Source organism: Streptomyces lomondensis, from assembly GCF_014651035.1.
In the GTDB taxonomy this organism is placed as follows: Bacteria; Actinomycetota; Actinomycetes; order Streptomycetales; family Streptomycetaceae; genus Streptomyces; species Streptomyces lomondensis.
This window is the reverse complement of sequence record NZ_BMWC01000001.1, coordinates 855,535-911,891: the sequence shown is the minus strand read 5'-3', so window position 1 is coordinate 911,891 and position 56,357 is coordinate 855,535. Positions and strand designations below refer to the sequence as shown.

51 protein-coding genes, 1 tRNA gene and 1 pseudogene (1 of these 53 running past the window's edge) are annotated in these 56,357 nt (G+C 72.0%); 25 read left to right on the top strand and 28 right to left on the bottom strand.

From position 1 onward, the window contains the following. Together IE255_RS03985 and IE255_RS03980 are read left to right on the top strand one after the other, a co-directional pair. Positions 1-388, top strand: the final stretch of a protein-coding gene (locus tag IE255_RS03985; protein WP_190048677.1) for an ECF transporter S component. 434 nt of this gene lie to the left of the window's left edge; the window shows 388 of its 822 coding nt (coding positions 435-822); the start codon falls outside the window, past its left edge; the stop codon is at positions 386-388. A 122-nt stretch (positions 389-510) separates the two neighbouring features. Continuing rightward, a pseudogene (locus IE255_RS03980) lies at positions 511-657 on the top strand (aggregation-promoting factor C-terminal-like domain-containing protein); the annotation flags it as partial. Positions 658-738: 81 nt separating this feature from the next. Here IE255_RS03980 and IE255_RS03975 read toward each other — a convergent pair. Next, the gene (locus IE255_RS03975; protein ID WP_190048676.1) at positions 739-1,974 is read right to left on the bottom strand and encodes a cytochrome P450; all 1,236 of its coding nucleotides are present in this window, start codon (positions 1,972-1,974) and stop codon (positions 739-741) included. A 217-nt stretch (positions 1,975-2,191) separates the two neighbouring features. On the opposite strand from IE255_RS03975, the gene IE255_RS03970 reads away from it, so the two are divergent. After that, positions 2,192-3,361: a steroid 3-ketoacyl-CoA thiolase gene (locus IE255_RS03970; protein WP_190048675.1), complete on the top strand. Its 1,170-nt coding sequence runs from the start codon at positions 2,192-2,194 to the stop codon at positions 3,359-3,361. Between the two features lie 12 nt (positions 3,362-3,373). Here IE255_RS03970 and IE255_RS03965 read toward each other — a convergent pair whose 3' ends face one another. The 3 genes from IE255_RS03965 to IE255_RS03955 all read right to left on the bottom strand — a co-directional run bounded on the left by IE255_RS03965 (position 3,374) and on the right by IE255_RS03955 (position 9,844). Continuing rightward, on the bottom strand, positions 3,374-5,989 hold the full coding sequence (locus tag IE255_RS03965) for an MFS transporter (protein WP_373309556.1): 2,616 nt from the start codon (positions 5,987-5,989) through the stop codon (positions 3,374-3,376). Between the two features lie 145 nt (positions 5,990-6,134). After that, entirely contained in the window at positions 6,135-7,490 is a 1,356-nt protein-coding gene (locus IE255_RS03960) for a glycosyltransferase family 39 protein (RefSeq protein ID WP_190048673.1), read from the bottom strand. Positions 7,491-7,789: 299 nt separating this feature from the next. Then, positions 7,790-9,844 carry a bifunctional glycosyltransferase 87/phosphatase PAP2 family protein gene (locus IE255_RS03955; protein WP_190048672.1) on the bottom strand — a complete coding sequence of 685 codons (2,055 nt, stop codon included), beginning with the start codon at positions 9,842-9,844 and terminating at the stop codon, positions 7,790-7,792. A 343-nt stretch (positions 9,845-10,187) separates the two neighbouring features. On the opposite strand from IE255_RS03955, the gene proP reads away from it, so the two are divergent. Together proP and IE255_RS03945 are read left to right on the top strand one after the other, a co-directional pair. Then, a complete protein-coding gene (gene proP, locus IE255_RS03950) occupies positions 10,188-11,570 on the top strand; it encodes a glycine betaine/L-proline transporter ProP (protein WP_190048671.1) in 1,383 nt (460 codons plus the stop codon). 228 nt (positions 11,571-11,798) lie between these two features. After that, positions 11,799-12,470 carry an O-methyltransferase gene (locus tag IE255_RS03945; RefSeq protein WP_190048670.1) on the top strand — a complete coding sequence of 224 codons (672 nt, stop codon included), beginning with the start codon at positions 11,799-11,801 and terminating at the stop codon, positions 12,468-12,470. Positions 12,471-12,494: 24 nt separating this feature from the next. On the opposite strand, the gene IE255_RS03940 is transcribed toward IE255_RS03945, so the two are convergent. Then, positions 12,495-12,887, bottom strand: coding sequence for a hypothetical protein (locus IE255_RS03940; protein ID WP_190048669.1), 393 nt, complete (start codon positions 12,885-12,887; stop codon positions 12,495-12,497). Positions 12,888-12,975: 88 nt separating this feature from the next. Here IE255_RS03940 and IE255_RS03935 point away from each other — a divergent pair, with 88 nt between their 5' ends. After that, the gene (locus IE255_RS03935; protein WP_190048668.1) at positions 12,976-13,419 is read left to right on the top strand and encodes a DnaJ family domain-containing protein; all 444 of its coding nucleotides are present in this window, start codon (positions 12,976-12,978) and stop codon (positions 13,417-13,419) included. On the opposite strand, the gene IE255_RS03930 is transcribed toward IE255_RS03935, so the two are convergent. Both IE255_RS03930 and IE255_RS03925 read right to left on the bottom strand, forming a co-directional pair. Then, complete coding sequence (locus IE255_RS03930; protein ID WP_190048667.1) at positions 13,408-13,923, bottom strand: hypothetical protein; 516 nt, start codon at positions 13,921-13,923, stop codon at positions 13,408-13,410. The genes IE255_RS03935 and IE255_RS03930 overlap by 12 nt on opposite strands. 4 nt (positions 13,924-13,927) lie before the next feature. Beyond that, a complete protein-coding gene (locus tag IE255_RS03925; RefSeq protein WP_190048666.1) occupies positions 13,928-14,644 on the bottom strand; it encodes a hypothetical protein in 717 nt (238 codons plus the stop codon). A 187-nt stretch (positions 14,645-14,831) separates the two neighbouring features. Here IE255_RS03925 and IE255_RS03920 point away from each other — a divergent pair, with 187 nt between their 5' ends. Further along, positions 14,832-15,323 (top strand): GNAT family N-acetyltransferase, encoded by a 492-nt coding sequence (locus IE255_RS03920; protein WP_190048665.1) that lies wholly within the window; start codon positions 14,832-14,834, stop codon positions 15,321-15,323. A 2-nt stretch (positions 15,324-15,325) separates the two neighbouring features. Here IE255_RS03920 and IE255_RS03915 read toward each other — a convergent pair whose 3' ends face one another. Continuing rightward, entirely contained in the window at positions 15,326-17,377 is a 2,052-nt protein-coding gene (locus IE255_RS03915; RefSeq protein WP_190048664.1) for an MDR family MFS transporter, read from the bottom strand. 158 nt (positions 17,378-17,535) lie between these two features. On the opposite strand from IE255_RS03915, the gene IE255_RS39000 reads away from it, so the two are divergent. Together IE255_RS39000 and cpt are read left to right on the top strand one after the other, a co-directional pair. Continuing rightward, a complete protein-coding gene (locus IE255_RS39000) occupies positions 17,536-19,401 on the top strand; it encodes a peptidoglycan-binding domain-containing protein (protein WP_229906274.1) in 1,866 nt (621 codons plus the stop codon). Positions 19,402-19,428: 27 nt separating this feature from the next. Continuing rightward, positions 19,429-19,962, top strand: a complete 534-nt coding sequence (gene cpt, locus IE255_RS03905; protein WP_190048663.1) for a chloramphenicol phosphotransferase CPT — start codon at positions 19,429-19,431, stop codon at positions 19,960-19,962. Positions 19,963-20,015: 53 nt separating this feature from the next. On the opposite strand, the gene IE255_RS03900 is transcribed toward cpt, so the two are convergent. Together IE255_RS03900 and IE255_RS03895 are read right to left on the bottom strand one after the other, a co-directional pair. Further along, positions 20,016-20,675, bottom strand: a complete 660-nt coding sequence (locus IE255_RS03900) for an HAD-IA family hydrolase (protein ID WP_190048662.1) — start codon at positions 20,673-20,675, stop codon at positions 20,016-20,018. Between the two features lie 173 nt (positions 20,676-20,848). Next, entirely contained in the window at positions 20,849-21,430 is a 582-nt protein-coding gene (locus IE255_RS03895) for a TMEM165/GDT1 family protein (RefSeq protein ID WP_190048661.1), read from the bottom strand. Positions 21,431-21,829: 399 nt separating this feature from the next. Here IE255_RS03895 and IE255_RS03890 point away from each other — a divergent pair, with 399 nt between their 5' ends. From IE255_RS03890 to IE255_RS03875, 4 genes are all read left to right on the top strand, one after another. After that, the gene (locus tag IE255_RS03890) at positions 21,830-22,474 is read left to right on the top strand and encodes an HNH endonuclease family protein (protein WP_190048660.1); all 645 of its coding nucleotides are present in this window, start codon (positions 21,830-21,832) and stop codon (positions 22,472-22,474) included. A 79-nt stretch (positions 22,475-22,553) separates the two neighbouring features. Continuing rightward, positions 22,554-24,191 carry an alkaline phosphatase D family protein gene (locus tag IE255_RS03885; protein WP_190048659.1) on the top strand — a complete coding sequence of 546 codons (1,638 nt, stop codon included), beginning with the start codon at positions 22,554-22,556 and terminating at the stop codon, positions 24,189-24,191. 778 nt (positions 24,192-24,969) lie between these two features. Beyond that, entirely contained in the window at positions 24,970-26,862 is a 1,893-nt protein-coding gene (locus IE255_RS03880; RefSeq protein ID WP_229906309.1) for an FAD/NAD(P)-binding protein, read from the top strand. A gap of 79 nt (positions 26,863-26,941) precedes the next feature. After that, entirely contained in the window at positions 26,942-27,394 is a 453-nt protein-coding gene (locus IE255_RS03875) for a DoxX family protein (RefSeq protein ID WP_190048658.1), read from the top strand. 67 nt (positions 27,395-27,461) lie between these two features. Here the strand turns inward: IE255_RS03875 and IE255_RS03870 are convergent, their stop codons facing one another. Beyond that, on the bottom strand, positions 27,462-28,001 hold the full coding sequence (locus IE255_RS03870) for a superoxide dismutase family protein (RefSeq protein ID WP_190048657.1): 540 nt from the start codon (positions 27,999-28,001) through the stop codon (positions 27,462-27,464). A gap of 260 nt (positions 28,002-28,261) precedes the next feature. On the opposite strand from IE255_RS03870, the gene IE255_RS03865 reads away from it, so the two are divergent. Further along, complete coding sequence (locus tag IE255_RS03865; RefSeq protein ID WP_190048656.1) at positions 28,262-28,858, top strand: DedA family protein; 597 nt, start codon at positions 28,262-28,264, stop codon at positions 28,856-28,858. A gap of 120 nt (positions 28,859-28,978) precedes the next feature. On the opposite strand, the gene IE255_RS03860 is transcribed toward IE255_RS03865, so the two are convergent. After that, positions 28,979-29,209 (bottom strand): DUF2277 domain-containing protein, encoded by a 231-nt coding sequence (locus IE255_RS03860; RefSeq protein WP_190048655.1) that lies wholly within the window; start codon positions 29,207-29,209, stop codon positions 28,979-28,981. Between the two features lie 156 nt (positions 29,210-29,365). Here IE255_RS03860 and IE255_RS03855 point away from each other — a divergent pair, with 156 nt between their 5' ends. After that, entirely contained in the window at positions 29,366-29,719 is a 354-nt protein-coding gene (locus tag IE255_RS03855) for a DUF8825 domain-containing protein (protein ID WP_190048654.1), read from the top strand. Positions 29,720-29,730: 11 nt separating this feature from the next. Here IE255_RS03855 and IE255_RS03850 read toward each other — a convergent pair whose 3' ends face one another. The 3 genes from IE255_RS03850 to IE255_RS03840 all read right to left on the bottom strand — a co-directional run bounded on the left by IE255_RS03850 (position 29,731) and on the right by IE255_RS03840 (position 31,122). Further along, on the bottom strand, positions 29,731-30,363 hold the full coding sequence (locus tag IE255_RS03850; protein ID WP_190048653.1) for a DUF305 domain-containing protein: 633 nt from the start codon (positions 30,361-30,363) through the stop codon (positions 29,731-29,733). Between the two features lie 111 nt (positions 30,364-30,474). After that, a complete protein-coding gene (locus IE255_RS03845) occupies positions 30,475-30,936 on the bottom strand; it encodes a DUF6153 family protein (RefSeq protein ID WP_190048652.1) in 462 nt (153 codons plus the stop codon). A 114-nt stretch (positions 30,937-31,050) separates the two neighbouring features. Continuing rightward, positions 31,051-31,122: transfer RNA gene (locus IE255_RS03840), tRNA-Val, on the bottom strand. 199 nt (positions 31,123-31,321) lie between these two features. Here IE255_RS03840 and IE255_RS03835 point away from each other — a divergent pair. From IE255_RS03835 to IE255_RS03825, 3 genes are all read left to right on the top strand, one after another. Then, complete coding sequence (locus IE255_RS03835) at positions 31,322-32,227, top strand: DUF4097 family beta strand repeat-containing protein (RefSeq protein ID WP_190048651.1); 906 nt, start codon at positions 31,322-31,324, stop codon at positions 32,225-32,227. 74 nt (positions 32,228-32,301) lie between these two features. After that, the gene (locus IE255_RS03830; RefSeq protein WP_190048650.1) at positions 32,302-33,705 is read left to right on the top strand and encodes a hypothetical protein; all 1,404 of its coding nucleotides are present in this window, start codon (positions 32,302-32,304) and stop codon (positions 33,703-33,705) included. Positions 33,706-33,757: 52 nt separating this feature from the next. Continuing rightward, positions 33,758-33,982, top strand: a complete 225-nt coding sequence (locus tag IE255_RS03825; RefSeq protein ID WP_190048649.1) for an FmdB family zinc ribbon protein — start codon at positions 33,758-33,760, stop codon at positions 33,980-33,982. Positions 33,983-34,043: 61 nt separating this feature from the next. Here the strand turns inward: IE255_RS03825 and IE255_RS03820 are convergent, their stop codons facing one another. Next, positions 34,044-34,688: a response regulator transcription factor gene (locus IE255_RS03820; protein ID WP_190048648.1), complete on the bottom strand. Its 645-nt coding sequence runs from the start codon at positions 34,686-34,688 to the stop codon at positions 34,044-34,046. Next, the gene (locus IE255_RS03815; protein ID WP_229906273.1) at positions 34,679-35,818 is read right to left on the bottom strand and encodes a sensor histidine kinase; all 1,140 of its coding nucleotides are present in this window, start codon (positions 35,816-35,818) and stop codon (positions 34,679-34,681) included. Before IE255_RS03815 ends, IE255_RS03820 begins: the two co-directional genes overlap by 10 nt. Before the next feature lie 132 nt (positions 35,819-35,950). Here IE255_RS03815 and IE255_RS03810 point away from each other — a divergent pair, with 132 nt between their 5' ends. Beyond that, complete coding sequence (locus IE255_RS03810) at positions 35,951-36,760, top strand: DedA family protein (RefSeq protein WP_190048647.1); 810 nt, start codon at positions 35,951-35,953, stop codon at positions 36,758-36,760. Here IE255_RS03810 and IE255_RS03805 read toward each other — a convergent pair. From IE255_RS03805 to IE255_RS03795, 3 genes are read right to left on the bottom strand one after another with little or no spacing between them, the layout of a single operon-like run. Beyond that, positions 36,681-37,490 carry an HAD family hydrolase gene (locus IE255_RS03805; protein WP_190048646.1) on the bottom strand — a complete coding sequence of 270 codons (810 nt, stop codon included), beginning with the start codon at positions 37,488-37,490 and terminating at the stop codon, positions 36,681-36,683. The genes IE255_RS03810 and IE255_RS03805 overlap by 80 nt on opposite strands. After that, a complete protein-coding gene (locus tag IE255_RS03800; RefSeq protein ID WP_229906272.1) occupies positions 37,490-40,027 on the bottom strand; it encodes a phosphoribosyltransferase in 2,538 nt (845 codons plus the stop codon). Before IE255_RS03800 ends, IE255_RS03805 begins: the two co-directional genes overlap by 1 nt. Before the next feature lie 20 nt (positions 40,028-40,047). Further along, positions 40,048-41,214, bottom strand: a complete 1,167-nt coding sequence (locus tag IE255_RS03795) for an HpcH/HpaI aldolase/citrate lyase family protein (RefSeq protein ID WP_190048645.1) — start codon at positions 41,212-41,214, stop codon at positions 40,048-40,050. Between the two features lie 230 nt (positions 41,215-41,444). Here IE255_RS03795 and IE255_RS03790 point away from each other — a divergent pair, with 230 nt between their 5' ends. Next, a complete protein-coding gene (locus tag IE255_RS03790) occupies positions 41,445-42,395 on the top strand; it encodes a TerD family protein (protein WP_190048644.1) in 951 nt (316 codons plus the stop codon). A gap of 52 nt (positions 42,396-42,447) precedes the next feature. Here the strand turns inward: IE255_RS03790 and IE255_RS03785 are convergent, their stop codons facing one another. From IE255_RS03785 to IE255_RS03760, 6 genes are all read right to left on the bottom strand, one after another. Beyond that, positions 42,448-43,176, bottom strand: coding sequence for a TerD family protein (locus tag IE255_RS03785; protein WP_190048643.1), 729 nt, complete (start codon positions 43,174-43,176; stop codon positions 42,448-42,450). 129 nt (positions 43,177-43,305) lie between these two features. Continuing rightward, a complete protein-coding gene (locus IE255_RS03780) occupies positions 43,306-44,451 on the bottom strand; it encodes a DUF475 domain-containing protein (protein WP_190048642.1) in 1,146 nt (381 codons plus the stop codon). A gap of 126 nt (positions 44,452-44,577) precedes the next feature. Beyond that, positions 44,578-45,153, bottom strand: a complete 576-nt coding sequence (locus tag IE255_RS03775; RefSeq protein ID WP_190048641.1) for a TerD family protein — start codon at positions 45,151-45,153, stop codon at positions 44,578-44,580. Between the two features lie 120 nt (positions 45,154-45,273). Beyond that, complete coding sequence (locus tag IE255_RS03770; protein ID WP_190048640.1) at positions 45,274-45,849, bottom strand: calcium homeostasis/redox stress adaptation protein; 576 nt, start codon at positions 45,847-45,849, stop codon at positions 45,274-45,276. Between the two features lie 147 nt (positions 45,850-45,996). Continuing rightward, positions 45,997-46,455: a peroxiredoxin gene (locus IE255_RS03765; protein WP_190048639.1), complete on the bottom strand. Its 459-nt coding sequence runs from the start codon at positions 46,453-46,455 to the stop codon at positions 45,997-45,999. A gap of 102 nt (positions 46,456-46,557) precedes the next feature. Beyond that, positions 46,558-46,995: a DUF3052 domain-containing protein gene (locus IE255_RS03760; protein WP_190048638.1), complete on the bottom strand. Its 438-nt coding sequence runs from the start codon at positions 46,993-46,995 to the stop codon at positions 46,558-46,560. Positions 46,996-47,413: 418 nt separating this feature from the next. On the opposite strand from IE255_RS03760, the gene aceE reads away from it, so the two are divergent. Both aceE and IE255_RS03750 read left to right on the top strand, forming a co-directional pair. After that, complete coding sequence (gene aceE, locus IE255_RS03755) at positions 47,414-50,161, top strand: pyruvate dehydrogenase (acetyl-transferring), homodimeric type (RefSeq protein ID WP_190048637.1); 2,748 nt, start codon at positions 47,414-47,416, stop codon at positions 50,159-50,161. A gap of 78 nt (positions 50,162-50,239) precedes the next feature. After that, positions 50,240-50,974 carry a potassium channel family protein gene (locus tag IE255_RS03750; RefSeq protein ID WP_190048636.1) on the top strand — a complete coding sequence of 245 codons (735 nt, stop codon included), beginning with the start codon at positions 50,240-50,242 and terminating at the stop codon, positions 50,972-50,974. 170 nt (positions 50,975-51,144) lie between these two features. On the opposite strand, the gene IE255_RS03745 is transcribed toward IE255_RS03750, so the two are convergent. Next, positions 51,145-51,456: a small hydrophobic protein gene (locus IE255_RS03745; RefSeq protein ID WP_190048635.1), complete on the bottom strand. Its 312-nt coding sequence runs from the start codon at positions 51,454-51,456 to the stop codon at positions 51,145-51,147. Positions 51,457-51,718: 262 nt separating this feature from the next. After that, complete coding sequence (locus IE255_RS03740) at positions 51,719-53,344, bottom strand: MFS transporter (RefSeq protein WP_190048634.1); 1,626 nt, start codon at positions 53,342-53,344, stop codon at positions 51,719-51,721. Between the two features lie 113 nt (positions 53,345-53,457). Between IE255_RS03740 and IE255_RS03735 the strand changes: the two genes are divergently transcribed. The 3 genes from IE255_RS03735 to IE255_RS03725 all read left to right on the top strand — a co-directional run bounded on the left by IE255_RS03735 (position 53,458) and on the right by IE255_RS03725 (position 56,350). Continuing rightward, positions 53,458-54,144 carry a TetR family transcriptional regulator gene (locus IE255_RS03735; protein ID WP_190048633.1) on the top strand — a complete coding sequence of 229 codons (687 nt, stop codon included), beginning with the start codon at positions 53,458-53,460 and terminating at the stop codon, positions 54,142-54,144. Between the two features lie 73 nt (positions 54,145-54,217). Next, positions 54,218-55,426: an alpha/beta hydrolase gene (locus tag IE255_RS03730; RefSeq protein ID WP_190048632.1), complete on the top strand. Its 1,209-nt coding sequence runs from the start codon at positions 54,218-54,220 to the stop codon at positions 55,424-55,426. Between the two features lie 66 nt (positions 55,427-55,492). Then, positions 55,493-56,350 (top strand): DUF4429 domain-containing protein, encoded by an 858-nt coding sequence (locus IE255_RS03725; RefSeq protein ID WP_190049343.1) that lies wholly within the window; start codon positions 55,493-55,495, stop codon positions 56,348-56,350. Positions 56,351-56,357: the final 7 nt, after the last annotated feature.

Here is a 56,357-nt window from a genome sequence, read left to right as displayed (position 1 = left end):
CCAGATGCTGGCGATGGGCTGGTTCGCGATGGGCGCGGGCCTGCTGCCCGGCCCGGACCGGCTGCGCGGCCGGGCGGAGCTCGCGCTGCTCGCGGCCTACGGCTTCCTCGCCGCCTTCGCCTACGGCACGGTGATGAACCTGGCGGGCTGGCCCTTCATGAGCGCCCTCGCCTCGAACGTCGCCTTCGACCCGCACGCGGCCGTGGCCGTGAACCTGGCCCGTTTCCTCGCGTACTGCCTGGCCACCTCGCTCGGCTGGGACCTGGGCCGGGCGGTCGTCACCGTCGTCCTGACGCTCGCGCTCGGCCCGGCGGTCCTCAGGGCGCTGCGCCGCGCCACGCGCCGGGCGGCCTTCGAGACACAGGTCACGTTCGACGCGCCCCGGTGAGGCCGCGCACGTGAAGCCCCCCACATGACCCACGTCACGTACGAAGCGAGGCCGTAGGAACAAGCCCCGGTCAGGGCCCCGAATCACGGCTCCGGGTGCGGCCATACCTAGTAAAAGGGCTCATTGCGGGCGCCAAGATGGCCTCGGCCGGCTCCGACTGGAAGACCAACGCGGCCACCCAGATCGAGTGGGGCCTGGACTACATGAAGGACCGCTACGGCAGCGCCTGCGGCGCCTGGGACTTCTGGCAGACCAACCACTGGTACTGAGCCGGCCCGCACCCCCACAGACCGAAGGCGGCGGCCCCCTGATCCCCGGGGCCGTCGCCTTCGCCATGCCCCACGGGGGCTTCAGCCCGTGCTCACCGGCAGTTCCTTCACGCCGTTGATCCACGCCGACCGCAGCCGCCGCGGATCCCCGACCAGCTTCAGTCCGGGCATGGCGTCGGCGATCGCGTTGAAGATGAGGTCGATCTCCAGCACGGCGAGGGACTTGCCCAGGCAGTAGTGAGGGCCGCCACCGCCGAAGCCGAGGTGCGGGTTGGGGTCGCGGGTGACGTCGAAGGCGTCCGGGTCGTCGAAGACCTCGGGGTCGTGGTTGGCGGAGGCGTAGAACAGGCCCAGCCGGTCGCCCTCGCGGATCAGTTTGCCGCCCAGCTGCGTGTCCTGCGTGGCGGTGCGCTGGAAGGCGGCCACCGGGGTCGCCCAGCGGACGATCTCCTCCGCCGCCGTGGCCGGCCGCTCCCTCTTGTACAGCTCCCACTGGTCGGGGTGGGTCAGGAAGGCGTGCATGCCGTGGGTGATGGCGTTGCGGGTGGTCTCGTTGCCCGCGACGGCCAGCATCAGCACGAAGAAGCCGAACTCGTCGGAGCTGAGGTTGCCCTCGCCCTCCGCCGCGACCAGCTGCGTGACGATGTCGCGGGCGGGGCACTGCTTGCGGTCGGCGGCCATGTTCATCGCGTAGGCGATGATCTCCGTGGCCGACTCGGCGCCGACCTCCTCGGTGATGGCGTACTCGGGATCGTCGTACGCGATCATCTTGTTGGACCAGTCGAAGATCTTGTCCCGGTCCTCCTGCGGGACGCCCATCAGCTCGGCGATGGCCTGGAGGGGCAGTTCGCAGGCGACCTGGGTGACGAAGTCGAACGGCCCGGTGTGCTCGCGGGCGTGCTCGACGATGGCGTGGGCGCGGGCCCGCAGCCGTTCCTCCAGGGCGCGGATCGCCCGGGGCGTGAACCCGCGCTGCACGATCTGCCGGACCCGGGTGTGCTCCGGCGGGTCCATGTTCAGCAGGATCAGCCGCTGCGCGTCGATGGCGTCGCGCTCGATGTGCTCGTTGAAGCGGATGATCGCCGTGTTGAGGTACGACGAGAACAACTCCGGGTGCGTGGAGACGTACTTGACGTCGGCGTGCCGGGTGACGGCCCAGTAGCCCTCGTCCCCGAAACCGGCGAGACCGGCGGGCTGGGGCACCCAGCAGACCGGTTCGGCCCGGCGCAGCTCGGCGAACTCCGGCAGGGGCACGCGATGGTGCAGCAGGTCCGGGTCGGTGAAGTCGAACCCCTCGGGCAGCGCGGGACAGGGCATGGGCGGCTCCCACCACTCGTACCGACTCTGATTCTGACGGCCCATCAGCTGTGCGGAGTTGCGGTGACCGTAGTAACGGGTTCTACAAGTAGCAAGGGGCATGGGCCCGCCAATTGCCCGCACGACCCTTGCGGTCACCGAGCAGCCGTCAGCACACTGCTGACAGAACTAGAACGCGTACTAGTTCCGCTGAGCCTCCCGGAGAGGACCCGCACCCATGGCTGCCGAACCCGTGATCGTCGAAGCCGTACGCACCCCCATCGGCAAGCGCGGCGGCGCGCTCGCCCATCTGCACCCCGCCTACCTTCTGGGCGAGACCTACCGCGAGCTGCTCGGCCGCACCGGCATCCCCGCCGACTGCGTCGAGCAGATCGTCGGCGGCACGGTCACGCACGCGGGCGAGCAGTCCATGAACCCCGCGCGCACGGCCTGGCTGACCATGGGGCTGCCGTACGAGACGGCCGCGACGACGGTCGACGCGCAGTGCGGGTCCTCCCAGCAGGCCTCGCACATGGTGGCCAACATGGTCGCGGCGGGCGTGATCGACGTCGGCATCTCGTGCGGCGTGGAGTCGATGTCGCGGGTGCCGCTGGGGTCGGGCTCGAAGCACGGGCCGGGCAAGCCGTTCCCCGACGAGTGGAACGTGGACCTGCCGAACCAGTTCGAGGCGGCCGAGCGCATCGCCCGGCACCGCGGCCTGACCCGGGAGGACGTCGACGCGCTGGGTCTCGCCTCCCAGGAGCGGGCCGCCCACGCCTGGGCGGAGGAGCGCTTCAAACGAGAGACGTTCGCGGTCCAGGTGCCGACGACCGAGGAGGAGCAGCACGCCGGCCAGGGCATGTGGCGCCTGGTCGACAAGGACGAGGGCCTGCGCGACACGTCGGCGGAGGCGCTGGCCTCCCTGAAGCCGATCATGCCCACGGCGGTGCACACGGCCGGCAACTCGTCGCAGATCTCCGACGGGGCCGCGGCGCTGCTGTGGGCGTCGAAGCGGATGGCCCGGGCGCTGAAGCTGCGGCCCAGGGCCCGGATCGTGGCTCAGGCGCTGGTGGGCTCGGACCCCCACTTCCACCTCGACGGCCCGATCGACGCGACCAGGGCCGTGCTGGGCAAGGCCGGGATGTCGCTGCGGGACATCGACCTCGTGGAGATCAACGAGGCGTTCGCGTCGGTCGTCCTGAGCTGGGCGCGGGTCTTCGAGCAGGACCTGGAGAAGGTGAACGTCAACGGCGGGGCGATCGCGCTCGGGCACCCGGTGGGAGCCACCGGGGCCCGGCTCATCACGACGGCCCTGCACGAACTGGAGCGCTCAGACAAGGAGTTCGCCCTGATCACGATGTGCGCCGGGGGCGGGCTGGCCACCGGGACGATCATCCAGCGGCTGTAGTCCGGGACCGGCTCACGCGTCCTGGTGGGCCAGTCGCGGATGGACGTCGCTCGGGCCGCGCCCGTCCACGGTGACCGTGGTGGCGACGGGCGCGTACCCGCTGGCGATCAGGGAGTAGTCCCCCGCGTCCAGGCCGGTGAACGCGTAGGCGCCGTCCGTACCGGTGATGGCGGTGCCCACGACGTTCCCGGCGGCGTCGACGAGGGTGACCCGCGCGTCGGCGACGGGGTCGCGGCCGGTTCCCGTCCGTACGACGCCCTGCACCCGGGCGCCGGGGTGCAGCAGCACCTTCAGGCCGGTGGCCGGGGCGCCGGGCATCCGGACGGGGAGCGCGGCGGGCCGGTACCCGGTGGCGTTCACGGCGATCGTGAGGTCGCCGTCGGGCACGGGGCCGAGGCCGAACGCACCGGAGGCGTCGGTCGTGCCGGTGGCCACGACGTCTCCGCATACGTCCGTCACCACGACCGTCGCGCCCGCCACCGGCAGCCGGTCCTCGGCCGTGGCCACCGTCCCGGCCAGGCCGCTGCCGCCGGCCAGGACCACGTCGTACGGCAGGGGCTCCTCGCCGAGCGTGACCGTGGACGCCTGGGGCTGGTGGCCGTCCGCCGCCGCGATCAGGACGTACGTCCCCGCCGCGGGGGCGGCCAGCCGGTAGCGGCCCGCGTCGTGCGCCACGGCCCGGCCGACCTGCCGCCCGGAGAGGGAGATCAGCGTGACGGTGGCGCCCTCCATGGCCCTCCCGGCGGCATCGCACACGCGGCCGGTGACGGCCGGGCCGTGCGCGGCGACGGGTTCGGCGGGAGCGGACTCGGCGACCGGCTCGGCACCGGCCCCCACGGCAGCGGACACGACGCCGGGCTCGGCACCAGCCCCCACGACAGCGGACACGACGCCAGGCTCGGCACCAGCCCCCACGACAGCGGACACGACACCGGGCTCGGCACCAGCCCCCACGACAGCGGACACGACACCGGGCTCGGCACCAGCCCCCACGACAGCGGACACGACACCGGGCTCGGCACCAGCCCCCACGACAGCGGACACGACGCCGGGCTCGGCGCCAGCCCCCACGGCGGCGGGCTCAGGCGCGGCCTCCGGCTTCGGCTTCGGCTTGCGGAGCAGCACCGCCCCGACCAGCGCGGCGAGCAGCGCCAGGGACGCGGCGACGATCAGGCAGAGCCGGAGGCCGTCGAGGAAGGACTCGGACAGGGCGCCCAGGGCGCGGCCGGTGTCCGCTCCCAGGTCCATCCCGGCCACCGCGCCCAGCCCTGCGGCGTCCACGGCAGCGGTGACCTGGTGGGCGGTCGCCCCGTCGAGGCCCGCGTCGGCGAGGTGCCCGGGCAGGGCGTCCGTCGCCCTGGTCGTCAGCAGCGTACCCAGGACGGCCGGGCCGAGGGCGCCGCCGACCTGCCGGAAGGCGTTGTTGCCCGCGGCGGCCATCCCGGACAGGTGGTGCGGCACGGACGCGACGGCCGTGGCGGTCATGGGCGTGATGACCAGGCCCATGCCGAGGCCGAGCAGCGCCAGCCGCCAGGCCAGCGGCCCGAACGCGGTGTGCGCGTCGAGCGCGGTCAGGGACAGCAGCGCGCCCGTGGTGGCGAGCAGGCCGGTGGTGATCAGGGCACGGGCCGGGACGCGCCGCATCAGCGGCCCGACGACGACTCCGACGAGCAGGCTCACCGCCGTCACCATGAGCAGGCGGTAGGCCGCGTCGAGGGTGTCGAGCCGCTGCACCGTGCCGAAGTAGAGGCTGAGGACGAAGAAGAAGCCGATCAGGCCCAGGAAGCTGATCATCGCGATCAGCGTGGTCGCGCTGAACGCGGGGCTCCGGAACAGCGCCAGGTCCAGCATCGGGCTGTCGCTGCGCCGTTCGGCCACGACGAAGGCGACGGCACCGGCGGCGGCGAGGGCGAGCGCCACGACGACCCGGGGCTCGGAGAAGGACTGGGCGCCGCCCTCGATCACGCCGTAGACGAGCGCGGTGATGGTCAGCGCGGCGGTGAGCTGGCCCGGCCAGTCCAGCCTGCGCGAGCCGGGGGCGCGCGAGTCGGCGACCAGCGGCACGGCGGCGGCCAGGGTGGCGAGGGCCACGGGTATGGCGGGCGCGTAGATCCAGTGCCAGGCGGCGTGCTGGAGGATCACCCCGGCCATGAGGGGGCCGACGGCCAGTGCCAGCGACAGGGCGGCGGCCCACAGTCCGACGAACTTGGCGCGCTCGTGCGGGTCCGGCACCGCGTGGCTGATCAGCGCCAGGGTCGTGGGCAGCAGCGCCGCCGCGCCCGTCCCGGCCAGTGCCTGCCCGGCCCACAGCACCTGCACCGACTGCGCGCTCAGCGCGACGGCGGCCCCGGCGGCCGAGAACAGCAGGCCGGCCTGGAAGACCTTCTTGCGGCCGTGCACGTCTCCGACGACACCGGCGGTCAGGATGAGCGCGGCCATCGGCAGGACGAACGCGTCCGAGACCCACGACAGTTGGGAGGTCGAGGCGTGCAGGTCCCGCTGGATCGCGGGGAGGCTGACGGAGACGGTGGTGACCGGCAGGTAGGCGACGAACACCCCGACGCAGGCCATCAGGAGGGTGGCTCCGGGACTCCGCGGTGGTCGGTCGGCCCTCGTTGCCACGTTCACAGAACCCTCCATGTCGGACTTTCGGGTGGACAGCGGGGCTCACCTTTCAGTCACGGCCGTCGAAGATCCAGCCACGGCCCGGGCGGGCACGGAAAACCGACATCGGGAGGGCGCTTTCCACGGTTTTCCGACACCGCCCGTGCGGCTACGGCGTGCAGCGGCCGGGGCGGGCGTAGACGACGATCTGGGCGCCCTGGACCCGGGTGCGCTCGCACACCTCGAAGTGGGTCCGCAGCGTCCGGCGCTTGATGTCCTCCTGCGGGAAGGGGTCGAGCGGCTGGCCGGGCGGGTCGGTCAGGGCGATGACCCGGTCGGCCGCCAGGACGGCGCGGCGGATCGCGGCGGCATCGCGTTCGGTGCCCTGAAGGGTGCGGGAGGCCGCCGGGGACTCGGCGAGGGCCAGGTCGTCGAGCCGGCCGTACACCCCGGGGGAGGACAGGAGCCATTCGCGGCGCCGGGCGGGCAGGAACAGGACCCCGTCGCCCGGGCGCGCCTGCCGCTCCACGACGCGGGCGACGGCGACGACGTCGTCCTTGCGGCTCTCGGGCGAGCGCACCAGCAGCGACCACGGCAGCAGCACCGCGACCGCCGCGCCGGCCGCCAGACAGGCCGTCAGCGCCCGGGCCGCCGGGGCGAGTCGGTGCCGCTGCCCGATCGCCCAGGACAGCGCGGCCCCGGCCGGCAGGGCGAGGCCCGTCATGCCGTAGAGCACGTACCGGTCGACGTACCAGGGCTTGACGAGGGAGAGCGTCATCAGCAGGCCGGCCGGGGCGATCAGCAGGGGCAGGGCGAGGCGGGTCAGCGGGACGGCTCCCGGGGCGCCCGCGCGGATGAGCCGGCGGCACAGCAGCACCGCCACGACCGAGAGCCCCGCGAACAGCAGCCACGCACCGGCACTCGGACGTCCGAGCCAGCCCAGCTGGGCTTCCGCCTGGCCCGCGCTGAGCACCGCCAGGGGCAGCAGGCCGAGCCCCACACCGGCCGCCGCGCCCGCCCATCGGCGCACGTCCCGCCGCTCCGGGCGCGACCGCCACAGGGTCAGTCCGTGGGCCAGCAGTACCAGCGCGGCGAACTCGTGCAGCCAGGAGGCGAGGTGGAGCGTGAGGACGTACGCCGTCCACCAGCGGGCGCGGGAGTCGGCGGTGGCGCGCAGGAAGAAGTACGTCGCCCAGGTGACGCCCGCCGTGACGAGTGCGTACGAACGGCCCTCCTGTGCGTACTGCTGCGTGAGCGGCAGCACCGCGAAGACGAGCCCGGCGAGCGTGCCGGCCCGGCGTCCGGCCAGCCGGGTGCCGATCGCCCCGACCCCGGCGGCGGCCAGGGCGGTGGCCAGCACCGAGGGCAGCCGGAGGGCCGTCAGTCCGCCGTCCCAGGCGGCGAACACCGCGTGCATGAGGAGGTAGTACAGGCCGTGCACGGCGTCGATCTCGCCCAGCAGGCCCCATAGTTCACCCAGTGACCGGTGGGCGACCTGATAGGTGACGGACTCGTCGCGCCACATGCTGTCCTGCCGCTCGATCCCCCACAGGCCGAGGGCGAGCGCGGCCAGGGCCGGGACGGCGACCGGGGCCGCGCGTCTCCACCGGCCCGCCCGCGGGGCCGGCCCGGACGCCGGGGAACTCGGGCGGCGTGCGCCCGGGATCGTGCCCGTGGCGTCCAGGTGCTGAGTGATGGCTTCCTCCGCGGGCGTGGGTGTGCGCGATCCCGTTCAGGAGACGCACACCGCTCCCGCGGGGATGCCTGCGGACGTCAACGCGCCGTCCGTTTCCGGTCATTGGGCGTTCGTGCCGCGGCCGCCGCTCAAAGGGAACTCGTCGATCTGCTGCCGCTCGAACGCGCCTCCGCCTGTTCCCGCCCGGCCGCGGCGGCGATGGCGGCCCGGGGCCCCGAGAGCGCGTACGTCAGCGCGAAGCCCACGCCGACCACGACCGCTCCCCCGGCCGCGTCGAGCACCCAGTGGTTCGCGGTCGCCACGATCGCCGACACCGTGAACAGCGGGTGCAGCAGCCCCAGCGCCTTCATCCACCGCCGGCGCGCCAGCACCGCGATCACCACGCCGCACCACAGCGACCAGCCGAAGTGCAGGGACGGCATGGCCGCGTACTGGTTGGTGAGGGCCGTGAGCGTGCCGTAGTCGGGCTGGGAGAAGTCCTGGACGCCGTGGACGGTGTCGATGAAGCCGAGCGTCGGCATCAGGCGCGGCGGGGCCAGCGGGTAGAGCCAGAAGCCGACCAGGGCGAGCAGGGTGGCGAAGCCCAGGGCGGAGCGGCCCCAGCGGTACTCGGCCGGGCGGCGCCAGTACAGGACCGCGAGGACGGTCAGCGGGACGACGAAGTGGAAGGACTCGTAGTAGAAGTCGAAGAAGCTCCGCAGCCAGTCGATCTTCACGACCGTGTGGTTGGCCCAGCGCTCGATGTCGATGTGCAGGGCGCGCTCGACGTCGTAGATCTGCATGCCGTGCTCCTCGGCCTCGGCCCGGCCGGCCGAGTTGCTGCCGCCGGTGGCCGCGAGCCGGACCTGGGAGTAGGCGGCGTAGGTGACCCGGATGAGCAGGAGCTCCAGGAGGAGGTTGGGTCTGGTGAGCACCCGGCGCAGGAAGGGCACCAGCGGTACGTGTTGGAAGCGGGCCGGGACGGCGGGGGCGTACTCGGTGGGGATCGGCGACTGGTAGTACGGCGAGGTACGGGACAGGAACGGCACGGCCGTGGCGGCGGCGAGGGCGGCCAGCAGGACGAGGTTGGTGCGCAGCGGGTCCAGCGACGCCATGTCGGGCAGCATCATCCTGGCCGGCAGGGTCATGACCAGGACGACGGTGACCGGCCACACGTACCGGTCGGAGGCGCGCCGGCCGGCCCGGCCCACGACCGCGAGCAGCACCCACAGCAGCTGGTGCTGCCAGGCCGTGGGCGAGACGACGATCGCGGCGCAGCCGGTGACCGCGACGGCGAGCAGCAGCTGGCCGTCGCGGAAGTAGCGCACGGCGCGGCGCAGGGCGAGGACGGCGACGGCCGCGCCGAGCGACAGGAAGAGGGCGACCTCCAGGGGGCCGTTCAGGCCGAGCCGCAGCAGGGCGCCGTGCAGGGACTGGTTGGCGAGGTCGTCGGCCGGGCCGCCGAGGCCGACGCCGGCCATGTGGTGGACCCAGTAGCGGTAGGAGTCGTGCGGCATCGCCGCCCAGGCGAGCCCGGTGCAGGCGGCGAAGGTGACGCCGGCGGAGAGCGCGGCGCGTCTGCGGCCGGTGAACCACAGCAGGGGCGTGAAGAGCAGCAGGGTGGGCTGGAGCGCCGCCGCGACGCCGATGAGCAGGCCGCTGACCCGCTGGCCGTGGGCGACGAAACAGCCCAGCAGGACGAGCAGGACCGGGATGATGCTGGTCTGGCCCAGCCACAGGGTGTTGCGGACGGGCAGGGACAGCATCAGCAGGCTGATGGCGACCGGGGCGGCCAGCAGGGCGGTGCGGCGGCCGATCGGCTGGGGCAGGGCGCGGGCGGCGATCAGGCCGAGGGCCACGACCAGCAGCAGCGTGCCGAAGGTCCAGCCCCAGCCGAGGGCCTGTTCGGCCGAGCGGGTGAGGGGTTTGAGGACGAGGCCGCTGAAGGGGGTGCCGGTGAAGCGGGTCGAGTCGTACAGCGAGCCGTTCACGTGCAGGACGCCGTTCGGCCCGACCCAGGTCTCCAGGTCCGTCAGGCGCTCTCCGCGGGGAGTGGCGAGGACGACGGCCACCTGCCGTGCCGCGAGGACGGCCGCGATCAGCCACAGTCCGAGGCGGGCCACGCGCAGGCGTGCCTGGGCCCCGCCGACGGCCGTCGCTCCGGGGGCTTCCGCCGGTCGTCCGCTGTGATCCGCATTCACCACGCCTCGTCGGCCTCCCGCCCCGATTCACCCGCGCCCCCCGGGATGAAGACGCGGGCCACCCCCGGTTCACCTGACGTCCGTCCTCCTTTTGTCCGCATGACGATAGTGCGAAGGTGCCGCGGATGCCTCTTGTGGACGCGACAAAGATCACATGAAGGCCCGGCGGAAACCGCGGGCGACCGGGCAGACGTACCAGCGCACGCACCATTTGCGTGCACAGTGCAACGAAGGCGTGCCGTCCGTAATCGGTTCAAATCCGCCTATCGTCGCTTTCCGGCCCGTACGACAGCGCCGCCGCGCGGGACCGCGTCCCTGTCCCCGTCGAAAGGTAGGCGAGCGAGTCTTGTCGACTGCCTCGGTCGTCGCTCCCCCGTCCGTCATGAAGAGCCGCACGGCGAAGGCCGCGGACACCACCGTCACCGACCCCGCGCTCGTCAAGCGCGCCGTGAAGGCGGCCGCGCTGGGCAACGCGATGGAATGGTTCGACTTCGGTGTCTACAGCTACATCGCGGTCACGCTGGGCAAGGTCTTCTTCCCCTCGGGCAACCCCACCGCGCAGCTGCTGTCCACGTTCGGTGCCTTCGCCGCGGCCTTCCTGGTCCGCCCCCTCGGCGGCATGGTCTTCGGCCCGCTCGGCGACCGCGTCGGCCGTCAGAAGGTCCTCGCGCTGACCATGATCATGATGGCCGCGGGCACCTTCGCGATCGGCCTGATCCCCTCGTACGCGACGATCGGCGTCGGCGCGCCGGTCCTGCTCCTCGTGGCCCGCCTGGTGCAGGGCTTCTCCACCGGCGGCGAGTACGCGGGCGCCTCCACGTTCATCGCCGAGTACGCCCCCGACAAGCGGCGCGGCTTCCTCGGCAGCTGGCTGGAGTTCGGCACCCTCGCCGGCTACATCGGTGGCGCGGGCCTGGTCACGCTGATGACCGCCCTGCTCTCCGCCGACGACCTGACCTCCTGGGGCTGGCGCATCCCGTTCCTGATCGCGGGCCCGATGGGCATCATCGGCCTCTACCTGCGGCTGCGCCTGGAGGAGACCCCGGCGTTCGCGGCCGAGGCCGCCAAGGCCGAGACCGACCGCCCCAAGGTGCCGCTGCGCGAGATGATCACCGGCCAGTGGCGCGCGCTGCTGCTGTGCGTCGGCCTGGTGCTGGTCTTCAACGTCACCGACTACATGCTGCTGTCGTACATGCCGAGCTACCTGACCGGCCAGCTCCACTACGACGAGACGCACGGCCTGCTCGTCGTCCTCGGCGTGATGGCGCTGATGATGATCGTCCAGCCGTTCGCCGGCGCGCTGACCGACCGGGTCGGCCGCCGCCCCGTGATCGCCACCGGCTGCGCGGGCTTCCTGCTGCTGTCCGTCCCGGCCCTGCTGCTGATCCGCGACGGCAGCCTGCTCGCGGTCGCGCTCGGCATGGGCGCCCTCGGTCTGCTGCTGGTCTGCTTCACGGCGTCGATGCCCTCGGCGCTCCCGGCGCTGTTCCCGACGAAGGTCCGCTACGGGTCCCTCTCCATCGGCTTCAACGTCTCGGTGTCCCTCTTCGGCGGCACGACGCCGCTGGTGGTCACGGCCCTGATCGGCGCCACCGGGAACATGATGATGCCCGCGTACTACATGATGGCCGCGGCCGTGATCGGCGGTTTCGCGGTGTGGCGCATGGCGGAGTCGGCGGGACGCCCGCTGCCCGGGTCGGCGCCTTCGGTGACGTCGCAGGGGAACTGAACTCCCTGACCCCTGCCGCGGCCGGCGGACAGCCTTCGGGCGTGAGCCGGGACGCGGCCGCGGGGCCGGTGCCGCCCCGCCGCCCGGCCTCGAAGGCCGGGGCGATCGTGCTCGGGCGGCGAGGAGAGGCCTTCCGGCGGGTCTCCCGGCGCCGGGCGGAACTCCGGCCCGCCCGCGCTCGTTGGCCAGCTGGTTAGCATCCCTAACTAGGCACAGAAAGGCAGCCGCATGAGCGAGTCGCACGTCTGGGACGAGGTCGACGCCTACTTCACCGCCCACCTCGCCCCGGACGACGAGGCCCTGGCGGCAGCCCTGCGCGACAGCGACGCCGCCGGGCTTCCGCACATCAGCGTCGCGGCGAACCAGGGCAAGCTCCTCCAGCTCCTCGCCCAGATCCAGGGCGCCCGCCACATCCTGGAGATCGGCACGCTCGGCGGCTACAGCACCATTTGGCTGGGCCGCGCCCTGCCCGCCGACGGGCGGCTGATCTCCCTGGAGTACGACCCCAAGCACGCCGAGGTCGCCGTCCGCAACATCGCCCGCGCCGGACTCGACAAGCTCGTCGAGGTGCGGGTGGGCCCGGCCCTGGAGTCGCTGCCCAAGCTGGCCGACGAGAACCCGCCCCCGTTCGACCTGGTCTTCATCGACGCCGACAAGGCGAACAACCCGCACTACGTGGAGTGGGCCGTGAAACTCACCAGCACGGGCAGCCTGATCGTCCTCGACAACGTGGTCCGCGGCGGCCGGGTGACCGACGCGGACAGCAGCGCCCCGGACGTGGTGGGCACCCGGGCCGCGATCGAACTGATCGGCAGTCACCCGAGGTTGAGCGGGACGGCGATCCAGACGGTCGGCACGAAGGGGTACGACGGATTCGCGGTGGCGCGGGTGCTGGCCTGACGCCCGGCTGCCCCGCGCCGGCGGTCACACCTCGTGGTAGAAGCCCACGTTGACGCTGCGCGGGGCGGTGCGGTCCTGGACGATGATCTCGCCGCTGCCGCCCCGGGGCAGCGGGACGGTGCCGCCGTAGGCGAGGGGCTGGGCGTACTCCCCGACGGTCAGGCGGACTTCGGAGGACGGGTCGGGCTGGGAGCCGCGCAGCCAGGTGACCTGCCAGGTCCCGTCGGCTCCGCACAGGAACTCCAGGTGGACGCGGGAGACGAACAGCCAGTCGTCCGGCGTGCCGAGCCGGCACAGGGACTTGTCGCGGCCCACCCGCAGCACGGCACCCGGCTCGCTGGGCGCGTCGGCCATGAGCATGCCGGCCGTGGCACCCTCCTCCGCCGCGGACACGGCGGCCATGGTGAGTTCGAGCACGTGCGCTCCTCCTGAGACGTCCCTGTGGGTCTGCAAGCCCGCCGAATGATAGAACGCCCAGTTGCGCCGTGTCCGGCACAATGGCCTCATGACCGAGCGAAAGCCACCCGGCGTCGACTTCGAGTCCTGGGTCGACAAACAGATCCGTGACGCGGCGGCGCGCGGGGAGTTCGAGCGGTTGCCGGGGGCGGGCGAGCCGCTCCCTCCCGACGTCGAGAGCACGTACGACGAACTGTGGTGGGTCAAGCGGAAGATGGCCCGCGAGGGCTTCTCCGTGCTCCCGCCGGCGCTGGCCCTGCGCAAGGAGGCCGAGGACGCGCTGCCGGCGGCCCTCGCGGCCCCCTCGGAGCGGATCGTCAGGAAGATCATCGGCGAGGTCAACGACAAGATCCGCGCGATGATGTTCAGGCCGCCGCCCGGCCCCCCGCTGGGAAAAAAGCCGTACGACGTCGAGGACGTCGTACGGCAGTGGCGGGAGCGCCGGGCGGCGCGGGGACCGGGCGGCTCACCCGGGCCCGGGTCACACGTGTAGCAGTCGTTCCGCCAGCTCGCGGTAGTCCTTCAGGGCCAGCCGCAGCTGCTCGGTGTCGGCGGACGAGACGGGCTTGCCCTCGCCGCCCTCGACCGACTGCCAGGAGTGCCGCAGGGTGCGGCGGCGCTGCGTCACAGCCTCGGTGAAGCGGGCCGCGATCTCCTCCAGCACGTGGTCGGCCTCCTCGACGGCGGCCCGGGGCCCGTCGACGAAACCGGCGACGGCGTGCTGCAACTGCGAGCCGAGCTTGTCGGACTCGTCGTGCGGCAGGAGGTGGGAGCCGCCGCCCTCACGGGAGCCGGCCTCACGGGAGCCGCCCTCGTGCGGGCCGGTGCGGCCTGCCGTGTGCGGGGTGCCGGCGGTTCCGAGCCGGTCTTCCGCAGGGACACCGGGGGTGGGTGCGCCGGTGGTGCGGTCCGTGCCGTGGCCGGTGCCCAGGGCGGTCTCGCCGCGGGCGTCCGGGGCGGGGGTGCCGTCGCCGGGCGGTCGGGTCATGTCGGTCATCGCCTCAACTCTCCTTCGCCTGACGTCGGTGCATGGCCCACGGCAGGTGCCCGCCGCGGGTGGCCGGGGCCTTGCGGCCGCCGTTCAGTCCGGCACGGTGGCGTCCGCTCTCGTGCCGGCCGCTCTCGTGCCGTCCGCCGGTGTGGCCGCCGCCCTCGTGGCGGGCCGGCCGCACCAGTTCCTCGAACAGGGCGCGGGCCGCCACCATGGCCTCGCGCATGTCTTCCGTACCGGTGCCGCCGTCCCGGGCGTCCTGCGGGCGCAGGTGCGCCGCGCGGTGCACGCGCCGGTAGCCGTCCACGTGGTGGGCGTGGTGCACGGACAGCGCCGCGAGCTGCTCCTCGTACTGCCCGCCGTCCGGGAAGCCCCGGGCGCCGGCCAGCTCGGCGAGCAGCCGGTCCGCCTCGGCGACCGCCTCCCGCGGCGAGTCGACGAACCGCTCCTGGGCGGCCGTCCAGCGCGCCTCGTACTGCTCGCGCTGCGCCGGCTCCAGCGGCCGCTCCCGCAGGTCGCCGTGGCGCTGCACGCGCTCGGTCAGCTCGCGCTCGGCGGCCTTGGCGTCACCGTCGTGCCGGGCGACGACACGGTCGTACTCGGGTCCGAAGCGCCGCTTCAGGCTCGGGCCGCGCCGAGGCCCTCGGGCGCGCAGGGTCATGGCGGCCGCGATGATGACGACGACCGCCGCGATCACGATCAGAGCAATGATCAGGCCAGTGGACATGAATGCCTTCCGGGTTCTCGGCCCAACCGGCTCTCCTCGCGAGCCGGTTCGCCGGTCGGGTAGCCCGGAAGCAGGCCCCCAAACGGCGGCCGGGCCCGGCGCGGGGCGCGGGTTGTCCGGCTGCGGGCCGGGTGCGTCGGGTTATTCGGTTGCGTGCCGGGTGCGGCGGCTGCCGAGAATGCGGGTCATGACCTGGACCGTGGCCCCGGAACCTTACGACTCCCCCGTCGCCGCCGCCCTGTGGCGGGCGTACTACACCGAGGTCAGCGACCGCTGGTACCTGCTGCACGAGGGGCGCCGCACCGACCCGGACGAGCTGGAGCGGGAGATCGCCGCCCAACAGGGCGCGGACCTCGCGCCGCCGCGCGGGCGGCTGCTGGTCGCCCGGTACGACGGCGAGCCGGCCGGTACGTCGGGCGTACGGCTGCTGGACGGCACGACCGCCGAGCTCACGCGGGTGTTCCTGCACGAGCCGATGCGCGGCAAGGGCGGTGCCGCGCTGCTCGTCCGGGCCGCCGAGGACGCCGCCCGCGCGCTCGGCGCCGACCGGATGGTCCTCGACACCCGCGGCGACCTCGTCGAGGCCCGCGCCCTCTACGCCCGGCTCGGCTACCGGGAGACCGGGCCGTACAACGACGACCCGTACGCCGAGCACTGGTTCAGCAGGCGCCTGGCCTGAGCTCAGACCACCAGATCCGTCTGCCGCGCCTCGTTCGGCCGCTCGCGCCGCGACCCGCACAGTTCGTCGTTCAGCTCCCGCACGAGCCGGACCAGGTCGGTCGGCCGGTCCGGCCCCCACCAGTCGCCGAGCAGCTCGGCGAGGGACTCCTCGCGGGCCCGCGCCAGCCGCTCGGCGACCTCGCGTCCCTGGTCGGTCAGCAGCAGGTCGAGGCCCACGCGCACGGCGAGCCGCCGCTCCTCGACCTGCCGGGCGGCCTCCATGATCACGGTCAGCGGCACGGGCATCCGGTCGGCCAGCACGCCCGGCTCCACCGAGCCGTACCGGCGGATCCGCAGCAGCAGCCAGCTCGCCGCGGGCAGCAGGTCGTAGCCCGCCCGGGCGGTGATCCTGCGGTAGATCTCGCGCCGGCCCTCGCGGGTGCCGAGCACCGACAGCGCGCGGCACACCTCGTCGTACGAGGACCGCTCGACGGGGTTGCTGGCCAGGGTCTGGGTGACGTCGGGCGCGGTGACCGAGCCGCGCAGCCGGTCCTCCTTCAGGAACCAGGCCAGCACGAAGCCGAGCAGCGCGACCGGGGCGGCGTACAGGAAGACGTCCGTGATGGAGACGGCGTAGGCGTGCAGGGCCGGCGGGCGCAGGCCGGGCGGCAGGGCGGTGATGCCGCGCGGGTCGGCCTCCAGCCCGGCCACGGAGACGCCGGGCGGCAGCCGGGCTCCCCGGAAGGCGTCCGTGAGCTGGTCGCCGAGCCGGTTCGCGAAGACCGTGCCGAAGACGGCGACGCCGAACGAGGCGCCGATCGAGCGGAAGAAGGTCGCGCCGGAGGTGGCGACGCCCAGGTCCTCGTACGGGACGGCGTTCTGCACGATGAGCACGAGGACCTGCATCACAAGGCCGAGGCCGAGCCCGAAGACGAAGAAGAAACCGCTCAGCTCGGCGGTGGAGCTGTGCTCGTCGAGCTGGTGGAGCAGGAGCAGCCCGAGCGTGGTGACGCCGGTGCCCGCGATCGGGAAGACCTTCCAGCGGCCGGTCCGGCTGACGATCTGCCCGGAGGCCGTCGAGGCCAGCAGCAGGCCCAGCACCATGGGCAGCATGTGCACGCCGGACATGGTCGGGCTGACGCCCTGCACGATCTGGAGGAAGGTCGGCAGGTAGGTCAGCGCGCCGAACATGGCGAAGCCGACGACGAAACTGATCACCGCCGCGAGGGTGAAGGTGCGGACGCGGAAGAGCTTCAGCGGCAGCACGGGTTCGGCGGCCCGCCGCTCCACGGCGACGAAGACGACGGCGAGGACGACGCCCAGGACGGCGAGCCCGATGATCTGCGGCGAGCCCCAGCCCCAGGTCGTCCCGCCGAGCGAGGCGACCAGCACCAGGCAGGTGGCGACGGACGCGATGAGGAAGGTGCCGAGGTAGTCGATGACGTGCCGCCGTGCCGTGCGCGGGATGCGCAGGGCGGTGGCGATCACGGCGAGCGCGACGATCCCGACCGGCAGGTTGACGTAGAACACCCAGCGCCAGCTCACATGCTGGGTGAGCAGCCCGCCGAGCAGCGGCCCGAGCACACTGGTCGCGCCGAAGACGGCACCGAACAGACCCTGGTAGCGGCCGCGTTCGCGAGGGGACACCAGATCGCCGACGATCGCCATGGACAGCACCAGCAGCCCGCCGCCGCCGAGTCCCTGCACGGCCCGGAAGGCGATCAGCTGGGTCATGTCCTGCGCCGCCCCGCACAGCGCGGACCCGATCAGGAAGATCACGATGGCGGTCTGGAACAGTCTCTTGCGCCCGTACTGGTCGCCGAGCTTGCCCCACAGCGGGGTCGCCGCGGTCGCCGCCAGCAGGTAGGCGGTGACCACCCAGGACAGATGGTCCATGCCGCCGAGGTCGCTGACGATGGTGGGCAGCGCGGTCGACACGATGGTCTGGTCGAGGGCGGCGAGCAGCATGCCGAGGAGCAGCGCGCCGATGGAGACCAGCACGCTCCCGGGCACCTGCTCCTGGGCGGCGACACCCTGGGGCGACGTTCCGGCGGCGTGCGCGTCCCCGGCCATACGACCTCCCGAGGTTCTGTGACCTTTTCCATCGTGACCGCTGTGACCCGTTATGGCCTGCCGGGCCCTTTTGGAAGCTGTCGTTCCGGGGGCTCGTCCCCCGCACTGTGGAGAAGATCTGGATAATCTCTGAAGTTCGCGAGGGGAGGGAGGAACGCGTGGAACCGCCGAACGGCCACCCGTGCCCGGAGTGCGGCGCGCCCAGACACCCGGACAACACCCCGTCCTGCGCCTGCACGCACCGCGCCTCCGAGGCCCTGCGCGACGCCCGCACGGCCGAGGCGGCGGCAGCGGAGGACTTCGACCCGCTGCGGATCCGCCCGTATGTGGCGATCGACACCGAGGGGCCCTCCGGGCCGGGTGCGCAGACACCGGACGGGGACGAGGGGCCGCGGCAACAGCAACCACCGCGGGCACCCGCGAACGCCCCGGCCGCGCACGCCTCACGCCCCGAGGACGGCGCACAGCCGCCGTCCCAGGACGAACGGACCACGCCCCCGCACGCGGCTCCCACGCGGCCGGCCGAAGCCACCTCGCGCCAAGCCCCTGCCCCGCCCTCACCCACCGAGGCCCCGGCCCGGGCATCCGAGAGCGCCCCACGCCACGGCCACGCGAACGCCCCCGCCACGCCGCCGCGCACGGGTTCTCCGCACCCCGCTGCGGCCGGGGCCGCCGCGGGACGGCCCCTGCCAGCCCCGGCGGGGACGGCACACGCCGAGAGCACCGCGCGGGCGACGGAGGGCACGAACACCCCCGCCACAGCCCCGCACACCGGTTCCCCGCACCCCGAGCACCCCACGCGGGACCCTGCGATCGATGCCGCCGCGCGGCGACCCCGACGAGACCCGGCGGGAACAGCACACGCCGAGAGCACCGCGCGGGCGACGGAGGGCACGAACACCCCCGCCACAGCCCCGCACACCGGTTCCCCGCACCCCGAGCACCCCACGCGGAACGCTGCGATCGATGCCGCCGCGCGGCGACCCCGACGAGACCCGGCGGGGACAACACCCACCGGGAACTCCGCGCGGGCGACGGAGCGCGCGAACACCCGCGCCACAGCCCCGCACACCGGTTCCCCGCACCCCGAGCACCCCACGCGCCCGATCGAAGGCACCCCGCACCGCCCCCACGCGGATGCCCCCGACACGCCCCCACCCGCGCAGACCCCGCGCACCGGAAGTGCCGCTCGGCCCCCCTCCCCGGCCGAGGCCACCCTCCCCGTGCGCCCCGTCGACGCGGACGCGGACGTGACCGCCGTGCTGCCCGCCGTGCCCGTCACCGCCTCCACCTCGGTGATACCGGCGCCCCTGACCCCCGGCACGTCCGAGCCCAGCGTCACCGACCTGCGGCTGTTCGACGGTGCGGGACCGGATCGGCGTCCGGAGGATCCGGGTGAGTCCGGCCGGAGGCCGGGACGGCGGCGCCGTACGGTCCTGCTCGCCGCCGTCGCGGCCTGCGTCGCGGTCGTCACGGCGGCGGGGTACGCGAGCGGGCTGTTCTCCTACGAGAGTCCGTCCCGGAACACCGCGCTGCCGGACGACATCCGGGCGAGCGTGCCGGACGCCCCGTCGAGCAGCGCGGCGTCCACGCCCCCGGCGACCAGCGCGTCGGCCGCACCGCCGGCCCCCGCCGCGCCGCCCCCGCCACCGTCCCGCACCGCGAGCCCGTCGCCCTCGCCGTCCACGCCGAGCGCCTCACCGAGCCCGTCACGGTCGGCCGGCCCCTCCGCACCGCCCACGTCCGCCACGGCGACCGCCCCCGGGCACACGTCCCCGGACGACCGCCAGAACGACGGCCCCGCCGTCCTGCGCCGCGGCGACCGGGGCCCGCAGGTCACCGAACTCCAGCTGCGCCTGCGCCAGTTGTACCTCTACGACGACGACGCCGACGGCTCCTACGACGACCGGCTGGAAGACGCGGTCCGCACGTACCAGTGGTCACGCGGCATCCAGACCGACGAACTCGGCGTCTACGACCGGGAGACCCGGGCGAGGCTGGAGTCGGAAACCAGGGAGCCCTGACCGGCCCGGCCGCCCTACTGTGACGCCGTGACTACTCAGGTGATCGTGCTCAACGGCGGATCGAGCTCGGGCAAGTCCGGGATCGTGCGGTGCCTCCAGGAGGTCCTGCCCGATCCGTGGCTCGCCTTCGGGGTGGACGACTTCGTCGAGGCGATGCCCGCGAGGATGCGGGGCTCGGACGAGGGCATCACGTTCGCGGCGGACGGCGGCGTGAGCGTGGGGTCGCAGTTCCAGGCCCTGGACGCGGCCTGGACGGAGGGCATCGCCGCGATGGCCCGCGCCGGCGCCAGGGTCGTCGTCGACGACGTCTTCCTCGGCGGACCGGCGTCCCGGCAGCGGTGGGAGAAGGCCCTGGCCGGACTGGCCGTGCTGTGGGTCGGCGTCAGGTGCGACGGGGACGTCGCAGCGGGGCGTGAGATCGCACGGGGAGACCGGGTGCGGGGCATGGCCGCGTCACAGGCGCGGATCGTGCACGAGGGCGTGAGCTACGACGTGGAGGTGGACACGACGCACACCGAGTCACTGGAGTGCGCCCGCACCATCGCGGCCCACGTCAGCTGACCGAGGCCCAGCACAGGGCCCCTCAAGCGCACGGCCCCTCAAGCGCAGGGCCCTCAGCCGACGTGGAGGCGGATCGTCCCGTCCCCGGCGGCCTCCACGCGCACCTTCGTGAGGTCCTCCACCACCACGTCCGGCTCGTGGAGCGCCGCCCGGGGTCCGACCCCGACCACCGTCATCCCGGCGGCGCGCCCGGCCGCTATCCCGGCGCCGGAGTCCTCGAACACCACGCAGTCCGCGGGGGCGATCCCCAGCTCGGCGGCGCCCTTCAGAAAGCCCTCCGGGTCGGGCTTGCTCGCCCCGACGGACTCCGCGGTCACCCGTACCTCGGGCAGCTCCAGCCCGGCGGCCGCCATCCGCGCCGTCGAGAGCGGCACGTCGGCGGAGGTCACCAGGGCGTGCGGCAGCCCCCGCAGCGAGGCCAGGAACTCCGGCGCCCCGGGAATCGCGACGACCCCGTCCGTGTCGGCCGTCTCGTCGGCGAGCATCCGGGCGTTGTCGGCGTGGTTCTGCTCCATCGGCCGGTCGGGCAGCAGCAGCGCCATCGAGGCGTAGCCCTGCCGCCCGTGGACGACCTTCATGACCTCGTCCCCGTCGAGCCCGTGCCGCTCGGCCCAGCGCCGCCAGACGCGTTCGACCGAGGCGTCGGAGTTGACGAGGGTGCCGTCCATGTCCAGCAGGAGGGCGCGGGCGGTGAGCACGGCGGTGGCCGTCATCGGCAGCTCCAAGGCTCAGGGCGCGGGAGAGGGGACGGGATGGCCCCCGGAGGAACAAGGCGGCCCCGCCCGCCGGTCAGGGAAAACGGGCGGAGGCCACTTTGTTCCCCCACGGTACAAAACATGCGGCCATCGCGCCAGGGGCCCCTGCGGACGTTCACCCGCTGTTCAGCTCAGCCGGTCACGGCCTCCCACAGACTCCACACCCCGAGCCCCAGCATCACCAGCGCCGCGATCTGGGTGATCAGCCGCAGCGGCACCTTCTTCATCAGCGCCTTTCCGCCGACGATGCCGATGCCGGCGACCGCCCACAGCGCGAGCACCGCGCCCAGGCCGACGGAGAGCGGGTCGTCGTAGCGGGCGGCCAGGTTCGCCGTCATGATCTGGGTGAGATCGCCGAACTCGGCGACCAGGATGAGCATGAAGCCCGCGCCCGAGACCTTCCAGAAGGACTGGTTCTCCGGCTTGCGGACCTCCTCCTCGCCCTCGCCCTTCTTCAGCAGCAGCATCGCGGCCCCGCCCAGGAAGAGCACACCGGTCAGCGCGTGCACGATCTGCTGCGGCAGCAGCGTCAGCACGCTGCCGGCCGCGACGGCGAGCGCGACGTGCAGCGCGAAGGCGGCGGCGACACCGGCGAAGACGTAGGAGGCGCGGTACCGGGTGCCGAGGACGAGTCCGGCCAGGGCGGTCTTGTCCGGCAGTTCGGCGAGGAAGACGACGCCGAAGACGACGGCCGTCACGGTCAGGCTGATCAAGGGTTCCTCAATCGGTCGGGGCTGCCCCACCGAGAGTGCTGAGCCTTGTCGAAAATTTTCGACGCGACACCTCGGCACGGCAGCACACTCGGCGCCCGTGCCGTACGGCACGGGCGTGCACTGCTTGCCGAAGGTCTCGCTGGCGGGTCCGGCAAAGGACCTGCTCCGGGCGCCGGCTCAGGCGGGCTGAGCAGTATGTCGACGGTCCGGCGAAGAGCTACTCCCCTTCTGCGCCGTCCATGGTACGCGACGCCCCTGGAGCGGAAAGTTCCGCCTTGAAGCTTGTCATGTCATGACCGCGTCACTAACTTCTCACCGGACGCACACCTGTGCGCAACACGGCACCGCGAGCATTCCCTCGCTCGCACGCCAACACCCCCTTCTCCCCAGGGAGTTCGCATGCCCAGGTTCTACGCGCGTCGACGGCTGAGCGTGGCCGCGGCGTTCACCGCCCTCATATCCTCCGTGGCCCTCTTCAGCGCCCCCACGGCCTCCGCCGCCCTCCCCACCCCGGTCAGCGGCGCCACCGCCCGCTCCTACCTCGCCTCGCTCACCGTGGCGACCGAGGACCGCACCGGCTACAACCGCGACCTCTTCCCGCACTGGATCACCCAGTCCGGCGCCTGCAACACCCGCGAGGTCGTCCTCAAGCGCGACGGCACCAACGTGGTCCAGGACTCCTCCTGCGCCGCCACCAGCGGCAGCTGGTACTCCCCCTACGACGGTGCGACCTGGTCCGCCGCCTCCGACGTCGACATCGACCACCTGGTCCCGCTGGCCGAGGCCTGGGACTCCGGCGCCGACTCCTGGACGACGTCCCGCCGCCAGTCCTTCGCCAACGACCTGACCCGCCCGCAGCTCATCGCGGTCACCGACAACGTCAACCAGGCCAAGGGCGACCAGGACCCGGCCACCTGGATGCCCTCTCGGACGGCGTACCGCTGCACCTACGTCCGCGCCTGGGTGCAGGTGAAGTACTACTACGGCCTCTCGGTCGACTCGGCCGAGAAGTCCGCGCTCCAGAACTACCTCGCGAGCTGCTGACACACCCGATTTCGGCCCGGAACCTCCCCGCTGACCTCCGTCGTTCCGTACCGTACGGGGCGACGGAGAGGGGATCGACATGGCCGGACTGCGCCTCGGACCACTGCTGAGGTACACCGACGGCTCGTCCGCGACCGTATGGGTCGAGACGAGCCGTCCGTGCGCCGCGGAGGTGCGCTGCGCCGACGGCGCCGGCGGCACGGCCCGCACCTTCCAGGTCGCGGGCCACCACTACGCGCTCATCGCGGTGACCGGACTCACGGCCGGTACGACCACGGCCTACGAGGTCTTCCTCGACGGCGCCCGGGTGTGGCCGCTGCCCGACTCCCCCTTCCCGCCCTCGGCGATCCACGCGCCGGGCCCGGAGGGCGCCCTCCGGGTCGCCTTCGGCTCCTGCCGCTGGGCCGCCCCGCCGGCGGGCGGGCACGACCCGGTCGGCCCGGACGCCCTGGACGCCCTGGCCACCCGCCTCGCGGCCGACGCCGAGGGCGAGTGGCCGCACGTCCTGCTGCTGCTGGGTGACCAGGTGTACGCCGACGAGACCTCCGACACCACCCAGCGCTGGCTGGCGGCCCGCCGCGACCTGCGGGAACCGCCGGGCAGCGGGGTCGCGGACTACGAGGAATACACCCACCTCTACTACGAGTCGTGGCTCGACCCGCGCATCCGCTGGCTGCTGTCCACGGTGCCCAGTTTCATGATCTTCGACGACCACGACGTGATCGATGACTGGAACACCTCCGCCGCCTGGCTCGCCGACATGCGGGCCACCGACTGGTGGCGGGAGCGGCTGCTGAGCGGCCTGATGTCGTACTGGGTCCACCAGCACCTGGGCAACCTCTCGCCCGAGGAGCTGGCGGCCGACCCGGTGTACCGCGCCGTCCGCGAGGTCCCCGACGGCACCGATGTGCTGCGCACCTTCGCCGCCCGGGCCGACGCCGACCCGGCCACGGCCCGCTGGAGCTACCGGCGCGACTTCGGGCGCGTACGGCTGGTGATGGTGGACAGCCGGGCGGCTCGCGTCCTCGCCGAGCAGGACCGCGCGATGCTCGACCCGGGCGAGGACGCCTGGCTGCGCGAGCAGGTGCTCGGCACGCCCGAGACGTACGACCACCTCCTCCTCGGCACCTCGCTGCCCTGGCTGCTGCCGCATCTGGTGCACGACGCCGAGGGCTGGAACGCGGCGCTGTGCCGCGGCGAACGGGGCGCCCGCTGGGCGCGGTGGGGCGAGAAGGTGCGGCGGGCCGCCGACCTGGAGCACTGGTCGGCGTTCCCCGAGTCCTTCGCCGGGCTGGCCGAGCTGATCGCCGAGGCCGGCTCGGGGCGGGACGCGCCGGCGACGGTGTGCGTGCTGTCCGGGGACGTGCACCACGCCTACGTCGCCGAGCCCACCTGGCCCGGCGACGGCCCCGACGCCCGGGTGGTGCAGCTCGTCTGCTCCCCCGTCCACAACTCCGTACCGCTGTCGATCCGGCTGGCCTTCCGCGTCGGCTGGAGCGCGGTGGCGCGCGGCATCGGCCGCGGCCTGGCCCGGCACGGCCGGCTGCCCCGCCCGCCGGTCGGCTGGCGCAAGACGGGCGGCCCCTGGTTCGGCAACCAGCTCATGACCCTGACCCTGCGCGGCCGTTCGGCCCGGCTGCGACTGGAGCAGGCGAAGGCGCGGCAGGGGGCGGGCCCTCGCCTGACCACGCTCCTGGACTCCGAGCTTGCCCCGTAACCCACCCGTTCCGCCCGCTTGTCGCCACTGTGACCCATGATGCTCGTGACGCATCCCACAGCGGGCGTCAATCCTTCCTCGCGGGCCCGGTTCCCGCTCCCGGCGACGGCATGATGAGGCGGACCGTCCGCTTCCCCACCAGCGGACCGCCGACACGCGCCCCACACGCCCGGGAGTCCCACCCTTGTCTGCGCCGCCCGAGGAAACCGAGGAATACACACCGGCCGAAGAGAGCGAGGCGTCCATACCGGCCGGGGAAGGCGAGATACCCGCACCGGCCGGGGAAGGGGAAGTACCCGCACCCGCCACGGAAGGCGAGATACCCGCACCCGCCGAGGAGGCCGAGCTATCCGCATCGGCAGCGGAAAGCGAGGCATCCACACCGGCCGACCAAAGCCGGGTGCCCGCACCGGCCGAGCAAGACCAGGCACCCGCACCGGCCGAGGCAGGCCAGGCGCCCGCACCAGCCGCGGAAAGCGAGGCACCCACACCGGCCGAGCAAAACCAGGCACCCGCACCGGCCGAGGCAGGCCAGAAGTCCGCATCGGCCGAGACAGGCCAGGCGCCCGCACCGGCTGAGGCAGGCCAGGCGCCCGCACCAGCCGCGGAAAGCGAGGCACCCACACCGGCCGAGCAAGATCAGGCGCCCGCACGGGCCGAGACAGGCCAGATCTCCGCACCGGCCGAGACAGGCCAGGCGCCCGCACCAGCCCAGGCAGGCCAAGCCTCCTCACCGGCCGGGAGAACGGAGGACTCCGTAGCGGCCGGGGCCGTCTCCATCGCCCTGGTCGGTGCCGGGCCCCGCGGCACCAGTGTCCTGGAGCGTCTCTGCGCCTCCGCCCCGGGACTCCTCCCACCAGGTACCCGGCTGACGGTGCACGTCATCGACCCGGACCCGCCGGGCCCCGGCCGGGTCTGGCGTACCGCGCAGTCGTCCGAGCTGCTGATGAACACCGTGGCCTGCCAGGTGACCCTGTTCACCGACGACAGCGTGGACTGCTCGGGCCCGATCCGCCCCGGCCCGAGCCTGTACGAGTGGGCGCGCGGCACACTGGGCCCGGACGAGTACCCGACCCGGGCCGACTACGGCCGTTACCTGGAGTGGGTGTTCGCCGAGGTCGTACGGGACGCGCCGGGGACCGTGCGCGTCGAGACGCACCGGGCCCGCGCGACACGGCTCGACGACATGCCCGACGGCCGGCAGGCCCTCACCCTCGACGACGGCCGCACGCTGACCGGCCTGTCCGCGGTGGTCCTGGCCCAGGGCCACCTGCCGACGACCGCCGACCGGACCCAGCGGCGCCTCACGGCCCACGCCGCCCGCCACGGCCTGCGCCACATCCCGCCCGCCAACCCGGCCGACGTCGACCTGTCCGCCATCCCCCCGGGCGAACCCGTCCTGCTGCGCGGCCTCGGACTCAACTTCTTCGACCACACGGCCCTGCTGACGACCGGCCGCGGCGGCCGTTTCGTACGGGACGCCCGGGGCCTGCGCTATCTCCCCTCCGGCCGCGAGCCACGGCTCTACGCCGGTTCGCGGCGCGGCATCCCGTACCAGGCGCGCGGCGACAACGAGAAGGGTCCGTACGGCCGGCACGTCCCGCTCGTCCTCACCCCGGAGGTGATCGCGGGCTTCCGCAAGCGCGCGGACTCCGGGGAGGCGCCGGACTTCCTGGCGGAGATATGGCCGTTGGTGGCGAAGGAGGTGGAGACGGTCTACTACTGCGCGCTGCTGCGGGCGGAGACGTCCGCCGCCCGAGCGGGAGAGGGCGGACGGGGCCGGGAGTTCGCCGACCGCTTTCTGGCCGTCCCGCACGGCGACCCCCAAGAGGCGCTGCTGCTGGACGAGTTCGGCGTGCCCGACGCCGGCCGCTGGTGCTGGGAGCGGGTCTCCCGCCCGTACGCCGGACGGGACTTCGCGCACCCCGGCGAGTGGGGCGACTGGCTGCTGTCGTACCTGCGCCAGGACGCCGCACAGGCCGCCCTGGGCAATGTCCGCGGCCCGCTGAAGGCGGCCCTGGACGTGCTGCGCGACCTGCGCAACGAGCTCCGGCTGATCGTCGACCACGGCGGCCTCGCCGGCGTCTCCCGCCGGGACCACCTGGACCGCTGGTACACCCCGCTCAACGCGTTCCTCTCCATCGGCCCGCCCCGGCGCCGCGTGGAGGAACTCGCGGCCCTGGTGGAGGCGGGCGTGGTGCGGGTGCTCGGGCCGCGTCTCCAGGTGGCGGACGCGGACGGGGCCTGGACGGCGTACTCGCCCGATGTGCCGGGTTCGGCCGTCCGTGTGAGAACGCTCATAGAGGCCCGGCTGCCCGAACCCGACCTGCGGCGCACGGCCGACGAACTGCTCGCCGGCCTGCTGCGGACGGGGCAGTGCCGCCCGCACACCGTGGACGGTTACGAAACAGGGGGGTTGGATGTGACCCGGCGCCCTTACCATCTGATTGACCGTCAAGGAGTTGCACACACAAGGCGGTTGGCCTTCGGGGTGCCGACAGAAGGCGTCCACTGGGTAACCGCGGCGGGGGCGCGTCCAGGTGTGGATTCGGTCACTCTCTCGGACGCGGACGCGGTGGCGAGAACCGCTCTACGTGCAGCTGAGGCCGAAATCGGACCCCGGCCAGAGGTAAAGCAGTGGCCAAATGTTGAACTTGCAAGCATCAATTAGGCACACATAACGTGGGTTACTCGCCGGTTCTGTCCCCGACCGGCCTTCCCCGGGCCGGCCAACCGAAGGAGACCCCCACATGACCGCACGGCTCAACAGCGCCCAGCCATACGCGCTCGGGCTGTTCCGGATCGTCATCGGCCTGCTGTTCGCCTGCCACGGCGCCGTCGCCCTCTTCGGCGTCCTCGGCGGAGCGGACGGCAAGGGCGGCACCGCGGCGACCGGCGCCTGGCCGAACTGGTACGCGGCCGTCATCGAACTCGTCGGCGGCACCCTGGTCCTGCTGGGCCTCGGCACGCGCATCGCGGCGTTCATCTCCTCGGGCGCCATGGCGTACGCGTACTTCAAGGTCCACCAGCCGCAGGGCCTGTGGCCCATCGAGAACAACGGCGAGGGCGCGGCCATGTTCTGCTGGGCCATGTTCCTGCTGATCTTCACCGGCTCCGGCGCCTTCGGCCTGGACCGGCTGCTGGCGAAGCGCACGTCGACGCAGGGGCAGCGGTCCGCGGACCAGACGCCGGTGGCGGCCTGAGCGGCCCGGCCGGTTCGACGGAGAACGGCGCCTTCCCACATGGGGGAGGCGCCGTTCTCCGTGTCCGCTACCCGCTCACGACCGCCCACCCGAACGGCACCGTGAAGCAGGCCACCCGCGCACCCGCGCCGCCCGGCACGGCGTGGATCACGACCGAGGACGCCTCGCCCCGCCGGAAGCCCCAGGCGTGCCGGGCGCTCGCCGCGCCCGCGCCGTGCCGGTCGGCGGTGAAGTCCAGCCAGACCTCGTTGTGCGGACCGACGTGGTGAGGATCGCCCGACGGCCGGTGCTGGTAGTGCCCGCCGGCGGCCTCCGGGTCGGCACCGCAGGGCTTCTGGTGCACATGGACGCCGTAGGCGTGCCCGGGTTTCATGCCGGTCACCCTCAGCCGTACGGTCGTCGCGCCGCCGCGTGCCGTGCGCTGGCCGACCTCGATCCACGAGGCCGTCGGGACGAGACTCCTGTCGTACGTCAGCGCCGGCGACCGGTCGGCGGCGCCGGGCGGGGCGAACCGGGCGTCCGTCCGCATCGCGTAGCCGTGGGCACCGCCCGGGCCACCGGCGAACAGGGCGGTGGCGACGGCGCTCGCGCATATTCCTGCCAGCATGGTGTGTACCGTTCCTCACCTTGTGCGTGGTCACGACCCCTTTCCGTTGCTACGGGACACCCGCGCCCGCCGCTCCCCGGAACACGGCAGCCGGGTGACGACCCGGGCGAGGCGGGGCGAGTCCGCACCGAACACATGAGCCCCCCGTGATCCACCCGTCACACCCGGGCGTACGCTGTATGGCTGTCATGGCCACTCCTGCCGCTCCCCCCGCGACATCGCGGCACGGTTGGCCCACGGGGGAGTAACGGGGAGTTGCGGTGCTGGAGCAGGTGGGGTCGCTGGTCGGCAGCCCATGGATCTACGCGGTGGTGGCCCTGTCCGTCCTGCTCGACGTGTTCCTGCCGGTGCTGCCCAGCGGCGTCCTGGTGATCACGGCGGCCACGGCGGCGGCCGCGGGCTCGGCGGCCGACGTGCCCGACATCCTGGTGCTCACCCTGTGCGCGGCGACCGCCTCCGTCCTCGGTGACCTGGTCGCCTACCGCCTCGCCTGGCGCGGCGGCGACCGTCTGGACCGGGCGATCGCCCGGTCCCGGCGCCTGACCACCGCGCAGGAACGTCTCGGCACGGCGCTCGCGCGGGGCGGCGGCGCGCTCGTCGTCCTCGCCAGGTTCGCCCCCGCGGGCCGCTCGGTCGTCTCCCTCGGCGCGGGCGCCGCCCACCACCGCGCCCGCGACTTCCTCCCCTGGTCGGCCCTCGCCGGCCTGACCTGGGCCGGATACAGCGTCGCCCTCGGCTACTTCGGCGCGCGCTGGCTGGGCGCGAGCTGGCTCGCGACGGCGGTGTCGGTGGGGGCGCTGTTCGCGGCCGGGGCGGGCGCGGCGTACCTGATGCGCAGGGAGCCTCGGGCGTCCTGACGGCCCGGCGAGCCGTGGGCGCCCTGACCGGGCCTCTCAGCTCGCCCCGTCGACCCGCGGGCGTCCTGACCGGGCCTCTCAGCTCACCCCGTCGACCCGCAGACGCCCTGACCGGGCTGCTCAGCTCGCCTGGCGAGCTGCGGCCCCTCGTACCTCCAGGCCGTCCAGCAGCTCGGCCGTGGCCTGCGCGACGGCCTCCACGGCGCGTTCGAACACCTCCTGGTTGTGAGCGGCGGGGGCACGGAATCCCGAAACCTTCCGCACGTACTGCAACGCGGCAGCCCGAATGTCCTCCGGCGTGGCCTCTTCGGGCAGCGCGGGCGGACGAAGCGTCTTGATACTCCGGCACATGCCCCCAGTCTCACCCTTCCGGCCCTCGCACGACAGCGACTCCTGCCAGGGTCGCCGAGAGGCGGCCACCACCCCCGTTCGCATGAACCACGGGACGTTCGCCTGAACCACGGAAGAAACTCGCCTGCTCAATTCGAACAGGCGTATCATTGTGCCGTGGCTACGACCTATGACTTTCCGAGTGACCTCCTCGCCGGTCAGGAGGAACTCCATCAGGTCCGGGCCGAGCTGTCGGCCCTGCTGAAACGACTCCCCTGGTCGGTGGAGCCGCTGGACGGCTTCAGCGACGACAACGGCTGGCGCAAGGTGGAACGCCCCGCCTCCCCCGGCTGGACGGCCGACGAACAGGCCGAGGTCGAGAAGCTCCGGCGGCGTGAACACGAACTCGCGGTGTTCGTCAGCACCCACCGCTACTGGTCCGAACTCACCGGCCCCGAGCGGGTGGCGGCCCGCTCGGAGCTGAAGCACGCGCACGAGGCTCCGCCGGAGGAGACCGGCGGAGCCTCATAGCGGCCGGCAGGTCAGCTCGCGTTCCCGCCCTTGCCGAGGAGCTTGTTCATCTCGCTGATCTCGGCGTTCTGGGCGGTGACGATGTCGTCGGCCATGGCCTTGGCGGGTCCGTAACGACCCTTGTCCTTCTCCACGTCGGCCATCTCCACGGCACCCTCGTGGTGCTCGACCATCAAGGCCAGGAACTTCGCGTCGAAGGCCTTGCCTGAGGACTTCTCCAGCTCGGCCATGTCCTCGTCGCTCATCATCCCGGGCATGCCGGCGTGGCCCGAGTGGTCCATGCCGGCGCCGGGCTCGGGGACGTCCTCGCCCCAGGCCTTCAGCCAGCCGGTCATGGTCCTGATCTCCGGGTCCTGCGCCTTCTCGATCCGCGCGGCGAGGTCCTTGACCACGCCGGAGGAGGCCCGGCCGTCGGCCAGCCGCGCCATCTCCAGCGCCTGCCGGTGGTGCGGGATCATGCCCTGCGCGAAGGAGACGTCCTGGGCGTTGTGCGCTCCGGCCGAGGCCTCGGAGCCGGCGGATGCGTGCGCCCGGTGCCCGCTGCCGCCGCTGCTGTCGCCGCCGCAGGCGGAGAGGGTGATCGTGGCGACGCCCGCCACCGCCACGAGGGCGGCCCGGCGCGTCAGGGTACGGATGCTGGTCATGCGTGAACTCCTGCTTGCTCCGGCATGCTTCCGCATGCCTGTGAAAACGGATTCGGGACACGGCGACGCACCGCACCGGGCCTCGGCGCCGGCACGGAGCGTGCGAGGTGTCTAAATCCGCAGAAGCTGGAGTTCGGAGAGGGAGGGCGGGGCGCGCGCACCGTCCGGATCCACGACCGCGTACGCCCGTACGGCGTCCTGCCGTACGGAGACGGGCACCGGGTCCGCAACGAGCAAGGGCAGCACAGGCCCACCACCGACAGCCCCCGACGCACAGGTCGCGTCGGCATGCTGCACGTGTCCGTCACCGCAGTGCCCGTAGGGCATGACCTGCGGGTGCGTGTGCGCCGCAGCGTGGTGCTGTACCGCCGGGGCCTGAGCCACCTGAGGTTGCAGCACATGCGTCGGCTGCGCCTGCGTCGGCTGGGCGTGCGTCCGCTCCGGGAGACCACCACCGGGCGCCAGCCCGTGCATCCCCAGCAGCCCCGCCAACAGCCCCAGCACACACAGCACATGCCACCGCCGCACGGCTGGTCGCACGGCTCGCTGTCCGGGGCTGTTCACGACGCACATCGTAGGGAACGCGCTGGACGGGTGTCGGCCCGGGGCACCGAGCGCGGCCGCCTGAAACGGAGGAGGCCTCACCGGGAAGTCCCGGGAGGCCTCTGATCTGCTCTTCGCCACCGGTGGGCGCGGACGGTTTCGAACCGCCGACATCCTGCTTGTAAGGCAGGCGCTCTACCCCTGAGCTACGCACCCGGGTCCCGGGCCACGCGCCCAGGACGAGTCGACAGCCTACATTGCCCGGGGCACGGTCCCGCAAACCCGTATCGGGCACCGTGCCGGGGGTTAACCCCACCCTTGATCCGGGAGCGGCCCGGATCCCCCGGCGGGCCCCGGATCCATACGGTCGTAGAGCGCCCGAGAGCGCCCGTCGTCCGCCCAGGGGGAGATCGTCATGGCCCGCACCAGTCGCACCACAGGCACCACCGGCACCACTGGCTCCGGCACCGGGACCGGGGCCGGGACCGGCGCCCGCACCACCCGCTCCGTCTCCGCCCGCGCGGCCGCCGTCGCCGGTGCCGTCGTGGTTCTCGTCGCCGGTCTCAGCGCCTGCGGGGCGTCCGCCGGGGACGACAAGGACCCCGACCGCCGCTCCTTCGACCTCCAGGGCCGCACGCTCACCGTGGACTCCGACGACTCGGCCCTGGAGATCGTCGCCGCCGACGAGAACCCGGCGGGCAAGGTCAAGGTGACCCGGTGGTTCCAGGGGTCGGTCGTCGTCGGCAAGGACCCCGAGGTCACGTGGTCGATGCGGGACGACCGGCTGGTGCTGCGGCTGAAGTGCTCCGGCGTGGTCGTCGACTGCTCGGCCAAGCACCGCATCGAGGTGCCCCGCGGCGTCACCGTGAAGGTCCAGGACGGCGACGGCAGCGTGCGCGCCCGGGGCTTCCGGGACCCGCTGAGCATCCGCACGGGCGACGGCTCCGTCCGCGTCTCCGACACCACCGGCCCCCTGGAGCTGCGCACCGGCGACGGGTCCATCCGGGTCACCGAGACCACCGGTCCCCTGAACCTGCGCACCGTCGACGGCTCCATCCGGGCGGACGTCTCCTCCCGTGACGTCCGCACCCACACCGGTGACGGCTCGGTCCGCCTCGAACTCGGCGTCGTGCCGGACCGCGTGGAGTCCCGCAGCGGCGACGGTTCCGTGAGCATCGCCCTGCCCCGGGCCACCTACCGCGTGACCACCGAGACCGGTGACGGCGGCGTGGATGTGTCCGTCCCGCGCGACGAGACCAGCTCGCACGTGGTGTCCGCCCGGACCGGCGACGGCAAAGTGACGGTCCGAACGGCGAACTGATCGACCCGTGTGTTCGTCCTTAACCGGTGGGAGAATGACACCGGGCAGGGTGGACCACAGCACGGGAGAGGGATGTGACGGCGACACCAGCGCAGCCGTACTCGCCGTCGGTGCCGCGCGCACATCGCCCGCGCCGCCGCCTCACCCACACCCCCGGCCCGCTCCGGGACACGCTCGCCCTGACGGTGCTGCCCCTGCTGGCCGCGCTGGCCCTGCCCGCCGCCTTCGCGGGCGGGGGCACCAGGCGCTGGTTCGGCGGCCGGGCCGAGAGCCAGCGGGCCGAGGCACAGGCCGCGAAGGACGCCGCCGCGGCCGCCTTCTACGAGCTCGACACCGCCCAGCGCGACCTGCGCATCTCGATCGAGACGATCACCGCCGTCGACGACTCGCCCGCCGCCCGGCGCGCCGTCACCGACTTCGACGCCCTCGGCCGACGCATCGACGAGGCCAGCAGCCGGTACATCAACGCCGTCGACGCCCACGACCTCGACCGCGACGACCTGGAGGCCTCGGCCGCCTCCCGCGCCCGCACCGAGCTGACCGCCGCCAAGGAGGAACTCGGCCAGGTCAAGCTGGAGCTGGACCGGTTCACGGACGGCCTCGGCCCGCTGCTCGGCAAGGCCGAGACCCAGCTGGCCCGCCTCGCCCCCGCGGTCGAACGCGCCCGCCAGGGCCTGCTGGCCGCCTCCAACGCCCTCGACACCGTGCGCGCCTCGGGCCTCAAGGCCGACGATCTCGCCGCCCGGCTCGCCGCCCTCTCCCCGGAGCTCACCAAGCTGAACCAGGGCGCCGGACAACACGGCGTGCCCCGGACCCTGGAGCGGGCCGAGAAGGTCACACGCGAGGCCGAGGCGGTCCGCGTGGAGGCCGAGCGGCTGCCGGAGAGGGCCGCCGAGATCGACCACCGGCTCGTCTCCCTGCGCACCCGCGCCCAGGCCCTCACCACCCGCTCCGAGCAGGTCCAGCCGATTCTGAGCGAACTGCGCCGCCGCTTCACCGTGGCCTGCTGGCAGGACCTCCAGAGGGTCCCCGACGTCGCCGACGAGAACGTCCGCCGGGCCGAGGCGAAGCTGGCCGAGGCCCAGGCCGCCCGCGACGACCAGCGCTGGGCCGACGCCACGGCCCTGCTGTCGACCGTGCGGGCCCTGTTGAACACCACCGACGAGGCCGTCTCGGCCGCCGGCGAGCGTCTGCACCGCCTGAACGCCGTGCAGAAGGATCCCCAGCAGGAGATCGACCGCACCCGCTTCGCCATCCGCGACGCCCAGCGCCTCGCCATGGCCGGCCGCAACACCCCCGACCCGCGCCACGCCCGCCCCCTGGACGACGCGGTGTCCCGCCTGGACCGCGCCATCGCCACCCTGGAGGGCCGCCACCCCGACTACTGGCACTTCCTCACGGAGACCGAAGCGGTGCGCCGGGCGGTGGCCCGCGTGGTCTCTCTGATCCGCGAGGAACGGGGAGCCGCCGGCCACTGACCCGGCTCCCAGGCCCCTACGACAGCCGCGGCACGCCGGTTAACCTGTGCTCATGCCTCGCTACGAGTACCGCTGCCGGACCTGCGGCGACACCTTCGAACTGAGCCGTCCCATGGCGGAGTCCTCCGCCCCCGCGGCCTGCCCCTCGGGTCACGACGACACGGTGAAGCTCCTTTCCACGGTCGCGGTGGGCGGCTCGGCCTCCGCCCCGGCCCCGGCACCCCGCGCGGGCGGAGGCGGTGGCGGCGGCTGCTGCGGTGGCGGCTGCTGCGGCTGACCCCGGCGCCGCACGGGACCGGTCTCTTTCCCGGGAAACTCTCAGGAACGCTTCCCTGGGCTCAGCTGCCCAAATAGCGCAGCACTGCCAGCACCCGGCGCGAGTAGCCCTCACTCCCTCCCAGCTCAAGCTTGTCGAAGATCGCGTTGATGTGCTTCTCGACCCCGCTCTGGGAGATGTGCAGCCGCTGCGCGATCGCCGCGTTGGTGTGCCCCTGCGCCATCTCGGCCAGCACGTCCCGCTCCCGTGCGCTCAGCCGGCCGAGCAGGTCGGTATGGGTCGTGCGGCCGAGCAACTGCCGCACGACCTCCGGGTCGAACGCGGCCCGCCCACGCGCCACTCGCTCCAACGCGTCGAGGAACTCGTCGACCTGGACCACACGGTCCTTGAGCAGATATCCGACTCCTTCCGACTCACCGGTCAGCAACTCCGTCGCGTACCGCTTCTCCACGTACTGCGACAGCACCAGCACCCCGATCCCCGGCCAGCGCTCGCGGATCTCCAGGGCCGCCCGCAGGCCCTCGTCGCTGTGCGTGGGCGGCATCCGTACGTCGGCGACGACCACGTCCGGCGGGTCCTCGGCGACGGCCTTCAGCAGCAGTTCGGCATTGCCCACGGCGGCGAGCACCTCGTGCCCCTCCTCCGCCAGCAGCCGGACCAGCCCCTCTCTCAGCAGGGTGGAGTCCTCGGCCAGGATCACGCGCACGGCAGCTCCGCGGTCACCCTGGTGGGGCCGCCGACCGGACTGACCACCTTGAGGCAGCCGTCCAGGGCATTCACCCGCCGGGCCAGCCCGAACAGCCCGCTCCCCGAGGCGTTCGCGCCGCCGCGGCCGTCGTCCTCGACGCACACGTACACCATGCCCTCCTCCGCTCCCACACCGACGAGTATGCGGCTCGCCCCGGCGTGCTTGACCGCGTTCGTGACGGCCTCGCAGACCACGAAGTACGCGACGGTCGCGACGGCTCTCTCCGGCTCCTCGGCGAGGTCGTACCGCACCCGCACCGGCACGGACGCCCGCTCGGCGACCGTCTCCAGCGCGGCCCGCAGCCCCGCCTCGTCCAGCGTGGTCGGGTAGATCCGCCAGGCCACCTCGCGCAGGTCGTCCAGGGCCCGCCGGCTCTCCTCGTGGGCCTGGCGCAGCAACCGGTCGGCACGGTCCGGGTCCTCGCTGCGCCGGGCCCGGCCGAGCAACATGCCCAGGGCGACAAGGCGTTGCTGGACCCCGTCGTGCAGGTCCCGCTCGATGCGCCGCCGCTCGTCGTGCACCGCGTCGACCACCGCGGCCCGGCTTGCCGACAGCTCGGCGATGCGCCGCTCCAGGTCCTCCTCGTGGCGGGGCACGAGGAGGCGGCGCGCCAGCTTCCCTTCCAGCTTGGCCACTCCGTAGACACCCTGCGCCGCCAGGAACAGCAGGAACATCCCGGCGAGGCTGCTGGCGACGATCGAACCGGGATGGCGGACGTCGGTCAGCAACCAGGCGTACATCCACAGCGTGCTGTAGGCGAAGCCGACGGCCACCGCCAGTATCACGACCGCACCGAGGAGGCCGAGGGGCGAACGGCAGGCCACGTACCGTAACGCCCGCGCGTCCTCATGAACGGGCGGGAGGCGCACGCTCAGCCAGATCCTCAGCCGGGCCCGCTCCCACTCCGCGAGTCTTCGCGCGCCCGCGTAGAGAGGACGGAGTATGGCGCGACGGCCGTTCGGCCAAGCCACCACGGGCAGCAGGGCCAGGCCGGCCAGCAGGGTGAAGGCCAGCTCGACGACGGCCGCGGCGGATCCCAGGATGAGACCGACCGCGCACCGCATTCCACGTCGCGCCATGTTTCGCATGATCCCGACGCTAGCCGGGCGCGGGGGCGCCGCACACTGCGGAAAACCGCAATTCGGGACTGCGGTGAACCGCACGGCATCGTGCGGATTTCCTCAGGGATCCTTCAGCTCCGATTTTCTAGCGTGGTCGGCATGACAGCCATCGCAGCGCACACGATCACAGCGGACGCGGTCGCGGCAGGTCCGGCCGCGGACGCCGGGCCGCAGTGGGTCAACGACCTCATGGACGCGCTGGGCGCGCCGGGTGCCGGTCTCGCCATCGCCCTGGAGAACCTGTTCCCGCCCCTGCCCAGCGAGGTGATCCTGCCGCTCGCCGGGTTCGCCGCGAGCAGCGGGCGGATGAGCCTGCTCGCCGTCCTGCTGTGGACGACGGCCGGCTCGGTGATAGGCGCCCTCGCGCTGTACGGAATCGGTGCGCTGCTCGGCCGTGACCGGACGGTGGCGATAGCGGCCCGGCTGCCGCTGGTGAAGGTCTCGGACATCGAGCGGACGGAGGCGTGGTTCCTGCGGCACGGCACGAAGGCGGTGTTCTTCGGCCGGATGATCCCGATCTTCCGCAGTCTGATCTCCGTGCCGGCGGGTGTCGAGCGCATGCGCCTGCCGGTGTTCCTGGGGCTGACCACGCTCGGCAGTGCGATATGGAACACGGTGTTCGTGCTCGCGGGCTACACCTTGGGCGCCAACTGGCACCAGGTCACGGACATCGTCTCCGCCTACTCGAAGGTGGTCCTCGCCGTGGCCGCCGTGGCGGTGGCGGCGTTCCTCGGGATACGGCTGCTACGACGCCCCAAGGGGGCGCGGGGAACGGCGCGACAAGCCACGACGAAGCCGCACCCGCACGACGACCAGCCCACCCGAGTTCTCAGGCGCCCCGCACTGCCCCCAGAAACTCCCGCAGGATCCGCTCCCCCGCGAGAACGCCCCGCTCGGGAAGCACTCTGATCGAGGGAGCCGTGAAGCCGGCGTCGGCCAGCTCCCCGTGGCCCGGGCGCCAGCCCTGGTCCGCCGCGAGGAGCAGGTCGGTATCGAGCAGGGAGTCACCCGCGGCGAGGGTGAGATCGGCGCCGGTCCGTCGGGCCACCTCGCGCATCGCCGCGCTCTTGGTGAGGGGCTTGGGGACGGCGTAGATCTTGCGGCCCTGGAGGGACACGGTCCAGCCGCGGTTCTCCGCCCACACCGCGAGTTCCTTCACCCAGTCCTCGTTCAGCAGTTCACGCTCGACGACGAGGTAGGCGAAGAGGTCGTCGGCGACGCGGTGCTTGCGCACCCAGACCGGGTCCGCGGCCCTCAGCAGGTGTTCCTGCACCTCGGCCAGGGGCGCGCACTGGTCGGCCAGCCGTGCGGTCACCTGCGCGTGCCAGTCGGGGTCCGAGACGCCGTCCACCATGAGGTGGCCGCCGTTCGCGCAGATCGCGTAGGCGGGTTCGGGGCCCGGCAGGTTGATGCGCTGGTACTGCTTGCGCGTCCGGGTCGTCGTCGGCACGAACACGGCCGCGTCGCCCAGGTCGGTGAGGAGCTGGGCCGCCGTCTCCGTCATGTACGACAGCGGCTTGCTCTCGTGCACTTCCACGCACAGCAGCCGGGGCGCCCGGGCGTCCGGCATGGTCAGCGCCAGAGCCGCGGAGGAGTAGATCAGTGTGCGATCGAGATCGCTCGCGACGAGTACGGGCATCAGACCGTCACCGCCTTGCCGTCGGCGCCGGTCGCGCCCCGGGTGTACTTGGGGTGGATCAGGCCGACGCAGGTGTAGGGCAGGTCGGCGACCTCCTCGACGGGCACTCCGCGTTGCTCGGCCAGCAGGCGGACGTGGTCGAGGTCGCTGCCCGCCCCGGCGCGTGCCAGGACCTTCCAGGGCACGCGGCGGAGCATGACCCGGGTGGTCTCGCCGACGCCGGGCTTGACGAGGTTCACGTCGTGGATGCCGTACTCCTCACTGATGCGCTCGACGGCGGCCCAGCCCTCCCAGGTGGGCGAGCGGTCGGCGGCGAGCAGGTCCTTGGCCTGGGCGCAGGCGGCGTCCGTGACCTCGGGGAAGCGGGCGGACACGGCGTCGAGGAAGGTCACCGAGACGTCGGTGCCGGCGAGTTCGCGGTAGAACTTGGCGCCGTGGAAGTCGTGCGGGCCGACCAGGTCCGCGCGCAGCACGGTCCGCGAGATCAGGCCGGACACGGTGGAGTTGAGGCAGGCGGAGGGGACGAGGAAGTCCTCGCGGGTGCCGTAGGTCCGTACGCAGGAGCCCGGGTCGGCGAGGACCGCGATCTCGGGGTTGAAGCCGGTGATGCCGTCGGACTTCTCGAACTCCTCCAGGGCCTGGGCGAGTTCGCGGGTGATGGCGCCCTTGCCGGTCCAGCCGTCGACGAAGACGACGTCGCGAGGGTCGTGGTGCTCGGCGAGCCAGCGCAGCGCGTTGGCGTCGATGCCGCGGCCGCGGACGATCGACACGGCGTAGTGGGGCAGGTCGAGGCCGTGCCGGTGCTGGGCCCAGCGGCGCATCAGGATGCCGATCGGGGTGCCGGCGCGGGCCAGGGAGACCAGGACGGGGCGGGGGGACCGTTCGGCGAGGACCGTCTCGGTGACGACGCCGACCGCCCGGGCGATGCGGGCCGCCGAGGTCTCCAGCGCCGCGTGGAACAGCTCCTGGTACTCCTCGGTGGGCTGGTACTCCACGGGCAGCGACTCGGCGTAGTGGGCGCCGCCGCTCTGAATGGCCTCCTCGCGCTCCTCCGTCGGCGCCTCCAGGGTCACGTCCGAGAGGTCCTGGAGCAGCCAGCCGACCTCCTCGGGCGCGTACGAGGAGAAGGCGGGGCCGCGGAGGGGCTCGGGCAGCATGGAGGGCCTTTCGGGGGCGTGCGGGGTCTCGGGGACGTACGACGGTACGACGGCGAGGAGGACCTGCGGCGTGTGCGCGGCGAGCCGGGCCAGCAGGCCGTCGGGCGCGTGCAGCCGGGGCGTGTCGGCGGCCGAGTCGACGACGGCGACGACGGCGTCGAAGCCGGCGCCGGCGACGTTGTAGGCGTACCGCTCGCCGGGGCCGTCGGCGGGGTCGTCGTGGGCGGGGAAGACCAGGCGGGTGCGTATCGCGTAGCCGGGGTCGTCGACGGCGAGGACGGGCGAGCGGGTGGTGGTCGAGTAGCGGACCTCGGCGTCCGTCGTCCGCTCCAGTGCCTCGGCGAGCCGCAGCGGGGCGTACATGAGCTCCTCGAAGCCGAGGACGAGCACGCGCCGGGCGCCGGCGGGCAGTGCCTCGGCGATCCGGGCCGCCATGCCGGGCAGGGCGGCCTCCAGGCGCTCCCGATGCGCGGGAGTGAACCCGTGCCGGCCGCCGTCCGGCAGGTCGGAGGGCCAGTGCAGGTCTATGCGGGTGGCGTGGGGGTCGGTGCCGCTGTCGTCCGGGTGCGCGACCAGCCCCCACCGGCCCGCACCCGCCGACGAACCCTCCGACTCGTACCGCGCCACCAGCTCCTGCCCCTTCTCCAGCACCCCCTCGGGCAGCCGCACGGTCCCCGAGGCCGCCGTGACCAGGTCCACGCGGGCGCCGATCTCGCGGGCGAACTCCTCCAGCCGGCCGGCGTCCGCCGCCGACCGCATGTCCACCAGCGCCACCACGACGTACCGGCGCCGCGGATACCGCTGGTGAAGATCCCGGATGGTGTTGAGCACGGTGTTGCCCGTGGAGAACTCGTCGTCGACCAGGACCAGCGGCCCGTCGCCCGTGAGCAGCGCGGGATCCTCCGGCAGCAGCAGGTGCGAGGTCGCGTGCGAGTGGGACTCCTCGAAGCCGCCGGCCGGGGTGAGACCGGCGACCGGGCGGCGGGTGGAGTGCAGGCAGGGGGCGAGGCCCAGCCCGTCGGCGACGGAGTGGCCGAGGCCGGTAGCGGTCTCCGCGTAGCCGAGGACGACCGCCGCGCGTGCCTCTTCCTCGCCCAGCAGGTCACGGACGCGGCGGCCGAGCTCCACCCCGTAGCCGTACACGACGGACGGCGACTGCGGCACGTGCTTGCCCAGCACGTTCGACACCAGCAGATGGGCCCGCTTGGGGTTGCGGCGCAGCGCCAGCCCCAGCAGGTCGGTCAGCCGGTCGTCGCCGACGAGCTCGACGCCCAGCCGCTCGGCGACCCAGCTGCCGGACCAGACGCCGTCGGCCTCGTCGCGCACCTGGTGGTGCTCCCCCTCGTTCACTGCCTTCTCCGCCTTCTCCGCCTTCTCCATGGATCCCTTGCGTCGTGCCTTCAGCCCGGCAGTCCCGCCGCGAGCAGTTCCACGAAGCCGATGTCCTCGTTCGCCACGCCGAAAACCTCGGCACGCAGCAGGGTCCGCTCGGCCCAGGCCCGATGCGGCTTCACCTCGTTCATCTTGTTCGTGTAGGCCGACCTCAGCACACCCCCGCCGCCGCGCTCGGGGCGCAGGATGTCCTGGGCGTCCGAGAACTCCTCGTGGCTGACGACCGACAGGGCGTGCACCGGCAGCACGTGCGAGGGGTGGATGCAGGTCTTGCCCAGCAGGCCGTTGGCGTGGTCCAGGGAAATCTCCCTGAGCAGGCCGTCCATGGCGTGCTCAATCAGCTTCTCGCGCAGGTCCGCGGCCTGCACCTCCAGGAAGGGGCTCTGCCGCAGCTGCGGCTTGAACATGCGCTCCTGGACGCGGAAGTACTCCCACACCGGCCCGGTCACGGTGAAGCCGGTCCCGTCGGCGCGGCCCAGCATGTTCACCACGTCGGCGATCACGGAGGCGACGATCTGCACGTCGTACGCCGTCATGTCGGGGCCTCTGCGCAGTCCGTAGGAGGAGCAGAAGTCCGTCACGCCGAGGCGCAGGGCGAGGACGCGGTCGCGGTACTTGTCGATCGCGCGGAAGATGCCCTCCAGGGTCTCCACGCGCGACTCCCGGTAGAGCAGCTCCGGCGACTCCAGCACCGGCATGGCGAAAAGGCGGCGATCGCTTTCGGCCTCGGCGGTCGTCAGGGCCTCGAGGAAGGGGATGCCGCGCTCCTCGGTGAACTTGGGCAGTACGAATCCGGACAGCAGGCGGGCGGCGGGGCCGAGGCGTCGTACCAGGTCGGGGATCTGCTCGGGGACGCGGACCCGGATGAACAGCAGCGGCAGGTCCGCGTCCGGGAGGCCGGCGAGTGCGGTGAACTGGCGGACGAGGTTCTCCTCGCCCGGGCCGACGTCCGCGTCGTCGATCGAGTCCTCCAGGCACAGCACCATCGAGACCACGCCACGCCCGGCCTGCTTGAGGACGTCGTCGGCGAGGCGCGGCCGGGTGGCCGGGCTGTAGAGGGTGGCGCCCAGGGCGGCCGAGAGCAGCCGGGCCGGGGAGTCCGGTGTGAAGGTGCACGGCTCGCGGTAGAAGAGACGCTTCCGCACCTCAGGGGCGATGTGCCCGAAATGACGCATGGAACTCCCCCGTGGTGGTGGTGCGGCCTGCGAATCGTCGAAAGCTGGCCGGTAATAGTACGTAGAAGTCCATGTCAGAGGTTCCCTTCAGGCATGAATTTCAGGTAACGCGGGCAAGCACAGCCGAGCCCGGCCATGACGACGGTAGTCCCCGTCGGCCCTCGGCGCCGCTCCTGGCGCCGCGGCCCCCCGCGTTGTCGTGAGCAGGACCGAGAAGGCAGGATGACCGCATGACGCACGCGATGCTGAAGGGGTCGAACGTCCCGCTGGAAGCCACCACGGTGCGCGCCGTGCTGCGCTGGACACCCGGGCAGGGGGTTCCGGACGTCGACGCCTCCGCGCTGCTCCTCGGCCCCGACGGTCGTGTGCGCTCCGACGAGGACTTCGTCTTCTACAACCAGCCCCGGCACCCCTCCGGGAAGGTGTGGCGGCTCGGCAAGAAGCGGGTCGCCGAGGGCCTGACCGATACGATCCAGACAGATCTCACCGGTGTCGAGGCGGAGGTCAGCCGGATTCTGCTGGTCGCATCGGCGGACGGCGTCGCATTCGACCGCGTACGGGACCTGCGCATTCTGCTGTACGACGCGGCGGACACCGGCGCGGAGGCGCTGGCGTACTTCGACGTCAAGCCGGAGACGGGCGAGGAGACCGCGCTGATCTGCGGCGAGCTGTACCGGCGCGGAGAGGGCTGGAAGTTCCGGGCGCTGGGCGAGGGCTACAAGAACGGGCTGAAGGGGCTCGCGACCGACTACGGCATCTCGGTGGACGAGTCGGAGGCGGCGGCCGAGGAGCCGACGACGACCGTGCCCGCACCCCCGACCACGACCGCACCCCCGACCACGACCGCACCCGCCCAGCCGACGACCGCCGGCCCCGCTCAGCAGCCCCCCGCCACGGTCCAGCCCTCCCCCGAGCTGTCCCGGCCGCTGCCACCGGAGCAGCCGACCGCGGTGCCCGCGCAGCCCGGGTACGGGTATCCGCCCCAGCAGCCGGCGACGACCCAGCCGGCGTACGGCTATCCGCAGCCCACGAACCGGCCCGCGTACGGCTATCCCCCGGCACCGGCCACGGCGGGCGTCACGGGGGCGCAGACCGGCTACGGCTACCCGCCGCCGGTCACCGCGGCCCCCGACCCGGACTTCCGGCTGCCCCCGCAGGGGCCGCAGTTCATCGGCCGCTAGGCACGGGCCCACGAGGGCCCGTCCCGGCCAGGGCCTGTCGTTTCGAACAGCCCTAGACCTTCGTCTTGTAGCCCCGCCCCCACTGGAGCCCCCACCCGTACAGCCGGTCCAGCTCCGCCTGGAACCCGTAGACGAACTTCGCCTCGCGGCGCACGATGATCTCGTTCTTGACCTTCTCGATCATGACGACGGCGCAGGAGCGGGCCTGCGGCTGGCGTTCGTCGAGGTGGATCTCGATGCGCGGGCCGTTGCTCGGGTAGAGGGTGACGATGGCGTGGGCCCGGTCGAAGGCGGGTGTCTGGTCGTAGATGTAGACGAAGACCAGGAGCCGCTTGATGCTGTCGCGGTGGTCGAGGTTGATGTACATCGTCTCGCCGGACCCGGAGCCGAAGCGGTCGTCGCCGCTGAGCTTGACGTACGGCGGGGCGTTGACGTCGCCGAAGTAGCCGCCGAGGGGCTGGACGACGCCCTTGGTGCCGTCCTGGAGTTCGTACAGGCAGCCCAGGTCGAGGTCGACGTTGACCACGCTCTGGCTGTGGCCGATGACCTCCGGCGGCTTGAGTGCCCTGAAGGGGTGCCGCAGCAGGCTCTCGCGCTGCGGGCCGCCGATGTCGGACGTGCGCATCCGCCAGCTCAGGTTGACCCGCAGATGGCCGTTGGCCGCGTCCTGTTTGGTGAGTGATATCTGCGCGCGCCGCTTGGTCAGCTCGATCGCGTTGGTTGTCGCGTTGCCCGAGTCGAACTGCACATCGCCGCGCCGGAGTCCGTCGAACAGGCCCATTCCGCCCCCACGTTCACTTGGAGACCGCAGGTCATCGCCGTACCCACGGCCGTTGACGACCGACGGGGCGGCCGCCGAGGAGCACCTCGGTGGCCGCCCCGCTCAGAGCGTTCCTCTCCCGGACGGGTGTCACACCCCGGACGAGACCTCAGTCTTCTCGCCCGAGCCGGCTTTTCCCTCGGCCGCCGCGATGGCGCGGTTGCGGCGCACCGAGGACCAGAAGGAGGCACCGATCAGGACGACGCCGATCATGCCGGTGATGAACTCGTTGATCTCGTACTGGATGGTGACGAGCAGGACCAGGGCGAGCGCGCCGATGGCGTAGTGCGCGCCGTGCTCCAGGTAGACGTAGTCGTCGAGGGTGCCCTCGCGGACCAGGTAGACCGTGAGCGACCGGACGTACATGGCGCCGATGCCGAGGCCGAGGGCCATCAGGACGATGTCGTTGGTGATGGCGAAGGCGCCGATCACGCCGTCGAAGGAGAAGGACGCGTCCAGGACCTCCAGGTAGAGGAACATGAAGAACGCGGCCTTGCCGGCCAGCTGGATGGCCGACTTGGGCTTGCCCTCGCGGGCGGCCTTCTCCTCCGCCTCGTGCTCGCGCTCCTCCTCCTCTTCGAGCTTGTCCTCGAAGTAGCCGGAGAGACCGCCGACGATCATGTAGGTGATCAGGCCGGCGACGCCGGAGAGCAGGACGGTCTCCGCCTTGTCGGCGTGGGTGCCACCGTGCTGGTGGGCGTTGGCGCCGAAGGTCATCGCGGAGATCAGCAGGACGATCAGGGCGATGCAGACCGACAGCATGTCGACCTTGCCGAGCTTGGCCAGCGGACGCTCCAGCCAGCCGAGCCACTTGATGTCCCGGTCCTCGAAGACGAAGTCCAGGAAGATCATCAGCAGGAACATGCCACCGAAGGCGGCGATCGACGGATGGGCGTCGGTGACGTACTGCTGGTACTGGTCCTTGTCGGTGAGCGCGAGGTCGACGGCCTCGATCGGCCCGAGCTGGGCACTGATGGCGACGATCACGACGGGGAAGACCAGCCGCATACCGAAGACGGCGATCAGAATGCCGATCGTGAGGAAGATCTTCTGCCAGAAGGCATTCATCTTCTTCAGGATCCCGGCGTTGACCACCGCGTTGTCGAAGGACAGCGAGATCTCGAGGACGGACAGGATCGCTACGACACCGAACGCGGCCCACCCTCCGTAGAAGATCGCTGCGACCAGGCCGAGCGCGGTGACCGCGAACGACCACCCGAAGGTTTTCAGAACCACTGGCTACCCAATCGTGTGTGTACGGGGCTCCCCCGCGCCGTACCCGGCTTTACGAAACTTTTGAAGCCGAAGTCTAGTCGGGCCCCCTCCGCGCCCCACGAGGCCCTGCTTTTTGCTCATATCGCGTTATGAGACGTTGACCCCGAAATCCATGGCGATGCCGCGGAGACCCGACGCGTACCCCTGGCCGACCGCCCTGAACTTCCACTCGCCCTGGTAGCGGTAGACCTCGCCGAAGATCATCGCGGTCTCCGTGGAGGCGTCCTCGCTGAGGTCGTAGCGGGCGAGTTCCTGGCCGTCGGCCTGGTTCACCACGCGGATGAAGGCGTTGCTGACCTGGCCGAAGGTCTGGCCGCGCTCGTCGGCCAGGTGGATGGAGACGGGGAAGACGATCTTGTCGCACTGGGGCGGCACCTTGGAGAGGTCGATCAGGAGCGACTCGTCGTCGCCGTCGCCCTCGCCGGTGAGGTTGTCACCGGTGTGCTCGACCGAGCCGTCCGGGCTCTTGAGCTGGTTGTAGAAGACGAACCACTCGTCCCCGAGCACCCGCCCGCCGCTGCACATCAGCGCGCTGGCGTCGAGGTCGAACGGCGCTCCGGTGGTGGAGCGCGCGTCCCAGCCGAGCCCGACCATCACCTGCGTGAGGTTCGGTGCGGCCTTGGACAGGGAGACATTGCCCCCTTTGGCAAGCGTGACGCCCATGCTGATGTCCCTCCCCGGGTGTTCTTACTGAGGTGGTCCTGCGCGTCCGGCGCCGCACGTAAACCGTGCGGCGCCGGACAGGAAGAACCGGGGGCCTGGCGTCAGGGCCCTACGGGTGGCTCAGACGTTCACGCCGAAGTCCTGCGCGATGCCGCGCAGGCCCGAGGCGTAGCCCTGGCCGATGGCGCGGAACTTCCACTCCGCGCCGTGCCGGTAGAGCTCACCGAAGACCATGGCGGTCTCGGTGGAGGCGTCCTCGCTCAGGTCGTACCGGGCGATCTCGGCGCCGCCGGCCTGGTTCACGACGCGGATGAACGCGTTGCGCACCTGGCCGAACGACTGCTGGCGGGTCTCGGCGTCATAGATGGAGACCGGGAAGACGATCTTCTCGACGTCGGCCGGGACCGTGGCGAGGTTGACCTTGATCTGCTCGTCGTCGCCCTCGCCCTCACCGGTGAGGTTGTCACCGGTGTGCTCGACGGAGCCGTCCGGGCTCTTGAGGTTGTTGAAGAAGATGAAGTGCTGGTCGTTGCCGACCTTGCCGGAGTTGTTCAGCAGCAGCGCGCTGGCGTCCAGGTCGAAGTCGGTGCCGGTCGTGGTGCGGACGTCCCACCCCAGACCGACGATGACCGCGGTCAGGCCCGGCGCCTCCTTGGTCAGCGATACGTTGCCGCCCTTGCTGAGGCTGACTCCCACGAGTCCTCCATTGGTGTCCAGGGGCGGGATGCCCCGTTGTGCTCGGATGTCGGATCAACGAATCGATCCTAGTGACGGGTTCCCGCCCCTCGCAGGCCCTGAAGCCGACAATTCAGCGGGTGTCGAGCGCATGACGCCCGACCGGCGTCACAGGGAGTCGAGCGCCTTCACGTAGTCGTTCAGGTCGCGTGCGTCCGGCAGGCCGTTGACCACGGTCCACCGCACGACGCCCTCCTTGTCGATGACGAAGGTGCCGCGCACCGCGCAGCCCTTGTCCTCGTCGAAGACGCCGTAGGCCCGCGAGACGTTGCCGTGCGGCCAGAAGTCGGAGAGCAGCGGGTACTCCAGGCCCTCCTGCTCGGCGAAGACGCGCAGAGTGTGGATGGAGTCGTTGGAGACGGCGAGCAGCTGGGTGTCGCGGTCGGAGAACTGCGGCAGGTTGTCGCGCAGCTCGCACAGCTCGCCGGTGCACACGCCGGTGAAGGCGAAGGGGTAGAAGAGGAGGACGACGTTCTTGGAACCGCGGAATTCGGAGAGCCGCACGGCCCTGCCGTGGTTGTCCTTGAGCTCGAAGTCGGGGGCCTTCTCGCCGACCTGGATCGCCATCGTCGTGGGTGTCCCTTCGTGGGGCTTCTCGGGTGAGACCACCCTACGCAGGGGCCGGCACAGGCCGGTGGGCGGGCCGACGGTGCCGGCCCGCCCGTACGGCTATCGCTTGGACTTCGCCGCCTTCGGCGTCGCCAGCCGGCTGCCACTCCAGTCCTTGCCGACGCTGACGCTCTTGGACGCCGTCAGACCCGCCGTGGTGGCGGCTTCCGAGATGTCGCTCGGCTCCACATAGCCCGAACGGCCGGTCTTCGGCGTGAGGAGCAGGATGGCACCGCCCTCTTCGATGTACGTGGTGGCATCGACCAGCGCATCCGTCAGGTCGCCGTCGTCGTCACGGAACCACAGCACAACGGCGTCGGCCACGTCGTCGTAGTCCTCGTCCACCAGGTCGCCCTCGATGACGCCCTCGATGGCCTCGCGGAGCTCCTGATCCACGTCCTCGTCGTAGCCGATCTCCTGGACCACCTGCCCGGGCTGGAACCCCAGCCTGGCGGCAGGGTTCGTCCGCTCCTCCGCGTGGTCCGCGGTCGCGCTCACGGGTTGCCTCCTGATCATGTCTTGGGAATAACTCAGCCACGCGCGTGCGCGAAGCATTGGCCGTAGTCCACACGGGCGGGGCGGATCGCGCAAGTACCCGGCCGTTCAGACCGCCGAAACGGTGACGATCCTGGCGGTGTCACCGCAACTCCAGGCACACCATCATGGCCCTAGGTGACGTACACCACACCTTTCTGCCCTGTTTGGGCGTTTGGGAATCGTCTGTGGGTACGAGACTCGAAAGTATTCGCCCCATATGTCATGGAGCCGATCTCACGCTCGGGTTACCGATCGGTAGAGATGACGTTTCACGGCCCCTAGGTGGACCATGGGGAGCGGCGCAGCCCCCAGCGACGACGCCCAGCGACGACAGCGAAACAGCGGCCCTCGCACGGCCCTCTGACAGGTAAGGAACAGCGTGGCTTCCGCATCCGATCGCAACCCGATCATCATTGGCGGCCTTCCGAGTCAGGTTCCTGACTTCGATCCCGAAGAGACGCAGGAGTGGCTCGACTCCCTCGACGCCGCCGTCGACGAGCGCGGCCGCGAGCGCGCCCGCTACCTGATGCTGCGGCTGATCGAGCGGGCCCGAGAGAAGCGCGTGGCCGTGCCGGAGATGCGCAGCACGGACTACGTCAACACCATCCCGACCAAGAGCGAGCCGTTCTTCCCGGGCAACGAGGAGATCGAGCGCAAGATCCTCAACGCGACCCGCTGGAACGCGGCCGTGATGGTCTCCCGGGCCCAGCGCCCCGGCATCGGCGTCGGCGGCCACATCGCCACGTTCGCCTCCTCCGCGTCCCTCTACGACGTCGGCTTCAACCACTTCTTCCGCGGCAAGGACGAGGGCGACGGCGGCGACCAGGTCTTCTTCCAGGGCCACGCCTCGCCGGGCATCTACGCCCGCGCCTTCATGCTGGACCGGCTCAGCGAGCAGCACCTGGACGGCTTCCGCCAGGAGAAGTCGAAGGCGCCGTACGGCCTGTCGTCGTACCCGCACCCGCGCCTGATGCCGGACTTCTGGGAGTTCCCGACGGTGTCGATGGGCCTCGGCCCGATCGGCGCGATCTACCAGGCGCGCATGAACCGCTACATGCACGCGCGCGGGATCGCCGACACCTCCAAGTCGCACGTGTGGGCGTTCCTCGGCGACGGCGAGATGGACGAGCCGGAGTCGCTGGGCCAGCTCACGCTCGCCGCCCGCGAGGGCCTGGACAACCTGACCTTCGTGGTCAACTGCAACCTCCAGCGCCTCGACGGCCCGGTGCGCGGCAACGGCAAGATCATCCAGGAGCTGGAGTCGGTCTTCCGCGGCGCCGGCTGGAACGTGATCAAGCTGGTCTGGGACCGCACCTGGGACCCGCTGCTGGCCCAGGACCGCGACGGCGTGCTGGTCAACAAGATGAACACCACGCCCGACGGACAGTTCCAGACGTACGCCACGGAGACCGGCGCGTACATCCGCGACCACTTCTTCGGCGACGACCACCGCCTGCGCGCGATGGTCGAGGGCATGACCGACGACCAGATCCTGCACCTGGGGCGCGGCGGCCACGACCACCGCAAGATCTTCGCGGCGTACAAGGCGGCCGTGGAGCACAAGGGCCAGCCGACGGTCATCCTGGCCAAGACGATCAAGGGCTGGACGCTGGGCCCGAACTTCGAGGGCCGCAACGCCACGCACCAGATGAAGAAGCTCACGGTCGACGACCTCAAGCGCTTCCGCGACCGTCTGCACCTGCCGATCTCGGACAAGGAGCTGGAGTCCGGCGTCCCGCCGTACTACCACCCGGGCCGGGACTCGGAGGAGATCCAGTACATGCACGACCGCCGCAAGGGCCTCGGCGGTTACGTCCCCACCCGCGTCGTCCGGTCCAAGCCGCTGCCGCTGCCCGAGGACAAGACGTACGCGACCGTGAAGAAGGGCTCGGGCCAGCAGTCCATCGCGACGACGATGGCGTTCGTCCGGCTCCTCAAGGACCTCATGCGGGACAAGGAGATCGGCAAGCGGTTCGTGCTGATCGCGCCGGACGAGTACCGCACGTTCGGCATGGACTCGTTCTTCCCGAGCGCGAAGATCTACAACCCGCTCGGCCAGCAGTACGAGTCGGTCGACCGTGACCTGCTGCTCGCCTACAAGGAGTCGCCGAACGGCCAGATGCTGCACGACGGCATCTCGGAGGCGGGCTGCACGGCCTCCCTGATCGCCGCCGGCTCGGCCTACGCGACCCACGGCGAGCCGCTGATCCCGGTCTACGTCTTCTACTCGATGTTCGGCTTCCAGCGCACCGGCGACCAGTTCTGGCAGATGGCCGACCAGCTGGCGCGCGGTTTCGTCCTGGGCGCGACCGCCGGCCGTACGACCCTGACCGGCGAGGGTCTCCAGCACGCGGACGGCCACTCCCAGCTGCTGGCCTCCACGAACCCGGGCTGCGTCGCGTACGACCCGGCGTTCGGCTTCGAGATCGCGCACATCGTGAAGGACGGGCTGCGCCGGATGTACGGCGGCTCCGAGGAGCACCCGCACGGCGAGGACGTCTTCTACTACCTGACCGTCTACAACGAGCCCATCCAGCACCCGGCCGAGCCGGAGAACGTGGACGTCGAGGGCATCCTCAAGGGCGTCTACCGCTTCAGCGAGGGCACGAGCGGCTCGATCCCGGCGCAGATCATGGCGTCCGGTGTCGCGGTGCCGTGGGCGGTCGAGGCGCAGAAGATCCTGGCCGAGGAGTGGAACGTCAAGGCGGACGTCTGGTCGGCGACCTCCTGGAACGAGCTGCGGCGCGAGGCCGTGGCCTGCGAGGAGCACAACCTGCTGCACCCCGAGGAGGAGCAGCGGGTGCCGTACGTGACGCGGAAGCTGGCCGAGGCGCAGGGGCCGGTCGTGGCCGTGTCCGACTGGATGCGGTCGGTTCCGGACCAGATCGCGCGCTGGGTGCCGCAGACCTACCAGTCGCTCGGCGCGGACGGCTTCGGCTTCGCCGACACCCGGGGTGCGGCGCGCCGCTTCTTCCACATCGACGCGCAGTCGATCGTGGTGGCGGTGCTGACCGAACTGGCCCGTGAGGGCAAGGTCGACCGGTCGGTGCTCAAGCAGGCCATCGACCGGTACCAGCTGCTCGACGTGTCGGCTGCCGACCCGGGGGTCGCGGGCGGCGACGCGTAACGCGCGGAGCCCAGGGGTGGTGCGCCTCACGGGTACACCGTGGGCACACCACCCCTTCACGTTTCCTACGATTCGGCCATGCAGCAGCAGTCGGCCCAACTCCGTTGGGAACAGCACACGCAGCGGCCCCTCTTCGGCCTCGCCCTGGCCTTCGCCGTCGCCTACGCCGTGCCGATCGTCCGGCCCGACGCGAGCGCCGGCGTCGTGGACCTGTGCACGGCGGTCGAATGGGTGGTGTGGGGCGCCTTCGCCCTCGACTACGTCATACGGCTCGCGCTCGCCGAGCAACGCCTGCTGTTCGTACGGACGCACTGGCTCGACCTGGGAGCGGTGCTGCTGCCGCTGCTCCAGCCGATGCGGCTGCTGCGGCTGGTGTCCACGCTGCTGCTCGTCGGGCAGCGGGCGCGGATGGCCTCGCAGATAAGGCTCACGACGTATGTCGGCGGCGCGGTGGTCGGGCTGCTGATGTTCGGGTCGCTGGCGGTGCTGTCGGTGGAGCGGGACTCGCCGGACGGGAACATCCGGACGTTGGGTGACGCGGTGTGGTGGTCCTTCACGACGATGACGACCGTCGGATACGGGGATCACGCGCCCACCACCGGGTTGGGGCGGATGCTGGCGGTGGGGTTGATGCTGTCCGGGATCGCGCTGCTCGGTGTGGTGACGGCGAACATCGCGGCGTGGTTCATCGCGCGGTTCGACAAGGACGATGTGGAGGAGCGGCGGCAGACGGAGGCGATAAGGGAGTTGACGGAGGAGGTGCGGGCACTGCGGGACGAACTGGCGGCGCTGAAGGGGACGTCGGTTGAGTAGCACTGTCCTCTGCGGCTGAGCCCCGGGCGTTGCGCAGCCCGGCGGAGCGGGGTGCCGCTGCGCCCACCCGTGCCGCCCCAAGCGGCACGACTGCCCGCAGCTCAGCGAGATGGCCCCCGGCAGCACCGCCGGAGGCCTTCCCTCACTTCCCCGGGTGGGACGGCATGGGGTCAGAACAGCATGCCGTTGCCCGGAGTCGCCGCTCCGGCCAGCCAGATGACCGCCAGGAGCGTGTCGATGGCGCCCAGTACCAGGGCGACCACGGCCGTGACGGGGCGGGAGCCCGCCCACGTGCGGCCCATGGCAAGCCAGCCGCAGACGATCGCCACGGGGCCGAGGATGATCCCCAGCACGAAGAATCCCGCGATCGCGCAGATGACTCCGATGATCCCGAGCGTCGCGCGATCCGGCCCGGTCCGTGACCACGTCCGGCCACGTGAGCGGGGGTGCCTGCGCGTACCATGTCCGAAGCTCGCCATCATCAACTCCCGTAAACCCTCAGTCGGTTGGGGTTCGGTTCGGGTACGCCATGGCGAGTACCCCCAAAGCGGGCTTCAATCCCGCTGCCTGCGCGCTGCCCCCCTCCAGCAGCGCGCCGCAGCGTCCGCCCTCCATGCCCTGCGGAGGACTTGACCCACTGTGACCTGCGACGCAGGCCCGAGGGGAGGGTTCGGCGGTTGTCTTCACCCTGATAGGCGAACGCCCCCGGGAGGAATCCCCCGGGGGCGCTTTTCGAAAAGGCCGTCAGATGTGGGCGGCGCCCGCGCCCGCGCCCGCGTTCTCACCGCGCTTCGTCAGGAACGCCACCAGCACCGCCACCACGGCGACGCCCGCGGCGACGAGTGACGCCGCGCTCATGCCGGAGATGAACGTGTCGTGCGCGACGCCCGTGATCTTCGCGGCGACCGCGTCCGGCGTGCCCGGGGCCACCGGCGGGACGCCGACCTGGACCGCCTCGGAGGCCTGGTGCTCCTGCTCCGGCGTGAGCGGCGGAAGCCCCGCCTTCGTCCAGTTGTCCGCGAGGTCGCTGTTGACCTTGGAGGCCATCACGGCGCCCAGCACGGCCGTGCCGAGGCTGCCGCCGATCTGCATGGCGGCCTGCTGGAGACCACCCGCGACACCCGACAGCTCCATCGGCGCGTTGCCCACGATGACCTCGGTCGCACCCACCATGACCGGCGCGAGGCCGAGGCCGAGCAGGGCGAACCAGAGCGACATGAGGCCGCTGCCGGTGTCCGTCTCCAGGGTCGACATCCCGTACATGGCGATGGCCGTGAGCGCCATACCGCCCGCGAGCGGGACCCGGGGACCGAACTTGGTGATCATCGCGCCGGCGAGCGGCGAGCCGACGATCATCATGCCGGTGAGCGGCAGCAGATGCAGACCCGCGTCGATCGGGCTCATGCCGTGCACGTTCTGCAGGTAGAACGTGACGAAGAACAGGCCTCCCATGAACGCGATGGCCATCAGGACCATCAGCACCACACCCGCGGACAGCGCCACGGAGCGGAACAGCGCGAGCGGGATCAGCGGCTCCTTCACCTTCGTCTCCCAGAAGGCGAAGAGGGCGAAGCCCAGCACGGAGACGCCGAGGAAGGCGAGCGTCTTGGCGTCGCCCCAGCCCCACTCGGACGGCGGGGCCTTGATGAGCGCCCACACCAGGCAGAACACGGAGGTCGACAGCAGGGCGATGCCCAGGATGTCGAAGGAGCGCGGGGCGTTCTCGGCGCGGTGGTCGAGCAGGATCCAGACGCCGAGGACCACGGCGAGGACACCGACCGGCACGTTGATGAAGAACACCGACTGCCAGTTGACGTGCTCGACGAGTACGCCGCCGAGGATCGGGCCGCCCGCGGTGGAGGCGCCGATGACCATGCCCCAGATGCCGATCGCCATGTTCAGCTTCTCGGCCGGGAAGGTGGCCCGCAGCAGCCCGAGCGCGGCCGGCATCAGCAGCGCGCCGAAGAGGCCCTGGAGGACGCGGAAGATGACGACGAAGGCGATGCTGTCGGACAGGCCGATGGCGCCGGAGGCGGCGGCGAAGCCGACGACGCCGATGAGGAAGGTCTGCCGGTGGCCGAAGCGGTCACCGAGCTTGCCCGCGGTGATCAGGGAGACAGCGAGGGCGAGGAAGTATCCGTTGGTGATCCACTGCACCTCGGCGAACGTGGCGCCGAGGTCCTTCTGGATGGCCGGGTTGGCTATGGCCACGATGGTGCCGTCGAGGGCCACCATCATGACCCCCACAGCGACGGTTATGAGGGTGAGCCAGGGGTGCCCTCGCAGCCCCTTGCCCGGCGTCGCGTCCGACGGCGCCGCCGGTGTGCCGCCCCCCGACCCCGTCGTGTCGATGGTGGTCTGACTAGTCATGCGTTCGAGGCTAATGACAGCCACTGACAGTTGACAAACCAATTCACTAGTCGGTAACTGACACGACATCCCCGTATAGCCTGAACTGGGAAAACAGTTCGGAGGAGAGGCCCTTGAAGACAGCGCACACGGCGACTCCGGCGGGAGCCGTCCGGCCGGCACCCCGCCTGGGCCTGCGCGAACGCAAGAAGCGGCGCACCCGGGACGCGCTGCTGCGGGCCGCCCTGGAGCTGTTCGCCACGCGCGGCTACGAGGAGACGACCGTCGACGACATCGCCTCCGCCGTCGACGTCTCGCAGCGCACCTTCTTCCGCTACTTCGCCGGCAAGGAGGAGACGGCGTTCTTCGTGCCACGGCTCGCGGAGGCGCTGGTCGTCGACGCCGTACGGGCCCGCCCGCCGGACGAGGCGCCGCTGGAGGCACTGCGCCGGGCCGTCCTGGAGAGCTGGGACACGATCAACGAGGCCGTCGAGGAGATCGTGCCGATCGAGCTGCACATGCGGGTCTACCGGGTGATCGAGTCGACGCCCGCGCTGCTCGCCGCCCATCTGCGGCGGGCGGCGGAACTGGAGGAGCAGCTCGCGGGCATCATCGCCGAGCGCGAGGGGCTCGATGTGGACGCGGACCCGCGGCCGAGGATCCTCGTCGCTCTCTTCGGCGGGGTGATTCGAGTCACCGAGCGGCTGTGGTCCGCGGGGGACGACCTCACCCTGGAAGGCATGCGCCAACTGACCACGACCTACCTCGATCAGGTGGGTCCCGCGCTGGCGGGGAACTGGCGTGCGGGGCAGTCCCCCTAGCACATACACCGAAACGTGATCCCGGTCACTTGGTTAACGCGAGACCCTCTCGTTCTCCTAGTGTGTCCTTTCAGTGACTTCCTTCGACACCACCCCGCAGCTGAACGTCTGGCGCGCACTGCTTGCTCTGGCCGTCGTGTTCGTGATGCTGGCGACCACCGGCTGGACGGCCCTGCGCAACCAGCGGGGCGCCACACCACTCCAGGCCTCGCTCTCCGCCTGGGAGCACGGCCGGATCGACGGTCACCGGCTGCCGGACCCGCAGTCCGAGCCGACGAAGCTGGCCCGCTTCTTCGCCTCGCTCACCGAGCGGGACCGCGCGAGCCTGGCCCGCAAGTATCCGCTCGCGGTCGGCAACATGAACGGCGCGCCCGTCGAGCTGCGCTACCGCGCCAACCGCATCGCGCTCGCCAAGGCGCGCGAGGTCGAGCGGGAACGCATGCACGACCAGCGCCTCACCCCGGCCGGGCAGCACGAGGCCGGCCGCAGGCTGCACCGCTTCGAGGACCTCATGGAGAAGGGGCGCCACATCCTCGCCTTCGACCCGGAGGGCTCGGGCCGGGTGGCGGAGGTCTTCGGCGACCTGCGCGAGGCGGACCGGGTCTCGGTCGTCGTCCCCGGCGTGGACACCGACCTGCTCACCTTCCAGCGCACCCGCCGCAAGTACTCGGCGCCCGCAGGCATGGCCGAGTCCCTGTACGCGGCGGAGCGTAAGGCGAGCCCCTCGACCCGGACGGCCGTGATCGCCTGGGCCGACTACACGGCACCCAGCGGGCTCGGCATCGACTCGGCGACGGCGATGCGCGCCGAGGAGGGCGCCGTACGGCTGAACGCGCTGGTGCGGGCGCTGCCCGGCGGCGCGCCGGTGTCGCTGTTCTGCCACAGCTACGGCTCGGTGGTCTGCGGGGTCGCCGCGCACTCGCTGCCGGGCCGGGTCTCCGACATCGCGGTGGCGGGCAGCCCCGGCATGCGCGTGGAGAAGGCCGCCCAACTGCACACCAGCGCCCGGGTGTGGGCGATGCGGGACGCCGACGACTGGATCCAGGACGTGCCGTACCTGGAGGTCGGCGGGCTGGGCCACGGGGCGGATCCGGTGTCCGCAGGGTTCGGGGCGCGGGTGCTGTCCGCGCAGGGCGCGAAGGGGCACGCCGGCTACTTCGAGCCGGGCACGGCAAGTCTGATGAATTTCGCAGAGATCGGCGTTGGCGCATACCGCTCGGTGCACTGCGCGCACGAAGACGGCGTCTGCCGTACCGGTTTGTCCGGCACGGCGGCGGTCTGACGCGCGTAGAGGCGAAGGAACTGCGGTCTGCTCGGGAGGGGGACGGAGGAGCGCGTGCCGCATACGATGAGCCGCATGGGTGACGTACTGGCCGGATTTCATGCCGCCTGGGAGTTCGAGTCCGACTCCGTGCTCATCCGCTACGAACGGGGGATTCGAACACCCAAGCTCTTCCAGGCGCTCGGGGAACGTCGTGTGCCCCTGGAGGCGATCGCCGGTGTGACGCTGACGCGCGGCAAGCGCGGCACGGTCGTGCTGCGCGTCGAGCCGCGGCCCGGTGCGGACCCGCTGATGGAGGCGGCCGCCGGGCAGCTGAAGGAGAGCGGCGATCCCTACCGGCTGGTGCTGCCCGCCGAGCGGGAGGTGCTCGCGGAGTACTACGCCGACGAGCTGCGGGGGCTGCTGACGGAGTCCGGGCCGGCGGATCGGTTCCTCGTGGAGCCGCCGAAGGGGCCGCTGTCGTTCAAGGCGTACGACGGGAAGGCGACCTTCGACGGGCGGACCGTGAGCTTCCGGTGGTTCTGGACAGGGGCGTCGTCGGCGAAGTGGAAGGCCGGGGACCAGAGTTTCTCCGTCGGGGAGCTGAACGGGGTGGAGTGGCGGTCGCCGGAGGTGTTCGAGGGGCATCTGCGGTTGCTGCGGCGGGATGCGGGTGAGTCCGCGGTGCAGGCCGACCAGGATCCGGCGGCGGTGGTGTTCGGGCTGGGGTACGGGCCTGTGCACGAGTCGCTGCCGTTCGCGGCGGCGGTGCTTTCCGCGGTGCGGACGTCCAGTCCGGTGGCCGCCGTTCCCGCGGCTGCGCCGCGCCGTGACCCCGCGGACATCGCCGAGCGGATCCGGCATCTCGGGGAGTTGCATCAGGCCGGGTTGGTGACCGATGAGGAGTTTTCGGTCAAGAAGGCGGAGTTGTTGGCGGAGCTTTAGCGTCTGC

What these genes read in the sequence shown, in the direction of transcription:
- IE255_RS03975 (WP_190048676.1), bottom strand. Translation starts at nt 1,974, where the DNA reads ATGCCCTGTCCCGCGCTGCCCGAGGGGTTCGACTTCACCGACCCGGAC.
- IE255_RS03970 (WP_190048675.1), top strand. Translation starts at nt 2,192, where the DNA reads ATGGCTGCCGAACCCGTGATCGTCGAAGCCGTACGCACCCCCATCGGC.
- IE255_RS03960 (WP_190048673.1), bottom strand. Translation starts at nt 7,490, where the DNA reads ATGTGGCGCGACGAGTCCGTCACCTATCAGGTCGCCCACCGGTCACTG.
- IE255_RS03945 (WP_190048670.1), top strand. Translation starts at nt 11,799, where the DNA reads ATGAGCGAGTCGCACGTCTGGGACGAGGTCGACGCCTACTTCACCGCC.
- IE255_RS03935 (WP_190048668.1), top strand. Translation starts at nt 12,976, where the DNA reads ATGACCGAGCGAAAGCCACCCGGCGTCGACTTCGAGTCCTGGGTCGAC.
- IE255_RS03930 (WP_190048667.1), bottom strand. Translation starts at nt 13,923, where the DNA reads ATGACCGACATGACCCGACCGCCCGGCGACGGCACCCCCGCCCCGGAC.
- IE255_RS03925 (WP_190048666.1), bottom strand. Translation starts at nt 14,644, where the DNA reads ATGTCCACTGGCCTGATCATTGCTCTGATCGTGATCGCGGCGGTCGTC.
- IE255_RS03920 (WP_190048665.1), top strand. Translation starts at nt 14,832, where the DNA reads ATGACCTGGACCGTGGCCCCGGAACCTTACGACTCCCCCGTCGCCGCC.
- IE255_RS03915 (WP_190048664.1), bottom strand. Translation starts at nt 17,377, where the DNA reads ATGGCCGGGGACGCGCACGCCGCCGGAACGTCGCCCCAGGGTGTCGCC.
- IE255_RS03900 (WP_190048662.1), bottom strand. Translation starts at nt 20,675, where the DNA reads ATGACGGCCACCGCCGTGCTCACCGCCCGCGCCCTCCTGCTGGACATG.
- IE255_RS03890 (WP_190048660.1), top strand. Translation starts at nt 21,830, where the DNA reads ATGCCCAGGTTCTACGCGCGTCGACGGCTGAGCGTGGCCGCGGCGTTC.
- IE255_RS03885 (WP_190048659.1), top strand. Translation starts at nt 22,554, where the DNA reads ATGGCCGGACTGCGCCTCGGACCACTGCTGAGGTACACCGACGGCTCG.
- IE255_RS03875 (WP_190048658.1), top strand. Translation starts at nt 26,942, where the DNA reads ATGACCGCACGGCTCAACAGCGCCCAGCCATACGCGCTCGGGCTGTTC.
- IE255_RS03870 (WP_190048657.1), bottom strand. Translation starts at nt 28,001, where the DNA reads ATGCTGGCAGGAATATGCGCGAGCGCCGTCGCCACCGCCCTGTTCGCC.
- IE255_RS03860 (WP_190048655.1), bottom strand. Translation starts at nt 29,209, where the DNA reads ATGTGCCGGAGTATCAAGACGCTTCGTCCGCCCGCGCTGCCCGAAGAG.
- IE255_RS03850 (WP_190048653.1), bottom strand. Translation starts at nt 30,363, where the DNA reads ATGACCAGCATCCGTACCCTGACGCGCCGGGCCGCCCTCGTGGCGGTG.
- IE255_RS03845 (WP_190048652.1), bottom strand. Translation starts at nt 30,936, where the DNA reads ATGTGCGTCGTGAACAGCCCCGGACAGCGAGCCGTGCGACCAGCCGTG.
- IE255_RS03835 (WP_190048651.1), top strand. Translation starts at nt 31,322, where the DNA reads ATGGCCCGCACCAGTCGCACCACAGGCACCACCGGCACCACTGGCTCC.
- IE255_RS03825 (WP_190048649.1), top strand. Translation starts at nt 33,758, where the DNA reads ATGCCTCGCTACGAGTACCGCTGCCGGACCTGCGGCGACACCTTCGAA.
- IE255_RS03815 (WP_229906273.1), bottom strand. Translation starts at nt 35,818, where the DNA reads ATGCGAAACATGGCGCGACGTGGAATGCGGTGCGCGGTCGGTCTCATC.
- IE255_RS03810 (WP_190048647.1), top strand. Translation starts at nt 35,951, where the DNA reads ATGACAGCCATCGCAGCGCACACGATCACAGCGGACGCGGTCGCGGCA.
- IE255_RS03805 (WP_190048646.1), bottom strand. Translation starts at nt 37,490, where the DNA reads ATGCCCGTACTCGTCGCGAGCGATCTCGATCGCACACTGATCTACTCC.
- IE255_RS03800 (WP_229906272.1), bottom strand. Translation starts at nt 40,027, where the DNA reads ATGGAGAAGGCGGAGAAGGCGGAGAAGGCAGTGAACGAGGGGGAGCAC.
- IE255_RS03795 (WP_190048645.1), bottom strand. Translation starts at nt 41,214, where the DNA reads ATGCGTCATTTCGGGCACATCGCCCCTGAGGTGCGGAAGCGTCTCTTC.
- IE255_RS03790 (WP_190048644.1), top strand. Translation starts at nt 41,445, where the DNA reads ATGACGCACGCGATGCTGAAGGGGTCGAACGTCCCGCTGGAAGCCACC.
- IE255_RS03785 (WP_190048643.1), bottom strand. Translation starts at nt 43,176, where the DNA reads ATGGGCCTGTTCGACGGACTCCGGCGCGGCGATGTGCAGTTCGACTCG.
- IE255_RS03775 (WP_190048641.1), bottom strand. Translation starts at nt 45,153, where the DNA reads ATGGGCGTCACGCTTGCCAAAGGGGGCAATGTCTCCCTGTCCAAGGCC.
- IE255_RS03765 (WP_190048639.1), bottom strand. Translation starts at nt 46,455, where the DNA reads ATGGCGATCCAGGTCGGCGAGAAGGCCCCCGACTTCGAGCTCAAGGAC.
- IE255_RS03750 (WP_190048636.1), top strand. Translation starts at nt 50,240, where the DNA reads ATGCAGCAGCAGTCGGCCCAACTCCGTTGGGAACAGCACACGCAGCGG.
- IE255_RS03745 (WP_190048635.1), bottom strand. Translation starts at nt 51,456, where the DNA reads ATGATGGCGAGCTTCGGACATGGTACGCGCAGGCACCCCCGCTCACGT.
- IE255_RS03740 (WP_190048634.1), bottom strand. Translation starts at nt 53,344, where the DNA reads ATGACTAGTCAGACCACCATCGACACGACGGGGTCGGGGGGCGGCACA.
- IE255_RS03725 (WP_190049343.1), top strand. Translation starts at nt 55,493, where the DNA reads ATGAGCCGCATGGGTGACGTACTGGCCGGATTTCATGCCGCCTGGGAG.